This is a genomic window from Formivibrio sp. oc-25, assembly GCF_055810895.1.
The window spans coordinates 1-56,208 of record NZ_JBVVOL010000017.1 but is presented as its reverse complement, the minus strand read 5'-3'; the positions used below and the strand labels follow the sequence as shown (position 1 = coordinate 56,208).

The 56,208-nt window shown below is 58.4% G+C and carries 52 protein-coding genes; 29 read left to right on the top strand and 23 right to left on the bottom strand.

Annotation, left to right across the window (positions count from 1 at the left end):
* A partial coding sequence (locus AC0KVQ_RS11865) for an alcohol dehydrogenase catalytic domain-containing protein (protein WP_473421373.1) occupies nucleotides 1-356 on the bottom strand: 356 nt, incomplete at its 3' end.
* A gap of 10 nt (nucleotides 357-366) precedes the next feature.
* Entirely contained in the window at nucleotides 367-1,572 is a 1,206-nt protein-coding gene (gene manD / locus AC0KVQ_RS11860; protein WP_473421372.1) for a D-mannonate dehydratase ManD, read from the bottom strand.
* Nucleotides 1,573-1,780: 208 nt separating this feature from the next.
* Between manD and recG the strand changes: the two genes are divergently transcribed.
* Nucleotides 1,781-3,817, top strand: a complete 2,037-nt coding sequence (gene recG / locus AC0KVQ_RS11855) for an ATP-dependent DNA helicase RecG (protein ID WP_473421371.1) — start codon at nucleotides 1,781-1,783, stop codon at nucleotides 3,815-3,817.
* Nucleotides 3,818-4,020: 203 nt separating this feature from the next.
* On the opposite strand, the gene AC0KVQ_RS11850 is transcribed toward recG, so the two are convergent.
* From AC0KVQ_RS11850 to AC0KVQ_RS11840, 3 genes are all read right to left on the bottom strand, one after another.
* Nucleotides 4,021-5,244: a M20/M25/M40 family metallo-hydrolase gene (locus AC0KVQ_RS11850; RefSeq protein WP_473421370.1), complete on the bottom strand. Its 1,224-nt coding sequence runs from the start codon at nucleotides 5,242-5,244 to the stop codon at nucleotides 4,021-4,023.
* 38 nt (nucleotides 5,245-5,282) lie between these two features.
* Nucleotides 5,283-6,668, bottom strand: coding sequence for an amino acid permease (locus tag AC0KVQ_RS11845; RefSeq protein ID WP_473421369.1), 1,386 nt, complete (start codon nucleotides 6,666-6,668; stop codon nucleotides 5,283-5,285).
* A 181-nt stretch (nucleotides 6,669-6,849) separates the two neighbouring features.
* The gene (locus AC0KVQ_RS11840) at nucleotides 6,850-8,238 is read right to left on the bottom strand and encodes a tryptophanase (protein WP_473421368.1); all 1,389 of its coding nucleotides are present in this window, start codon (nucleotides 8,236-8,238) and stop codon (nucleotides 6,850-6,852) included.
* 332 nt (nucleotides 8,239-8,570) lie between these two features.
* Here AC0KVQ_RS11840 and AC0KVQ_RS11835 point away from each other — a divergent pair, with 332 nt between their 5' ends.
* Both AC0KVQ_RS11835 and AC0KVQ_RS11830 read left to right on the top strand, forming a co-directional pair.
* On the top strand, nucleotides 8,571-8,981 hold the full coding sequence (locus AC0KVQ_RS11835; RefSeq protein ID WP_473421367.1) for a RidA family protein: 411 nt from the start codon (nucleotides 8,571-8,573) through the stop codon (nucleotides 8,979-8,981).
* A 79-nt stretch (nucleotides 8,982-9,060) separates the two neighbouring features.
* The gene (locus AC0KVQ_RS11830; protein ID WP_473421366.1) at nucleotides 9,061-9,765 is read left to right on the top strand and encodes a helix-turn-helix transcriptional regulator; all 705 of its coding nucleotides are present in this window, start codon (nucleotides 9,061-9,063) and stop codon (nucleotides 9,763-9,765) included.
* Between the two features lie 117 nt (nucleotides 9,766-9,882).
* Here the strand turns inward: AC0KVQ_RS11830 and AC0KVQ_RS11825 are convergent, their stop codons facing one another.
* The 3 genes from AC0KVQ_RS11825 to AC0KVQ_RS11815 form a co-directional block, all read right to left on the bottom strand.
* A complete protein-coding gene (locus AC0KVQ_RS11825; protein ID WP_473421365.1) occupies nucleotides 9,883-12,108 on the bottom strand; it encodes an NADP-dependent isocitrate dehydrogenase in 2,226 nt (741 codons plus the stop codon).
* A gap of 302 nt (nucleotides 12,109-12,410) precedes the next feature.
* Nucleotides 12,411-12,791 (bottom strand): YbaN family protein, encoded by a 381-nt coding sequence (locus AC0KVQ_RS11820; RefSeq protein WP_473421364.1) that lies wholly within the window; start codon nucleotides 12,789-12,791, stop codon nucleotides 12,411-12,413.
* Nucleotides 12,792-12,798: 7 nt separating this feature from the next.
* A complete protein-coding gene (locus AC0KVQ_RS11815) occupies nucleotides 12,799-13,686 on the bottom strand; it encodes an NAD(+)--dinitrogen-reductase ADP-D-ribosyltransferase (protein ID WP_473421363.1) in 888 nt (295 codons plus the stop codon).
* Between the two features lie 141 nt (nucleotides 13,687-13,827).
* On the opposite strand from AC0KVQ_RS11815, the gene nifH reads away from it, so the two are divergent.
* From nifH to btsR, 10 genes are all read left to right on the top strand, one after another.
* On the top strand, nucleotides 13,828-14,706 hold the full coding sequence (nifH, locus tag AC0KVQ_RS11810; protein WP_473421362.1) for a nitrogenase iron protein: 879 nt from the start codon (nucleotides 13,828-13,830) through the stop codon (nucleotides 14,704-14,706).
* Nucleotides 14,707-14,848: 142 nt separating this feature from the next.
* Nucleotides 14,849-16,297, top strand: coding sequence for a nitrogenase molybdenum-iron protein alpha chain (nifD, locus tag AC0KVQ_RS11805; protein WP_473421361.1), 1,449 nt, complete (start codon nucleotides 14,849-14,851; stop codon nucleotides 16,295-16,297).
* A gap of 162 nt (nucleotides 16,298-16,459) precedes the next feature.
* Nucleotides 16,460-18,025 carry a nitrogenase molybdenum-iron protein subunit beta gene (gene nifK, locus AC0KVQ_RS11800; RefSeq protein WP_473421360.1) on the top strand — a complete coding sequence of 522 codons (1,566 nt, stop codon included), beginning with the start codon at nucleotides 16,460-16,462 and terminating at the stop codon, nucleotides 18,023-18,025.
* Nucleotides 18,026-18,106: 81 nt separating this feature from the next.
* Nucleotides 18,107-18,331, top strand: a complete 225-nt coding sequence (nifT, locus tag AC0KVQ_RS11795; protein WP_473421359.1) for a putative nitrogen fixation protein NifT — start codon at nucleotides 18,107-18,109, stop codon at nucleotides 18,329-18,331.
* A gap of 89 nt (nucleotides 18,332-18,420) precedes the next feature.
* Complete coding sequence (locus AC0KVQ_RS11790) at nucleotides 18,421-18,612, top strand: 4Fe-4S dicluster domain-containing protein (RefSeq protein ID WP_473421358.1); 192 nt, start codon at nucleotides 18,421-18,423, stop codon at nucleotides 18,610-18,612.
* A 168-nt stretch (nucleotides 18,613-18,780) separates the two neighbouring features.
* On the top strand, nucleotides 18,781-19,494 hold the full coding sequence (locus AC0KVQ_RS11785) for a dinitrogenase iron-molybdenum cofactor biosynthesis protein (protein WP_473421357.1): 714 nt from the start codon (nucleotides 18,781-18,783) through the stop codon (nucleotides 19,492-19,494).
* On the top strand, nucleotides 19,491-19,763 hold the full coding sequence (locus AC0KVQ_RS11780) for a hypothetical protein (RefSeq protein WP_473421356.1): 273 nt from the start codon (nucleotides 19,491-19,493) through the stop codon (nucleotides 19,761-19,763). Before AC0KVQ_RS11785 ends, AC0KVQ_RS11780 begins: the two co-directional genes overlap by 4 nt.
* A 355-nt stretch (nucleotides 19,764-20,118) precedes the next feature.
* Nucleotides 20,119-21,918, top strand: coding sequence for a carbon starvation CstA family protein (locus AC0KVQ_RS11775; RefSeq protein WP_473421355.1), 1,800 nt, complete (start codon nucleotides 20,119-20,121; stop codon nucleotides 21,916-21,918).
* A gap of 281 nt (nucleotides 21,919-22,199) precedes the next feature.
* Nucleotides 22,200-23,894, top strand: a complete 1,695-nt coding sequence (locus tag AC0KVQ_RS11770; RefSeq protein WP_473421354.1) for a LytS/YhcK type 5TM receptor domain-containing protein — start codon at nucleotides 22,200-22,202, stop codon at nucleotides 23,892-23,894.
* Nucleotides 23,888-24,607, top strand: coding sequence for a two-component system response regulator BtsR (gene btsR, locus AC0KVQ_RS11765; protein ID WP_473421353.1), 720 nt, complete (start codon nucleotides 23,888-23,890; stop codon nucleotides 24,605-24,607). The genes AC0KVQ_RS11770 and btsR overlap by 7 nt, the downstream gene beginning before the upstream one ends.
* Here btsR and AC0KVQ_RS11760 read toward each other — a convergent pair.
* From AC0KVQ_RS11760 to AC0KVQ_RS11745, 4 genes are all read right to left on the bottom strand, one after another.
* On the bottom strand, nucleotides 24,604-24,906 hold the full coding sequence (locus tag AC0KVQ_RS11760; protein ID WP_473421352.1) for a hypothetical protein: 303 nt from the start codon (nucleotides 24,904-24,906) through the stop codon (nucleotides 24,604-24,606). The two genes, btsR and AC0KVQ_RS11760, sit on opposite strands and share 4 nt — an antisense overlap.
* Nucleotides 24,860-25,201 (bottom strand): nucleotidyltransferase domain-containing protein, encoded by a 342-nt coding sequence (locus AC0KVQ_RS11755; RefSeq protein ID WP_473421351.1) that lies wholly within the window; start codon nucleotides 25,199-25,201, stop codon nucleotides 24,860-24,862. The genes AC0KVQ_RS11760 and AC0KVQ_RS11755 overlap by 47 nt, the downstream gene beginning before the upstream one ends.
* Nucleotides 25,182-25,457: a winged helix-turn-helix domain-containing protein gene (locus AC0KVQ_RS11750; protein ID WP_473421350.1), complete on the bottom strand. Its 276-nt coding sequence runs from the start codon at nucleotides 25,455-25,457 to the stop codon at nucleotides 25,182-25,184. The genes AC0KVQ_RS11755 and AC0KVQ_RS11750 overlap by 20 nt, the downstream gene beginning before the upstream one ends.
* A gap of 297 nt (nucleotides 25,458-25,754) precedes the next feature.
* Complete coding sequence (locus AC0KVQ_RS11745) at nucleotides 25,755-26,957, bottom strand: ammonium transporter (RefSeq protein WP_473421349.1); 1,203 nt, start codon at nucleotides 26,955-26,957, stop codon at nucleotides 25,755-25,757.
* 434 nt (nucleotides 26,958-27,391) lie between these two features.
* Between AC0KVQ_RS11745 and AC0KVQ_RS11740 the strand changes: the two genes are divergently transcribed.
* Nucleotides 27,392-28,081: a bifunctional 4-hydroxy-2-oxoglutarate aldolase/2-dehydro-3-deoxy-phosphogluconate aldolase gene (locus AC0KVQ_RS11740; RefSeq protein ID WP_473421348.1), complete on the top strand. Its 690-nt coding sequence runs from the start codon at nucleotides 27,392-27,394 to the stop codon at nucleotides 28,079-28,081.
* 88 nt (nucleotides 28,082-28,169) lie between these two features.
* Entirely contained in the window at nucleotides 28,170-29,270 is a 1,101-nt protein-coding gene (locus tag AC0KVQ_RS11735) for a sugar kinase (RefSeq protein ID WP_473421346.1), read from the top strand.
* A gap of 61 nt (nucleotides 29,271-29,331) precedes the next feature.
* Here AC0KVQ_RS11735 and AC0KVQ_RS11730 read toward each other — a convergent pair whose 3' ends face one another.
* The 6 genes from AC0KVQ_RS11730 to AC0KVQ_RS11705 all read right to left on the bottom strand — a co-directional run bounded on the left by AC0KVQ_RS11730 (nucleotide 29,332) and on the right by AC0KVQ_RS11705 (nucleotide 36,051).
* A complete protein-coding gene (locus AC0KVQ_RS11730; RefSeq protein ID WP_473421345.1) occupies nucleotides 29,332-30,195 on the bottom strand; it encodes an SDR family NAD(P)-dependent oxidoreductase in 864 nt (287 codons plus the stop codon).
* Nucleotides 30,196-30,197: 2 nt separating this feature from the next.
* Nucleotides 30,198-32,045: a peptidase U32 family protein gene (locus tag AC0KVQ_RS11725; RefSeq protein WP_473421344.1), complete on the bottom strand. Its 1,848-nt coding sequence runs from the start codon at nucleotides 32,043-32,045 to the stop codon at nucleotides 30,198-30,200.
* Nucleotides 32,046-32,273: 228 nt separating this feature from the next.
* The gene (locus AC0KVQ_RS11720) at nucleotides 32,274-33,377 is read right to left on the bottom strand and encodes a nucleotidyltransferase family protein (RefSeq protein ID WP_473421343.1); all 1,104 of its coding nucleotides are present in this window, start codon (nucleotides 33,375-33,377) and stop codon (nucleotides 32,274-32,276) included.
* Between the two features lie 81 nt (nucleotides 33,378-33,458).
* On the bottom strand, nucleotides 33,459-34,400 hold the full coding sequence (locus AC0KVQ_RS11715) for a helix-turn-helix transcriptional regulator (RefSeq protein ID WP_473421342.1): 942 nt from the start codon (nucleotides 34,398-34,400) through the stop codon (nucleotides 33,459-33,461).
* A 125-nt stretch (nucleotides 34,401-34,525) separates the two neighbouring features.
* Nucleotides 34,526-35,212 (bottom strand): phosphoadenylyl-sulfate reductase, encoded by a 687-nt coding sequence (locus AC0KVQ_RS11710; protein ID WP_473421341.1) that lies wholly within the window; start codon nucleotides 35,210-35,212, stop codon nucleotides 34,526-34,528.
* 59 nt (nucleotides 35,213-35,271) lie between these two features.
* Nucleotides 35,272-36,051, bottom strand: a complete 780-nt coding sequence (locus AC0KVQ_RS11705; RefSeq protein ID WP_473421340.1) for a sulfite exporter TauE/SafE family protein — start codon at nucleotides 36,049-36,051, stop codon at nucleotides 35,272-35,274.
* 106 nt (nucleotides 36,052-36,157) lie between these two features.
* Between AC0KVQ_RS11705 and cysB the strand changes: the two genes are divergently transcribed.
* The 7 genes from cysB (at nucleotide 36,158) to AC0KVQ_RS11670 (ending at nucleotide 44,838) form a co-directional block, all read left to right on the top strand.
* Entirely contained in the window at nucleotides 36,158-37,090 is a 933-nt protein-coding gene (cysB, locus tag AC0KVQ_RS11700) for an HTH-type transcriptional regulator CysB (protein WP_473421339.1), read from the top strand.
* Nucleotides 37,091-37,615: 525 nt separating this feature from the next.
* Nucleotides 37,616-38,050: a TadE family protein gene (locus tag AC0KVQ_RS11695; protein WP_473421338.1), complete on the top strand. Its 435-nt coding sequence runs from the start codon at nucleotides 37,616-37,618 to the stop codon at nucleotides 38,048-38,050.
* A 28-nt stretch (nucleotides 38,051-38,078) separates the two neighbouring features.
* Complete coding sequence (locus AC0KVQ_RS11690; RefSeq protein WP_473421337.1) at nucleotides 38,079-39,272, top strand: pilus assembly protein TadG-related protein; 1,194 nt, start codon at nucleotides 38,079-38,081, stop codon at nucleotides 39,270-39,272.
* Nucleotides 39,273-39,600: 328 nt separating this feature from the next.
* The gene (gene mutL / locus AC0KVQ_RS11685; protein ID WP_473421336.1) at nucleotides 39,601-41,493 is read left to right on the top strand and encodes a DNA mismatch repair endonuclease MutL; all 1,893 of its coding nucleotides are present in this window, start codon (nucleotides 39,601-39,603) and stop codon (nucleotides 41,491-41,493) included.
* Nucleotides 41,493-42,251 (top strand): hypothetical protein, encoded by a 759-nt coding sequence (locus AC0KVQ_RS11680; protein WP_473421335.1) that lies wholly within the window; start codon nucleotides 41,493-41,495, stop codon nucleotides 42,249-42,251. Before mutL ends, AC0KVQ_RS11680 begins: the two co-directional genes overlap by 1 nt.
* Nucleotides 42,248-43,183, top strand: a complete 936-nt coding sequence (miaA, locus tag AC0KVQ_RS11675) for a tRNA (adenosine(37)-N6)-dimethylallyltransferase MiaA (protein ID WP_473421334.1) — start codon at nucleotides 42,248-42,250, stop codon at nucleotides 43,181-43,183. The genes AC0KVQ_RS11680 and miaA overlap by 4 nt, the downstream gene beginning before the upstream one ends.
* A gap of 56 nt (nucleotides 43,184-43,239) precedes the next feature.
* Entirely contained in the window at nucleotides 43,240-44,838 is a 1,599-nt protein-coding gene (locus AC0KVQ_RS11670; RefSeq protein WP_473421333.1) for an NAD+ synthase, read from the top strand.
* Between the two features lie 48 nt (nucleotides 44,839-44,886).
* Here AC0KVQ_RS11670 and AC0KVQ_RS11665 read toward each other — a convergent pair whose 3' ends face one another.
* Complete coding sequence (locus AC0KVQ_RS11665; protein ID WP_473421332.1) at nucleotides 44,887-46,011, bottom strand: GGDEF domain-containing response regulator; 1,125 nt, start codon at nucleotides 46,009-46,011, stop codon at nucleotides 44,887-44,889.
* 176 nt (nucleotides 46,012-46,187) lie between these two features.
* Here AC0KVQ_RS11665 and draG point away from each other — a divergent pair, with 176 nt between their 5' ends.
* Nucleotides 46,188-47,177: an ADP-ribosyl-[dinitrogen reductase] hydrolase gene (draG, locus tag AC0KVQ_RS11660; RefSeq protein WP_473421331.1), complete on the top strand. Its 990-nt coding sequence runs from the start codon at nucleotides 46,188-46,190 to the stop codon at nucleotides 47,175-47,177.
* A 14-nt stretch (nucleotides 47,178-47,191) separates the two neighbouring features.
* Here the strand turns inward: draG and AC0KVQ_RS11655 are convergent, their stop codons facing one another.
* The 3 genes from AC0KVQ_RS11655 to AC0KVQ_RS11645 form a co-directional block, all read right to left on the bottom strand.
* Nucleotides 47,192-47,521: a cupin domain-containing protein gene (locus tag AC0KVQ_RS11655; RefSeq protein ID WP_473421330.1), complete on the bottom strand. Its 330-nt coding sequence runs from the start codon at nucleotides 47,519-47,521 to the stop codon at nucleotides 47,192-47,194.
* Between the two features lie 98 nt (nucleotides 47,522-47,619).
* The gene (locus AC0KVQ_RS11650; RefSeq protein WP_473421329.1) at nucleotides 47,620-48,252 is read right to left on the bottom strand and encodes an FMN-binding negative transcriptional regulator; all 633 of its coding nucleotides are present in this window, start codon (nucleotides 48,250-48,252) and stop codon (nucleotides 47,620-47,622) included.
* 14 nt (nucleotides 48,253-48,266) lie between these two features.
* Nucleotides 48,267-48,890 (bottom strand): LysE/ArgO family amino acid transporter, encoded by a 624-nt coding sequence (locus AC0KVQ_RS11645; protein WP_473421328.1) that lies wholly within the window; start codon nucleotides 48,888-48,890, stop codon nucleotides 48,267-48,269.
* A 105-nt stretch (nucleotides 48,891-48,995) separates the two neighbouring features.
* Between AC0KVQ_RS11645 and AC0KVQ_RS11640 the strand changes: the two genes are divergently transcribed.
* Entirely contained in the window at nucleotides 48,996-49,889 is an 894-nt protein-coding gene (locus AC0KVQ_RS11640) for a LysR family transcriptional regulator ArgP (RefSeq protein ID WP_473421327.1), read from the top strand.
* A 10-nt stretch (nucleotides 49,890-49,899) separates the two neighbouring features.
* Here AC0KVQ_RS11640 and gntR read toward each other — a convergent pair whose 3' ends face one another.
* Nucleotides 49,900-50,922 (bottom strand): HTH-type transcriptional regulator GntR, encoded by a 1,023-nt coding sequence (gntR, locus tag AC0KVQ_RS11635; RefSeq protein ID WP_473421326.1) that lies wholly within the window; start codon nucleotides 50,920-50,922, stop codon nucleotides 49,900-49,902.
* A gap of 192 nt (nucleotides 50,923-51,114) precedes the next feature.
* Between gntR and AC0KVQ_RS11630 the strand changes: the two genes are divergently transcribed.
* From AC0KVQ_RS11630 to AC0KVQ_RS11610, 5 genes are all read left to right on the top strand, one after another.
* Entirely contained in the window at nucleotides 51,115-52,248 is a 1,134-nt protein-coding gene (locus tag AC0KVQ_RS11630; RefSeq protein ID WP_473421325.1) for a hypothetical protein, read from the top strand.
* 34 nt (nucleotides 52,249-52,282) lie between these two features.
* A complete protein-coding gene (locus AC0KVQ_RS11625) occupies nucleotides 52,283-53,221 on the top strand; it encodes a 2-hydroxyacid dehydrogenase (RefSeq protein ID WP_473421324.1) in 939 nt (312 codons plus the stop codon).
* 114 nt (nucleotides 53,222-53,335) lie between these two features.
* Nucleotides 53,336-54,157: a shikimate dehydrogenase gene (aroE, locus tag AC0KVQ_RS11620; protein ID WP_473421323.1), complete on the top strand. Its 822-nt coding sequence runs from the start codon at nucleotides 53,336-53,338 to the stop codon at nucleotides 54,155-54,157.
* 111 nt (nucleotides 54,158-54,268) lie between these two features.
* The gene (locus AC0KVQ_RS11615) at nucleotides 54,269-55,477 is read left to right on the top strand and encodes a YncE family protein (RefSeq protein WP_473421322.1); all 1,209 of its coding nucleotides are present in this window, start codon (nucleotides 54,269-54,271) and stop codon (nucleotides 55,475-55,477) included.
* A gap of 93 nt (nucleotides 55,478-55,570) precedes the next feature.
* Nucleotides 55,571-56,208: DctP family TRAP transporter solute-binding subunit (locus tag AC0KVQ_RS11610; RefSeq protein ID WP_473421321.1), on the top strand; the 638-nt coding region annotated here is incomplete at its 3' end.

The following is a 56,208-nucleotide window of genomic DNA, read 5'->3' as shown; positions in this document are numbered from 1 at the left end:
CGCATGGCACTGCCGTAGAACCACATATCCAGACAATGCTGATGCTCACCGGCCTGGCAGAACTTGCACTTGCCGCACGGACGGCTAGGGCTCAGCGCGATGCGATCGCCAGCCTTGACCTTGGTCACTTTCGATCCGACCGCTTCGACCGTACCGGCCACTTCGTGACCCAGGACGATCGGCTGCTTGACGCGCACGACGCCAAATCCGCCATGCAGGTAGTAATGCAGGTCAGAGCCGCAGATGCCGCCGGCACCGATGCGCACCAGTACCTGGTCATCCTTCATTTCTGCGACCGGCACATTCTCGATGCGCAGGTCTTTTTCTTCATGCAATACGCATGCCTTGGCTTCCATCAAATTCTCCTTACCAGTTCCACAAGGTGCCGTCTTCGAGGCGTGCGACCGGCAGGTAAGCCGGTTCGTACGGGTATTTCTTCGCCAGCTCTTCGTCGAAATCGATACCCAGGCCCGGCAGCTCGCCCGGGTGCATCAGGCCGTCGTCGAAGGTGTAGTTGACCTTGAACACGTCCAGCGTTTCGGCGTGGTAACCCATGTATTCCTGCATACCGAAGTTCGGGATCGCCAGATCGAAGTGCAGCGCGGCAGCCATGCAGACTGGGGAAAGATCCGACGGGCCGTGGCTGCCGGTGCGTACCTGGTACAGCGCGGCCAGATCGGCGATGCGCTTCATGTGGGTGATACCACCTGAATGAGTAATCGTCATGCGGATGTAGTCGATCAGTTGTTCTTCGATCAGGTCCTTGCAGTCCCAGATCGAGTTGAACACTTCGCCCACGGCAACTGGTGTAACGGTGTGCTGGCGGATCAGACGGAACGCTTCCTGGTTCTCGGCCGGGGTCGGGTCTTCCATCCAGAACAGGCGGTAGTCTTCGATCGATTTGCCCAGACGCGCGGCTTCGATCGGGGTCAGGCGGTGGTGCACGTCGTGCAATAGGTGGGTGTCGAAGCCGAACTTCTCGCGGATCGCGGCAAACAGGTTCGGCACGAAGTCGAGGTATTTCTCGGTCGACCAGACTTGTTCTTCCGGCCAGCCCTTGGTGGCAGGTTCATACGCGCCGCCCTTGGATACGCCATACACCGACTTCATGCCCGGTACGCCGCACTGGGCGCGGATGGCCTTGAAGCCCTTTTCCTTGTACTTGGCGAAGGCATCGAGCGTTTCCGGAATATCGCGGCCGGTGGCATGGCTGTAGACGGTGACGCCTTCGCGCGAGGCGCCGCCGAGCAACTGGTACACCGGCATGTTGGCCAGTTTGCCCTTGATATCCCACAGCGCCATGTCGACGGCAGCAATGGCGGACATGGTCACCGGGCCACGACGCCAGTAAGCACCCTTGTACAGATACTGCCAGGTGTCTTCGATCTTCTGCGGATCACGGCCGATCAGCAGCGGGCAGACATGGTCCTGCAGGTAGCTGGCTACCGACAGTTCGCGGCCATTCAGCGTGCCATCCCCCCAGCCCACCACGCCTTCGTCGGTGGTGATCTTCAGGGTGACAAAATTACGGCCCGGACAACAGACAATCACTTTTGCGTCAACAATCTTCATTGGCTTCTCCTCAAGGGATTCGATCAAAAAATTCGTTGTGCATGCGCTTGTTCTAGTCGATCCGCTGCACGCATCGAATAATAACATACTAACATATTAGTATTTCAATGACTAAAAATAACATCGCATCCTGCTGTGGCCAACACGCTTTGCTGGCAATCTCGGGCCAAACCCGCTAAAGTGGCGCAACAAGAACGATCGTTCTAGGTTGTATCGACGCATGGACTTTGCCGCGCTCACGCCCAAACTCAAAACCCAGTTCGCCAAGATCGGCATCCATCGCCCGTTTGATCTGGTCTTGCATCTGCCATTGCGCTACGAGGATGAAACCCACCTCTACCCGATCGCGGATGCCCCTTCCGCGATACCGGTGCTGGTCGAAGGTGAAGTGGCCAGTTGTGAAATCCAATATAAGCCACGCAAACAACTGGTTGCCCGGATTGCCGACAAAAGTGGCACGCTGGTGGTTCGGCTGATCAACTTCTACCCGAGTGCGGCCAAGCAACTGGCAACCGGCAAACGCGTGCGCCTGTTTGGCGAAATTCGTCACGGTTTCTGGGGTGATGAAATGGTGCACCCGAAGATCCGCGTGGTCGGCGAACACAGCACGCTGAATGAATCGCTGACGCCGGTCTACCCGACTACCGCCGGCCTGCCGCAATTCCAGCTGATCAAATCCATCGCGCTGGCACTCAAGACCTGCAACCTGGCCGACACCCTGCCGGCCAGCATGATTGATCCACTCAACCTGCCCGACTTTGCCCAGAGCGTGCGTCTGTTGCATAACCCGCCTCCAGACGTACCGCAGGTGCTGCTGCGCGAACGCAGCCACCCGGCCTGGCGTCGGCTGAAATTCGATGAACTGCTGGCGCAGCAATTGAGCCTGCGCATGGCACGCGCGCTACGGCGCGAACAGAATGCCCCGGTTATCGCGCCGGCAGGTGTGCTGTCACAACAATTGCTGGCCACCCTTCCCTTCGGATTGACCCGCGCCCAGCAGAAAGTACTGGCCGAGATCAACATCGATCTGGCCCAGCCACACCCGATGCAGCGCCTGCTGCAGGGCGATGTGGGCGCGGGCAAGACCGTCGTCGCGGCATTGGCCGCCTGCGCGGCCATTGAAGCCGGCTGGCAGGTAGCCCTTATGGCACCGACAGAAATCCTGGCCGAGCAGCACTTCAAAAAACTGGCCGACTGGCTGCAACCGCTGGATATCCGGGTAGCGTGGCTGACCGGCAGCCTGAAATCGAAGGATAAAAAGGCTGCGCTTGCCGATGCAGTGGAAGGCCGTGCACAACTGATCGTCGGCACGCATGCGCTGTTTCAGCAGGATGTGGCATTCGAGCGACTGGGCCTGGTGATCGTCGACGAGCAGCACCGCTTCGGCGTGGCACAGCGACTGGCGCTGCGCAGCAAGGGCAACAGCCCGCACCAGCTGATGATGTCGGCCACGCCGATTCCGCGCACGCTGGCAATGAGCTTCTACGCCGACCTGGATGTGAGCGTGATCGACGAACTGCCACCGGGTCGCACACCGATAGTCACCAAGCTGGTATCCGATGCCCGGCGCGATGAAGTGATCAGCCGCATCGCCGCCAAGGTGCATGAGGGCCGGCAAGTCTACTGGGTCTGCCCGCTGATCGAGGAATCCGAAGCGCTGCAATTGCAGACTGCGGTGGATACCCATGCGCAACTTACCGAGGAACTTGAGGGGATTGCCGTCGGCCTGGTTCATGGCCGCCTGAAGCCAGCGGAGAAGGCCGCCGTAATGGCCGCATTCCAGAAGAATGAAATCCAGGTGCTGGTGGCCACCACGGTGATCGAGGTTGGGGTGGACGTGCCCAATGCCAGCCTGATGGTGATCGAACATGCGGAGCGCATGGGTTTATCGCAATTGCATCAGTTGCGCGGCCGGGTTGGACGTGGCCAGCATGAATCCGCCTGCGTGCTGCTGTATGCCGGCCCGCTCGGTGAAACCGCCAAGGAGCGCCTGAAGGTGATCCGAGAAACCACCGATGGTTTCGAGATCGCCCGCCAGGACTTGCGCATCCGCGGGCCCGGCGAGCTCGTCGGCATGCGTCAATCCGGTGCCGCGATGTTGCGCTTTGCCGATCTGGAAGCCGATGTCGATCTATTGGAAGCCGCGCGCGAAGTAGCGCAGGATCTACTGGCAAATGCGCCCCAGATCGCCGAAGCACATCTGGAACGCTGGCTACCGGGGCGTGAGGCGTTGTTGCGGGTGTAGGCCACGTCCCTTGGCTAGCACTGATGGATAGAAAAAGTGTAGGCTGGGCAGAATGAAGTCCAACATGTTTTGAAATCGTTGGGCTTCGCATCGCGCTGCCCAACCTGCATCGCAAAGATCGTGGAAAAGAAGCTCGGCAGCCGGGGCGAACGCCCGGCCAGCCCACGCTTCCTCCACCACCGAAACAACTTCCCTTCAGCAGCTTACTTCTTCAACTGCGCCGCTTCCTGAATCAGGGTCAGCACGAGATTGCCGGCCTTGTGCAACTCGGCTACCGAGATGTATTCCTCCGGCGTATGGTTGGCGCCGCCACCGACCGCCACCATCGCAGTCGGCACACCGTAGGCGTTGAAGAAGTTGGCGTCGGTTCCGCCGCCGGATTGCTTGTACTGCGGCGTACCGCCCATGCGGGCCACCGCCTTGCTCATGGCCACGACCGGCAGGGAATCCTTTTCCAGCAGGTAGGCGGACATGACCGGCGTCACCGTTACGTCGGCCTTGCCGCCATTGTCCGTTGCCGCCTTGATGAAGGCGTCCTTCATGTAGGCGGTCTGGCGTTCCAGCTTTTCCTTGCTGCGGCTGCGCGCCTCGGCCATCAATTCACACTTGGCTGGGACAACATTGGTGGCCACACCGCACTGGATGGTACCGACATTGGCCGTGGTTTCGTCATCCAGCCGGCCCTGTTTCAGATCGGCAATTGCCTTGCTGGCCAGCATGATGGCATTCAGCCCCTTTTCCGGTGCCTGCCCCGCGTGCGCGGCCCGGCCTTCCACCGTGATCTTCATGATGTTGGCACCGGGCGCATTGTAGAAAATGCCGCCGGTTTCGCTCGATCCATCCATCGAAATGCCAAAGTCGGCCTTCTTCAGCATGGCCTGGTTGATGTTCTTGGCACCCCACATGCCGCGCTCTTCCGCCACGGTCAGGATCACGAGGATATCGGCGTGCGGAATGTTCTTTTCCTTGAGAGTGGTCAGCGCTTCCAGAATGGCCATCACGCCGGATTTGTCATCCGCGCCCAGAATCGTCTTGCCGGATGCCCGGATCACGCCATCGACAATCTTCGGTTCCACGCCTTCGCTGGGCTCCACGGTATCGATATGCGCATTGAGCATCATCACCGGTGCACCCTGAATGCTGCCTTTGAAATAGGCAAAGATGTTGCCGGTATTGCCGTCGAAAGCCTTGTGCGCTTCGTCTTCGCTGACTTCTGCACCGAGTTTTGTCAGGCGCGCTTTCAAGACATCGGCAAATGCGCGTTCCTTGGTGCTTTGTGAACGGACCTTGGTGTATTCCAGGAAATCATTGAGCATGCGCTGCTCGTTGATCTCTAACTTGGCCTCTGCCGCAAACAGGGCGGGGGTGGCCATGCTGCCAGCCAGCAGCAGCGCGGCCACCTGTGTGCGGATCGTTACTTTTTTCATTGTTGTTTCTCCTTTGTTGGTCAGACGGGTATCAGGCATCAGGATTGGCGGGTCGCTATGGCAGGCGTCCCTGCCAGCGCGGCATCGTTGCGGCGTTTCAGGCGATAGCCCAGATACAGCAGGCCCAGCCACACTGGCAGTATGTAAACGGCTGTCACCATTTCCGGCATCTGCGTCATCAGCACCACGATCATCGCCAGGAAGGCGACGCACACATAATTGATATATGGAAACAGCGGTGCCTTGAACAACAGGGCTTCCTCGTGTTGCGCCTTGCGGAATTTCATGTGCACCAGCACGATCATGATCCAGGTAATGACTGCGGCAATGGTCGCCACCGCCATCACCTGCATGAATGCACCCTCGGGCACCAGGTAATTGATCACCACCACGATCAGGGTAATGGCCGACGAGAACAGGATCGCCACGAATGGCACCTTGTTGCCGCTGAGCTTCATGAAAATCTTCGGCGCATTGCCTTGTTCTGCCAGCCCCATCAGCATGCGGCTGTTGCTATAGATGCCGCTGTTGTAAACCGAGATTGCTGCACTGAGCACCACAAAATTGAGAATGTGGGCTGCGGAACTGATGCCAAGCTTGGAGAAGATCGTGACAAACGGGCTGCCCTCCATACCGACCTGATTCCACGGGAAGATGATCATCATGATCGCCAGCGAGCCGACATAGAACAGCAAAATCCGCCACATCACCTGTTTGATCGCGCGCGGAATGCTGGTTTTCGGATCATCGGCCTCACCGGCGGTAATGCCGATCAGCTCGGTGCCACCAAACGAGAACATCACCACCACCAGCGACAGCAGCAGCCCATGCATGCCGTTGGGGAAGAAGCCACCGTGTACCCACAAGTTGCTGATGCCGGTTGCCGGCCCGCCCAGATCGAAGAAAATCAGCCCCAGTCCCAGCAAAATCATGCCGATCAGCGCCACCACCTTGACGATGGCAAACCAGAATTCCAGCTCGCCATAGACCTTGACGTTGACCAGATTCAGCAGTGTGACGACCACCAGCACACTCAATGACGTGGCCCAGGCCGGGAAATCCGGAAACCAGTAGGCGACATAGATGCCGACCACCGTCAGCTCAGCCATGCTGACCAGAATGTAGAGGAACCAGTAGTTCCAGCCCGCCAGAAAACCGGGGAAACGGCCCCAGTACTTGTAGGCAAAGTGACTGAAGGCGCCGGCGACCGGCTCCTGCGTCGACATCTCACCCATCATGCGCATGATCATGTACATGATAAAGCCGCCGATCATGTAGGCCACGATGATGCCAGGGCCGACCAGCTTGATCGATGCGGCCGAACCGTAAAACAATCCGGTGCCGATGGCACCGCCCAGTGCAATCATCTGGATATGGCGGTTTTTCAGGCCGCGCGCCAGATGTTCCTTGTTGTCTTGTGACATGATGATTTCTCCTGTTGCGTGATTATTTCAAACTACCCGTTCGAAATGGCTGGTTGCACACGGGTAAAAAGCATGTTTTCAGGCGGAATTCTTGTTATTGGCGCAAAAAAATGCCCTGCTCAGGCAAGGAATCAACCAATCCGGGCAGGGCCAAACGCGCACTTGTTAGCTCCAGCTTGTTTTAAACAATGGGCTCCAGATGGGCCTGAAAGTGCCGCAAAATCGGCGGCTCCCAGGTAATGCGATAGCCGCGCTTGATCGAGGCGGCGCGCTGCTTGATCTCGATCAGCGCATCGGCCATCACATCAAAGTGCGCCTGGGTATAGACCCGACGTGGAACCGCCAACCGGGTAAATTCGAAATTGGCACACAACTGCTCGCCGGTATCAGGATGGTTGCCCAGCATGTAGGAACCGATATCGCAGGTGCGGATACCCGCTTCCTTGTACAGCTCGATCGCCAGCACCTGACCGGGGAACTCGTTATACGGAATTTGCGGGAACATGGCCTTGGCATCGATGAATACACCATGGCCACCCACCGGGGACTGGTAGGCAATGCCGGCGGCATCCAGCTTGGCCGACAGGTATTCGAGCTGGCCGATCCGGTAGCTCAGGTAGTCATCGTCGATGCCTTCATACAGGCCGATGGACAGCGCTTCCAGATCGCGGCCGGACAAGCCGCCATAGGTGTAGAAACCTTCATAGGAAATGCAGTTGGCCTTGAGCTTGAGGATGATCGGATCATCGGCATGCTTCACGCCCAGCAGGCCGCCCATGTTGACAATGGCATCCTTCTTGGCCGACATGGTGAACATGTCCGCATAGCTGAACATCTCGCGCACGATGTCCTTGATCGGTTTGTCCTGATAGCCGGGTTCGTCGCGCTTGATGAAGAAGGCATTTTCAGCATAGCGGGCGGCATCGATATTGAGCTTGATGCCGTATTTCTTGGCAACCAGCGACACTTCGCGGATATTCTGCATCGACACCGGCTGGCCGCCGGCCGAGTTGTTGGTAATGGTAAGCACGATCAGGCCGATGTTTTCCGGACCATGCTGCACAATCAACTGCTCCATGCGCTCGACATCCATATTGCCCTTGAACGGCACGCGGCGCGAAGGATCCTTGGCGGCTTCAACCACGCAATCGATACAACGGGCACCGGCCATTTCCACGTGGGCGCGCGTGGTATCGAAGAACATATTGGAAATGGCGTATTTGCCCTTGCCCAGCAACAAGGGGAACAGCACCTTTTCCCCGGCGCGGCCCTGGTGCACCGGCTGGATATACCCGTAATTGAAAATATCCTTGCCGGCTTCCAGCAGCTTGTAATAGCTCGATGCACCGGCATACGCTTCGTCACCGCGCATGATGCCGGCCCATTGATCCTGGCTCATCGCGCCGGTGCCGGAATCGGTCAACAGATCGATGTAGCAATCCTCGCCGCGCAGGTAAAACAGGTTGTAATTGGCTTCCTTGATTTTTTGCTCCCGCTCGGCTTGCGTCAGCATGCGCAGCGGTTCAACGGACTTGATACGGAAGGGTTCTGGAATATATTTGATTGCCATGGCAATGTTCCTTGCTGGGTTGACATGGCACCCCGGTCATCGGCAGCGGGCAGAGGCTTTGCCTGGCAAACAAGGCAGAAGCGAAAAACTGCCAGCATGCGCGACTGGCGGACAGCGCGCTAATTTTGATAAAATTTTTTCACTTGCAACGAATTTATCGTCAATCAAGTGCAGTATTTGTAGCACCACCCTAAAATACCGTCAATAATTTTTCATTTTTAAATTTAAAATGAAAATTAATCACCAATAATGTGCAAAACCGGCTGATTGCGCACCATTTTGCAGCGCAATCGGGATAGCAAGCGCAGCTTATGAAAAAAGGATTTCAGACCATGCAAAACTCTTTGCAATCGCACCAAAACGGGACGCTCGCCATCGTCAACACCAGTGATGCCCCTGCCGCCATCGGCCCCTACTCGCAAGCCATCGTGGTGGATGGCTGGCTTTACAGCTCCGGGCAGATTCCGCTGACGGCCGAGGGCAAGCTGGTCGAAGGCGATATCGAAGCGCAGACCCGCCAGGTATTTGCCAACCTGCGTGCCGTATTGGCCGAAGCTGGCACCGACTTGAGCCGCGTGGTCAAAACCACGGTATTCGTGAAGGATCTGAATGATTTTGCCCGGCTCAATGCGGTCTATGCCGAAGCATTCGGCGCGCACAAGCCGGCCCGCTCCACCGTGGAAGTGGCACGCCTGCCGCGCGATGTACAGGTGGAAATCGAGGTGATTGCCCGTTTGCCCTGATTGGCCTGGGCACCGCATAATCAAACGCCTGCAGGCCCGCTGGTCAGGCAGGCGCTTACTCTTTCTAAAGGTTACTCACATGCCTGCACCCTGGGTCAGGACGTATATCAAGCTCACCGAATTTCTGGGACAACTTCTCGGGCCGGATTACGAGGTCGTGCTGCACGATGTGCAAAGCAGTGAAAATTCCGTCATCGCGATTGCCAACGGCCACATCAGCGGCCGCACCATCGGCGCACCGCTGACTTCGGCCGCCTTGCAGGCGATTGCCAGCGGCGACCATGAAACGCAGGATTTCCGCAGCAACTACACCGGTATTGCCGCCAACGGCAAGCTGCTGCGCTCGTCCACCTTTTATATCAAGGATGGCGAAGGCAAACTGGTGGGGCTGCTGTGCATCAATTTCGACGACAGCCGCTATCGTGAACTCAGCAGCAACATTCTGCGGCTTTGTCATCCCGATGCCTTTGTCAGCAATAATTTCGTCTTCAGCCAGACCAAACTCGATGCTGCCACGCAGGCGGCCGGCAGCCACGAAAGCTTCCAGAGTTCACTCTCGGAACTCACCGATGACGTATTCAACCAGGCGCTGAAACAGCGGGGCAAGGAAGCGCATCAGTTGTCCAAGCGCGAGCGCGCCGACTTGATTGAAGAGCTGCATGCCAAGGGCTATTTCCTGCTCAAGGGTGCAATCAAACAGGTCGCCGATGCCATGGGCTGCTCGCAAACCACGATCTACCGCCACCTGAACCGTTTGGACCAGGCCGACAATCAAACAAACTGAATTTTTCACCCATCGCCCGACCGTATCAGTGCAGTAACAAAAATGCCGCTCCCCTCTATCAGGGAGCGGCATTCATATAAACAGCCGGAATATTTTTAAGCGAGCAATCTGGCCGGATTATCCCAGCAGTGCCAGCGCGGCATTGAAGGTCGGGCTCGGGCGCATTGCAGCAGCCACCTTGGCCGGATCGGCGTGGTAGTAACCACCCAGATCCACCGGCTTGCCACCGGCGGCGATGATTTCCGCCACGATTTGAGTTTCTTTCTCGGTCAGCGCCTTGGCGAGCGGGGCAAACTGCGCAGCCAGCTCTGCATCGTCGGTCTGCGCAGCCAGCATTTGCGCCCAGTACAGCGCCAGGTAGAAATGGCTGCCGCGGTTATCGAACTCACCCACTTTGCGACCCGGCGACTTGTTGTTGTCGAGGAACAGGCCGTTGGCTTGGTCGAGCGTCTTGGCGAACACTTTGGCGCGTGCGTTGCCGGTGACATTGCCGTAATGATCGAGCGATTCAGCCAGCGCCAGGAATTCGCCCAGTGAATCCCAGCGCAGGTGACCTTCTTCCACGAATTGCTGCACATGCTTCGGTGCCGAACCGCCGGCGCCAGTTTCAAACAGGCCACCACCCGCCATCAGCGGCACGATCGAGAGCATCTTGGCCGAGGTGCCGAGCTCCATGATCGGGAACAGGTCGGTCAGGTAATCGCGCAGCACATTGCCGGTCACCGAGATGGTATCCAGCCCCTGGCGGATGCGATCAAGCGAAAACTGGGTGGCGGCTTCAGGTGACATGATGCGGATATCCAGCCCGCTGGTGTCATGATCCTTGAGGTAGGTTTGCACCTTCGTGATCAGTTGCGCATCGTGGGCACGCTGCGGATCAAGCCAGAACACGGCCGGCGTGTTCGATGCACGCGCGCGGCTGACGGCGAGTTTCACCCAGTCGCGGATCGGCGCATCCTTGGCTTGGCACATGCGCCAGATATCGCCGGCTTCGACGGCCTGCTCCAGCAACACCTTGCCTGCGGCGTCGGTAACGCGCACGGTGCCGGCTGTGCCAATTTCAAAAGTCTTGTCGTGCGAGCCGTATTCCTCGGCGGCTTGTGCCATCAGACCAACGTTGGGAACACTGCCCATGGTCACCGGATTGAAAGCGCCATGCTTCTTGCAGTCGTCGATCACGACCTGGTAAACGCCGGCGTAGCAGCGATCCGGGATGCAGGCCTTGGTATCCTGCAGCTTGCCCTCGGCGTTCCACATCTTGCCGGAATCGCGGATCATCGCCGGCATCGAGGCATCGACAATCACGTCGCTCGGTACGTGCAGGTTGGTGATGCCCTTGTCGGAGTTCACCATGGCAAGCGCCGGGCGGCTGGCATACAGCGCCGCGATATCGGCCTGGATTTCCGCCTGTTTTTCGGCCGGCAAGCTGGCAATCTTGGCGTACAGATCGCCCACGCCATTGTTCGGATCAAAGCCGAGCTGTGTCAGCGTTTGGGCGTGCTTTTCCAGCACCGGAGCGTAGTAGACCGAAACGAAGTGACCGAACATGATCGGATCGGATACCTTCATCATGGTGGCCTTCAGGTGCACCGAGAACAGCACGCCAGACTGCTTGGCATCCTCGATCTGCGCGGCGATGAATTCGCGCAGTGCATTTTTGCGCATGACCGAGGCATCGATCAGTTCACCGGCGAGTACCTTGGTCGATTCCTTCAGCACCTTCACGCTGCCGTCGGCGGCCACGAGTTCGATCTTCACGCTGCCAGCCTCTGCGATCAGCGCGGATTTTTCGCTACCGTAGAAATCGCCACTGCTCATGTGGGCAACATGCGATTTCGAATCGGCGCTCCAGGCACCCATCTTGTGCGGATTCTTGCGCGCATAGTTCTTCACTGACAGCGGCGCACGGCGGTCGGAGTTGCCTTCGCGCAGGACCGGGTTCACGGCAGAACCCTTGACCTTGTCGTAACGAGCCTTGATAGATTTTTCTTCGTCATTGGCCGGGCTATCCGGGTAATCCGGCAGCTTGTAGCCCTGTGCTTGCAGTTCCTTGATCGCTGCCTTCAATTGCGGGATAGAGGCACTGATGTTCGGCAACTTGATGATGTTGGCTTCCGGCGTCTTGGCCAGCTCGCCCAGTTCGGCCAGATGATCGCCAATGCGCTGCGATTCACTCAGGTATTCGGGGAAAACGGCAATGATGCGTCCAGCCAGCGAAATGTCGCGCGTCTCGATCGCGATGCCGGACGACTGGGTAAATGCCTGCACGATCGGCAAGAGCGATGCGGTGGCCAGTGCGGGTGCTTCGTCGGTCTGGGTATAGATGATTTTTGCGATTGTCATTTTGATTTTTATCTCCGTGGGTTCGGAAAAGTACACAAATACATGCTTCGATACCTTGCATACGGCAGCGCGGATGATACCCCGCATTGACATCTAACGTCTTTTGAAATCCCGCGAACGGCTCAGATTTTCAGAACCTGCTCACGATCTGTGGCGAGAAGCTGTCAGCGGGGCGAAGCGCAGCGCAAAAACCGGAATGTACAGGGAGTACATGAGGACGCCCCGCAGGAAGCACCTTTTGGGTGTTTTGAGCAGCACATGAGCCCCGATCACGGCTTCGCAGTAAGATCGTGCACAGGTTCTCAAGCATCCGGGCGCCTCCACATCCAGATTGCCACGCCAAGCATCACGGCTGGCACGGCAAGCTTCAACCACCATGCCAGGCTGGAGAACAGCAGAATCACGGCACTGGCCAGCATCATCAGCGAGGACAACCACTTGGCCCGGCGCGGGATTGCGCCACGCTCGCGCCAGCGCGCAATTGGTGGACCGAAATGCGTGTGCGCCAACAGCCAGGCTTCCAGCTGCGGCCAGCCGTGTCCGGCAGCCCAGGCCGCCAGCAGCAGGAACGGTACGGTCGGCAGACCCGGGACGGCAATACCGACCAGCCCCAGCGCCACACTCGCCAGCGCCAGGCAACGCCAGAACAGCAAAACAAGCACCCGCCGCATCAGTTTATGCATCTGGCAATCACTTGGCCTTCACGCCATACACCCCACCGATCACCAGCCACTCGCCCTCTCCCTGCAACTTGCCCGGCAGCACGTCGGCGCAGCAGATCACTTTGGAAAACGGCACTTCGGTGGCAAAAACGGTATCGCCGAATTCGCCGGCCCGATCCGCATCGGCACTGAATGAATTCACGTTGTTGAGCAGTACCAGCGTCTGGCCATCCTTGTGCCCCAGCTTTTCATGTGCCTGCCAGCGATTCACGCCACGGTACAGGTGGAAATGTGTTTTGTCGGGAAAGCGACAAGCCAGTTCGAACTGGGTGAAGGTGTAGACCAGATCGAGCTGGGCTTCGAGTGCATTGGTGTTGTAGAGGCCAGCCACACGCTGCGCCAGGTAGTGCTGGTAGGCCTCGTCGGCAAGATCGCGAATGGGCGCGCCGTGATAGCGCGGCATCAGGCCAAAGCGCGATTCCACCCAGGCTTTCAGCACCGCTCCTTCCACCTGATCCGAATTGAAGTGCCAGCCACGGATCAGTTTCAGATAGTTGAGCTTGCCGCGGTTTTTCTTGATGGAGTCGGTCAAGCCGGCATCTTCCAGCGAATCCAGACGGAAGCTTTCCGTCATGTACTGATGAAACATGCGGCAGCGATCGGCCGGATCGTCCCAATGCGAAAGGATGGAAAAAAACTCGCGATGCAGCTCGGCCACGCCGTCGATTTCCAGGCGCGAGGGGTGCTGCTGAAAAGTAAAGCTGCCCAGGATCACCGCCGGCAGGTTGCAACGATTGATCGGCAGACGGGCGCTGGCAGGCAAGGTCGGGTTGTCGGGGTTGTGTGCTTTGTCGCTGACCCGACAGCGATCAGGGTCATTGTCGGATGCGACACTGCCACACTTTGCCTTCTCCATGAATATTCTCTTTTATTTTCAATATCTTATTTTCACACAACCAAACTGGCACGCCATTTGCGACTAAGGAGGCGTGGCGGGCCGGCAAGCAAATCAGCGCAGCGGCCGTCAACCCGAGTTCAACTGAAAGGAGTTTATATCATGGCCATTCGTCAATGCGCGATTTACGGCAAGGGTGGGATCGGCAAGTCCACCACCACGCAAAACCTGGTAGCTGCCCTGGCTGAGGCAGGCAAGAAAGTAATGATCATCGGCTGCGATCCGAAAGCCGATTCCACCCGCCTGATCCTGCACTCGAAGATGCAGAACACCGTGATGCAACTGGCCGCTGATGCCGGCTCGGTGGAAGACCTGGAGCTGGAAGACGTGCTGCAGGTGGGTTTCGGTGGCGTGAAGTGCGCTGAATCGGGTGGCCCGGAGCCGGGTGTTGGCTGTGCCGGCCGCGGCGTGATTACCGCCATCAACTTCCTTGAAGAAGAAGGCGCCTATGACGAAGACCTCGATTTCGTGTTTTACGACGTGCTGGGTGACGTGGTGTGCGGCGGTTTCGCCATGCCGATCCGCGAAAACAAGGCCCAGGAAATCTACATCGTGGTTTCCGGTGAAATGATGGCCATGTACGCCGCCAACAACATCGCCAAGGGCATCGTGAAATACGCCACGTCCGGTGGTGTGCGTCTGGCCGGCCTGATCTGTAACAGCCGCAAGACCGACCGCGAAGACGAACTGATCGAAGCGCTGGCCGCGCGTCTGGGCACCCAGATGATCCACTTCGTGCCGCGCGACAACGTGGTGCAGCACGCCGAAATCCGCCGCATGACCGTGATCGAATACGACAAGAATGCCAAGCAGGCCGATGAATACCGTGCGCTCGCCCAGAAGGTGATGGCGAACAAGAAGTTCGTGATCCCGACGCCGCTGGAAATGGAAGATCTGGAAGAGCTGCTGATGGAGTTCGGCATCATGGAAGTGGAAGACGAATCCATCGTGGGCAAGGCCAAGGAAGCTGCTACTGCTTGATCGTCATACCGGCGCAGGCCGGTATCCAGTCGACTCGCACCCAGTGCGTTGCTGGACCCCGGTCTTCGCCGGGGTGACGAAAACGACATCAACCCTCAACGCGCCCAGTTCGCAGATTGGCGGCGGCGCTCAGGAGAACACCATGTCCGCGATTTCGCGTGAAGAAACACAGAAACTGATCCAGGAAGTGCTGGAAGTCTACCCGGAGAAAGCCCGGAAAGACCGTGCCAAGCACATCATGGTCAACGACAAGACGCTTGAATCCTCCAAGAAGTGCATTACCTCGAACCGCAAGTCGGTACCGGGCGTGATGACCATGCGTGGCTGTGCCTACGCCGGTTCCAAGGGCGTGGTGTGGGGCCCGATCAAGGACATCATCGATATCTCGCACGGCCCGATTGGCTGCGGCCAGTATGCGCGTGGCGGTCGCCGTAACTATATGAGCGGCACCTCTGGCGTGGATTCGTTCTGCGACATCAACTTCAGCTCCGATTTCCAGGAAAAGGATATCGTTTTCGGCGGCGACAAGAAGCTCGCCAAGCTGGTCGATGAGCTGGAAATGCTGTTCCCGCTGTCCAAGGGCATCTCGGTGCAATCCGAATGCCCGGTAGGCCTGATCGGTGATGACATCGAAGCTGTTTCCAAGAAAAAAGCAGCTGAAATTGGCAAGACCATCGTTCCGGTTCGCTGCGAAGGTTTCCGTGGTGTTTCGCAATCGCTCGGCCACCACATCGCCTGTGATGCCGTACGTGACTGGGTACTGCCGACCCGTGACGGCAAGCGCGCCGAAGCTGGCCCGTACGATGTTGCCATCCTGGGCGACTACAACATCGGCGGTGATGCCTGGGCTTCGCGCATTCTGCTCGAAGAAATGGGTCTGAACGTGGTGGCGCAATGGTCCGGCGACGGCACCCTGGCGGAAATGGAAAACACGCCGGCAGTGAAGCTGAACCTGCTGCACTGCTACCGCTCGATGAACTACATCAGCCGCCACATGGAAGAGAAATACGGCATTCCATGGATGGAATACAACTTCTTCGGCCCGACCAAGATCAAGGAAAGCCTGCGCGAAATCGCCAGCCACTTCGACGACAAGATCAAGGAAGGCGCTGAGCGCGTCATCGCCAAGTACACCCCGGAAATGGAAGCGGTCATTGCCAAGTTCCGTCCGCGCCTGCAAGGCAAGAAAGTGCTGCTGTACGTGGGTGGCCTGCGTCCGCGTCACGTGGTCGGCGCCTATGAAGACCTCGGCATGGAAGTGGTCGGCACCGGTTACGAATTCGCCCACAACGATGACTACGACCGCACCATCAAGGAAATGGGTGATGCCACCCTGATCTACGACGATGCCACCGGCCATGAACTGGAAGATTTCGTCCACGCGCTCAAGCCCGATCTGATCGGTTCCGGCATCAAGGAAAAGTATGTCTTCCACAAGATGGGCTACCCGTTCCGCCAGTTGCACAGCTGGGATTATTCCGGCCCCTACCATGGCTACGACGGCTTCGCGGTCTTCGCCCGTGACATGGACCTGACATTGAATAATCCGATCTGGAGCAAGATGCAGGCCCCCTGGAAAAAGGCGGCCTGACATCCTCTCCCCGAACGGGAGATCGTAGGTTGGGCTGAGCGCGGCGAAGCCCAACTCGGGCACCGGATACGTTGGGCCTCACTGCGTTCCGCACCAACCTACAGAAATTCAAACACTTTGGCCTGAATCCACGGATTGGTGGTTCAGGCAAGGAGAAACAACATGCAAGCCGTCGACCAAATCAAGCCGTGCTTCCCGCTGTTCAATGATGAACAGTACCGCACCATGATCGAAAACAAGCGTGTTTTCGAAGAAGGGCACTCCAAGGACAAGATCAAGGAAACCTTCGAGTGGACCACCACCAAGGAATACCAGGATCTGAACTTCAAGCGCGAGGCGCTGACCATCAACCCGGCCAAGGCCTGCCAGCCGCTCGGCGCTTCGCTGTGCGCGCTCGGTTTCCACAAGACCATGGTCTACATCCACGGCTCGCAGGGTTGCGTGGCTTACTTCCGCACCTACTTCAACCGCCACTTCAAGGAACCGGTTGCTTTCATCGCCGATTCGATGACCGAAGATGCTGCCGTGTTCGGAGGCCAGAAGAACGTGCACGAAGGCCTGCAAAACGCAGCCGCCCTGTATGGCGCAGAAATGATCGCCGTGTGCACCACCTGTATCGCCGAAGTGATCGGTGATGACTTGGGCGCCTTTATCGGTAACGCCAAGAACGAAGGCTACATCGACAAGGATTTCCCGGTTCCGTATGCCAATACCCCGTCGTTCGTCGGTTCACATATCACCGGCTGGGACAACATGCTCGAAGGCATCCTGTCCTACTTCACCGAAAAGACCATGGAAGGCAAGGTCGTCGGCAGCAACGGCAAGATCAATATCGTGCCGGGCTTCGAGACCTACCTCGGCAACTTCCGCGTGATCAAGCGCTACCTGCAGGAAATGGGCGTGGATTACACCATGCTCTCCGATCCTTCCGAAGTGCTCGACACTCCGGCCGATGGCACCTTCAGCATGTACGCGGGCGGCACCACCATGGACGAAGTGAAGGATGCGCCAAACGCCAAGACCACGTTCCTGCTGCAGCCGACCACGCTGGAAAAGAGCAAGAAGTACATCACCACCACCTGGAATCACGAAGTTCCGGCGACCAACATCCCGATGGGCCTGGACTGGACCGATGAATTCCTGATGAAGGTGTCCGAAGTCACCGGCAAGCCGATTCCGGAAAGCATCACGCTGGAACGCGGCCGCGTGGTCGACATGATCACCGATTCGCACGCCTGGCTGCATGGCAAGAAGATGGCCATCTACGGCGATCCGGATTTCCTGCTTGGCCTGACCAAGGTGCTGCTGGAACTGGGCATCGAGCCGACCCACATCGTTTGCAACAACAGCAACAAGCGCTGGGAAAAGCAGATGACCAAGCTGCTCGAAGCCTCGCCCTACGGCACGCACGCCAAACTGTATCCGGGTTGCGACCTCTGGCACTTGCGTAGCCTGTGCTTCACCGACAAGCCTGATTTCATCATCGGCAGCAGCTACGGCAAGTACATCCAGCGCGATACGCTGGCCAAGGGTCCGGAATTCGAAGTGCCACTGATCCGTCTGGGCTTCCCGATCTTCGATCGCCACCACCTGCACCGCATGACCACGCTGGGCTACGAAGGGATGATGTACATCGTCACCACGCTGACCAACGCCGTGCTGGAAAAGCTGGATGCGGATACGAAGTATCTGGGTGTAACCGACTACGGCTACGACCTGGTACGTTAACTACGGAGAGTGGGGAGCAGGGAGTGGGGAGTGGTTGCCCTCTACTCCCTACTCCCAACTCACCACTCCCTGGAGTAAATCATGGCCAACATCATGATTCGCAAGGGCTCGGACGGTGGACTGGTGTTCTATCTGCCCAAACGCGATATCGAAGATTCGATCTCCTCGATCGAATTCGATACCCCGGACAAATGGGGGGGCGAGCTCAAGCTGGCCAACGGCGGCGCCTACTACATCGATCCCATCCCTGCACCGGAACGCCTGCCGATTTCGTTGCGGGCCAAGCGGCTGGATGGCGTGGAATAACCCGGGGAGTAGGGAGTGGGGAATGGTCAGCAGGAATCCCCCAACCACTCCCTACTCACCACTCCCTACTCGCTTTGAAAGGAACAATCATGGCAATGAAGATCAATGCGGATGAATGCACCGCCTGCGGCGATTGCGCAGCGGAATGCCCGACCAGCGCCATCATGAACAAGGGCGCTTATTTCAAGATCAACCCGGATACCTGCACCGAGTGCGATGGGGTTTCCGATTTTCCGAAGTGTGCCGACGTGTGTGCCGCCAACTGCATCGCCCCGGCTTGAATGAACTCGGTAATCGGCCATTAGCCCGTAGGTCGGAATTCATTCCGACATCCCTGCCTGCATGGGTGTCGGGTTAAAACCCGACCTACCGCCCGATGCATGTGGTTTGGCAAACCAGATTCTCGAATCTCGCCCCTGAACACGCTTTACCCCTTCTGGAGAACACCCATGAGCCAGCACGTCGCAGCAGGACAAGTCAAGGAAGTGGCCGCACGCATCGGTCTGGCCGCACGCAGCCTGGGAGGGTGTGACCTGGCCCGGCTGATCGAAGGTTTGCTGACCGAGATGGGCAGCCCGCTCACCACGGACAAGCTCAATCGCGTCACCGTTGCCACCCTGGTCAAGATTTTCGAGCACGACCGCGATGCCCCGAGCCGCGATGAAATGAAACAGGCCGTGCGCTATCTGGGCGGCGAAGGCGCTGAAGCAGCCGATCTGCCGGCAGTTGTGCCCTATGCCGAGGGCGACCTGCCCAATTCCGTGCGCCTGGCCGTTGCCTCCAATACTGCGGAAAATCTGGATGGCCACTTTGGTTCGTGCAAACGTTTCCTGGTTTACCAAGTTGGTCAGCAGGATGTGCGGCTGATCGATATCCGCGATCCGGCCGACTGCCAGGAGGCCGAAGACCCGAATGCGGCACGCGCCGGCATGCTTGATGATTGCCAGTTGCTGTATGTGCAATCAATCGGCGGTCCGGCGGCGGCCAAGGTGATTCGCGCCGGCATTCACCCGGTGAAGTTCCCCAATGGTGGCGCGGTGGCTGCGGCTATCGAACAGCTGCAGCAAACCCTCAAGGCACCGCCGCCCTGGCTGGCACGGGTCATGGGCATCCGCTCACAAGCGCTGGAACGCTTCATGCAGCATGAGGATGAAGCCGCATGATCACGCCCGAATTCCTGCAAACCGTATGCACCACGCTGGCAGGGGGCAATGTGCACCGCCCCGAAGTTGAACAAGCCTTGCGCGAGGCATTTCCCGGCATCCTGTTCCGCATCTGCGACGACAACGACATTCCCTCGCGCATCAAGCCTCTGGCCAGTGGCGATGGATTTCTGCTGTATGGCATCAATACGGAAAGCCACTGTGCCGCGTTGACCTCCAGCCCGGAAATGGCCTCCGGGCTGGCCATTGCCCTGACCGACGAAGCGTGAAGCGCATAAGCCAGACCGAGAATATGCCCTGCGACTGCCAGGAGAAAACCAGCGCCGAAACAGACACCATGTCAGTTTCAAGCGCATCGATTGTGACGGCGATGCCAGGCGTCTGATCGGCATCGATATCGAAACCGGCCAGCACCGTGTGCTGATCGATGGCAAATGCGCGATGGGCCATCCCCCCCATCGCCCGTGCGGCTTCAGATACGGTTATTCCTCCCTCGCAGCGACAACCACTCACACCCGGCATCGACCACTCATAACGCCGTGCGACCACTCGCCGAGAAAGGTGCAAATTGCCAGCCTGCCGTTTGATAGCGTGACGTCCGTTATCAATCAAAGGAGCGTTATCGTGCAGCATGCCATCACCTTCGTGATCGCCACGCTTTGCATCCTTGCCATCTGTTACCGCCTCTATGGCGTGTTCTTTGTGCGCAAGGTACTGCGGGCGGACGATACCCATGTCACCCCGTCCCACACCCTGCAGGACGGCAAGAACTATGTGCCGACCAAGAAATGGGTCAATTTCGGCCAGCATTTCGCGGCCATTGCCGCTGCCGGCCCACTGGTCGGCCCGGTACTCGCCGCGCAGTTCGGTTATCTGCCAGGGTTTCTCTGGTTGCTGATCGGTTGTGTGATCGGCGGTGCGGTGCATGATACCGTGGTGCTGTTTGCTTCGATGAAGCACAGCGGTAAATCGCTCTCCGAAGTCGCCAAGGCCGAGCTCGGCCCGGTGGCCGGCTGGTGCACCGGCCTGGCGATGCTGTTCATCATCACCATCACCATGGCCGGCCTGTCGATGGTGGTGGTGCATGCGCTGGAGCGCAATCCCTGGGGCGCGTTCGCCGTATTCATGACCATCCCGATCGCCATGGCGCTTGGCCTGTATGAGCGCCTGGGCGGCAACATGAAGTACGCCACGTATGTGGGCATCGCCGCGATCATGGCCTGCGTGATTGCCGGCCCGTACATCCAGCACACCATGCTGGGCGACTGGCTCACGTTGCATGCTGAAACCGTCAGCCTGATCCTGCCGGTCTATGCCTTCTTCGCTTCGGCGCTGCCGGTATGGATGCTGCTGACCCCGCGCGGTTATCTCTCCAGCTTCATGAAAATCGGCGTGTTCGGCGCGCTGGTCATTGGCGTGGTGTTCATCAACCCGGCGATCCAGTTCCCGGCCGTGACTCAGTTCATCCATGGCGGCGGCCCGGTACTGGGCGGCCCGGTCTGGCCATTCATCTCGATCACGATTGCCTGCGGTGCGATTTCCGGCTTCCACGCTTTCATCGGTTCCGGCACCACACCCAAGCTGGTCGACAAGTGGAGCGATATCCTGCCGGTGGCCTTCGGCGCGATGCTGGCCGAATGTCTGGTTGCCGTCATGGCACTGATCGCCGCGACCGCCCTGCATCCGGCAGATTATTTCGCCATCAATTCCTCGCAAGCTGCATTCCAGGCCCTGGGCATGACCGTGGTCGACCTGCCGCATCTGTCGCAGGAAATCGGCATCGACCTCTACGGCCGCACCGGCGGCGCCGTGACGCTGGCCGTGGGCATGTCCTACATCTTTACCAAGATCAGCTGGTTCAGCAGCCTGGCTTCCTACTTCTTCCAGTTCGTGGTGATGTTTGAAGCCGTGTTCATCCTGACCGCCATCGATTCCGGTACCCGCGTGTCGCGTTACCTGATCCAGGATTTCGCCGGTGATCTCTACCCGAAACTCAAGCAGTTGGACTGGGCCCCGGGCGCCATCGGTGCCAGCCTGGTAGCCTGCCTGCTGTGGGGTTACCTGCTCAATTCGGGTGACATCAACTCGGTATGGACGCTGTTCGGTGTATCCAATCAGCTGATGGCCTCGGTCGGCCTGATCATCGGCGCCACCATCATCCTGCGTGTGGGGCAGAAACGCCGCTACGTGTGGACCTGCCTGTTCCCGCTCGCCTACCTGTATGTGACAGTGAACTACGCCGGTTACTGGATGATCAGCCATGTGTATCTGAACCCGGCCGTCAAGGGCTACAGCGTGTTCAATGCCGCCCTGTCGATCATCATGCTGGTGCTGGGTTTTGCAATTCTGGTGTCGGCCCTGAAGAAATGGAAAGAGCTGCTGGGCTTGCGCACCACCACCCGTCTGGTGCCGGAAGCTGCCTGACCCTGCTCTCCCAACCTCCGTTGCCGCCAGGCTTTACCGCCTGGCGGTTTTTTTGCTGAACCGCTCACGCCGCACCGGCAACCATTCCCGAGCGCATACCGACCGCTGCCAACAAACATACTGCGACAAGGCATTGTTTTTGTTAGCTTTAGCCGGACCAAACCGTAAACGACCATCCGCCACCGACAGGCAGGGCCAATACCGCAGGTGGTGAAATATTTCCGGCAAGGCCGCTCGCTTATTTCTGATTTAATCGCCGCATCCATACATTGTCATTGCCCATGAGCGATCAACTCAATCTGATTTTCTTGCTGCTGCAACAGATGTGCTTCTATCTGGTCATCACCTACCTGTTGAGCAAGACCCCGCTGTTCATTCCACTGATGCAGGTCACCATCCGACTGCCGCACAAGCTGCTGTGCTACGGAATCTTCTCCGTGTTCTGCATCATGGGTACTTATTACAGCCTGCCGGTGGACGATTCCTACGCCAACACCCGTGCCATCGGCGCAGTGCTGGGGGGATTGCTGGGCGGGCCTTCGGTCGGGTTCGCCGTAGGGCTGACTGGCGGACTGCATCGTTACTCGATGGGTGGCATAACGGCTTTTGCCTGCATGGTCTCGACGATTGCCGAAGGGGTAATCGGCGGGCTGGCGCATCGGCATTTGCTCAAGCGCGGACGCATGACCGACATCTTTCATCCGGGCATTGCCGGGCTGGTGGCCTTGCTCGCCGAAATTGCCCAGATGAGCATCCTGCTGCTCATGGTGCGCCCCTTCCCTGCCGCCATGCGTCTGGTGACGGATATTGCCCTGCCCATGACCGTGACCAATATGCTCGGCGCGGCCATGTTCATGCGCCTGCTGCTGGATCGCCGCGCCACGCAGGAAAAATATTCGATTGCCTTCTCGGCCAAGGCATTTCGCATTGCGACACGGGCCGAAGGCGCATTGCGTGAAGGATTGAACCAGGAAAACAGCATGAAGGTGGCCCGTATCATCCACGAGGAAACCGGTGTCGGCGCCGTAGCCATTACCGACCTGGAAAAACTGCTGGCATTCACCGGTATCGGTGCCGACCATCACCTGCCGGGCACGCCCATCACCTCGCACCACACCTACCAGGCCATCAGCAACAACGAAGTGGTCTATGCCGATGGCAATGAAACGGCCTATCGCTGCTCGATCCAGCCCCATTGCCGGCTGGGCTCGTCTCTGGTGATTCCCCTGCGCGGGGAGAACGAGCAGGTGATCGGTACGATCAAGCTCTACGAGCCCAAGTCAAAGATTTTTTCATCCATCAACCGCACGCTGGGCGAAGGTATTGCCCGCCTGCTTTCCAACCAGATTCTGGCAGGCAAGTACGAACAGCAAAAACGCTTGCTGGCACAGTCCGAAATCAAGCTGCTGCATGCCCAGGTCAATCCCCACTTCCTGTTCAATGCGCTCAACACCCTGTCGGCCGTCATCCGCCACGATCCGGAGCGTGCGCGCGAACTGGTGCAGTACCTCTCGACCTTTTTCCGCAAGAATCTCAAGCGCCCCTGCGACGAAGTGTCGTTGCAGGATGAGCTTGAACATGTCCATGCCTATCTGCAGATCGAGCTGACCCGTTTTTCCGGTCGCCTGCAGGTGGATATTGATGTCCCCGAATCGCTGCAGGATATCCAGTTGCCGGCATTTTCCCTGCAGCCGATCGTGGAAAATGCGATCAAACACGGCACATCGCATCTGTTCGGCATTGGCAGTGTGCGCATCGGCGCGCGCGAACATGCTTCAGGCATCGATATATGGGTCGAAGACAATGCCGGACGTTATCAGCCTGGGAACGGTGGCGATGGCCTGGGTATGGGGCTCGTCGATCGTCGGCTCAAGGGGCGTTTTGGGGATGGGTACGGGGTGGCGGTGGAGCATGCAGCGCAGCAATTCACCCGAGTGATTCTGCGATTACCCAGAGAGAGGGTTGCCGTATGCTGAAAGCCATTCTGGTCGATGACGAACTGTTTGCCCGCATTGAATTGCGGTCACTGCTGGCGCAAGTCGAAGATATCGAGATTGTCGGCGAATGCGCCAATGCCATCGAAGCCCTAGCCGCCATTCAGCATCTGCGGCCCGACGTGGTGTTCCTCGACATCCAGATGCCCCAGATCAGCGGCCTGGAAATGCTCGCCATGCTGGATCGTGAACGCACGCCGCATATTGTTTTTCTGACCGCGTATGACGAATATGCGGTGCGTGCTTTCGAAGAAAATGCCTTCGACTACCTGCTCAAGCCACTTACCTTTTCGCGCCTGACCAAGACACTGGCACGCCTGCGCAAGGAACTCGGCACCCAGAATCTGCAAGCGCTGGAATACGTCGCCCCGCTGCGCCACGTTCCCTGCTCCAGCCTCAACCGCATTTTTCTGCTGCGCCCGGATGAAATTGAGTACGCCCTATCCCGGCTCAGCGGGGTGTATGTTGTCTCCAGTGATGGGGAAGACCGTTTTACCGAGCTGACGTTACGCACGATCGAAGACCGCACGCCACTGATTCGCTGCCACCGGCAGTATCTGGTCAATCTCGACCATATCAATGAAATCCGCCTGGTCGAAAATGGCCTGGCGGAAATTGTCACCCGCTGCGGACACAAAGTCCCGGTCAGTCGCCGCTATCTACGCGAACTCAAGGCACAATTTGGCCTGAATTAACCAGCCGGCCATGTCGCCACTGCAAGAAACCCAGCAAGGGCTTGAGCGAGATGGCCGCCTAGATTCTTATTGCACCAGAAATTCCGGGTGGCGGTGCGGTAACCATTAGCCCAGAGAGCGATCATCGCGCACTGCATGATGGCTTTGTAGGCCGCATCGAAACGGTTTTCGGAACTCAGCGCAGCGATCCCCGCATCGGCCAGATTACGTTCGGCTGCCGCCAATAGTTTCTGGATGCCTGCGGGGCCGGCCTCAAAGCGATGCAGCTTGTGAATCGCCAATAAGTTTTCCAAGGTCATCTTCTGCCCCTGTTATGAACAGCTTGGGTTTGGCCAGCATTTCTCGAATAAATGGATCACCTGCCCGGAAACGCTGGGCAAGTTCTGCTGGGGTATAAATGACCGGATTGATCTCGCGTTGCAAGGTTGTTTGTGCTGGGTAAAGCGCCTTCACAACCTCAGCAAAACCCAACTCGCCAATCAGCAACAAATCAACATCGCTGCCGGCCGATTCTTCGCCACGCGCTACGGATCCAAATATCAGGGCGAATTGCGGTTTGAGAGGTAGCAACGCATCAGCCAGCCCCCCCGACAATACCGGTAGTCTTGCGAAATAGTCCGGCCAGTTCAGTAAACACAGGGCAGTCTCGATTTGCCTGATAACGAACCTGATTGCCCTGCTCCTTGCGTAGCAGGAGCCCTATCCCCGCGAGCTTGGTGAGTTCCTTGTGCAGCGTCCCGGCAGTCGTGCCCGTAATCCTGGCCAATTCCCGGACATGGTAGTCATGTTCAGGATTGAGCAGCAACAAGCTCAGAACCCTCTGGCGATAAACACCAAATAGGATATCCATCAACACATGAAGCTCCTTTAGCTTCAATCGAAGCCTTTATTGCTACAACATAGCAAGACGTCTGTTGAGCCAAGCGCATCGCAATTATCTTCAAGTCGAACCAAGGCATGCATGAAGGCTTGCTGATATGTATTGCGGTACTTCCCACGTTATCGAAACCGTACGGTATCCGTGGCTGACGATAGAGAAAAGGCCCACAGGATTTCCCGTGGGCCTTTGTTATTCTGGTGCAGTTTCAAAAAAGCCCGACAGACTTTGATTCAGCCCGACAGACTTTATTTCTAGTTATCACACCGGTTACCAGTTGGTCTCACGCTCCGGCGTGGCGGTGATCTTGTGGATAGACAAGTCGGCACCGTTAAATTCCTCTTCGTCATCCAGGCGGATGCCGATGGTCTTCTTGAGCAGGCCGTACACGATCAGGCCACCCGAGAATGCAATGGCAATGCCCATCAAGGTGCCAACGAGCTGGGCTGAGAAGGTAACGCCTCCCAGCCCGCCGAGTGCTGGCAAGCCGAAGATGCCGGCGGCAATGCCGCCCCATGCGCCGCACAGGCCATGCAACGGCCAGACACCCAGCACATCGTCGATCTTCCACTTGTTTTGCGTGATGGTGAACAGCCACACAAACAGCGCGCCAGCCACACAGCCGACTACCAATGCGCCAATCGGGTGCATGATATCCGAGCCAGCACAGACCGCGACTAGACCAGCCAGCGGGCCATTGTGGATAAAGCCGGGGTCGTTCTTGCCCAGTTTCATCGCGACCAGCGTGCCGCCAGCCATGGCCATCAGCGAGTTCATGGCAACCAGACCCGAGATACCTTCCAGCTTTTGCGCACTCATCACGTTAAAGCCAAACCAGCCCACGATCAGAATCCAGGCACCCAGTGCGAGAAAAGGAATGGATGATGGCGGATGGGCGGATACCTGGCCCTGCTTGTTATAGCGACCACGTCGTGCACCCAGCAACAGTACGGCAGCCAGACCAATCCAGCCGCCCACAGCATGCACCACTACCGAACCGGCGAAATCGTGGAAGTTGGCGCCAAGTTCCGCTTTGAACCACTCTTGTACGCCGAAGTTGTTATTCCAGATCATGCCCTCGAAAAAGGGATAGACCAGACCGACCAGCAGGAAGGTCGCCGCAGATTGCGGATGAAATTTGGCACGTTCTGCAATACCGCCAGACACGATGGCCGGGATGGCCGCGGCAAAGGTCAGCAGGAAAAAGAACTTGACCAGATCGTAGCCACTTTTCTGGGCAAGCTCCGTGGCGGGTCCAAAAAAGTGCACACCGTAGGCGATGCCATAGCCGATGAAAAAGTAGGCAATGGCGGATACGGCAAAATCAGTCAGGATCTTGACCAGGGCATTGACCTGATTTTTCTTGCGCACGGTGCCCAGCTCAAGGAAGGCAAAGCCGGCGTGCATCGCCAGAATCATGATGGCGCCAAGCAATATGAAGAGCGTATCGTTGGCGAGTTTGAGTTGCTCCACAGGGGTCTCCGTTACTTTGAGGTATGTTGGTGCATGAAAACAGTGACGCACCGAAAGCAAGCGTCGTGCCCGATTTAAATAATCACATGATTACAAACATTTTTATTCAACAAGACTTGCCTGACCGATCCGATTTTGTGCTCTACCGCCTTGTTTTTGCCCCTGCACGTGATCCGTATCGGTGCGTACAATTCCACCATGAACCATTAAGGTGCCTTCCTCCCAAAATGTAGTCATGTAGTTTTTGTTGTTTTACTACATGCCTTGGCTTGATGCACATCAACAGCATGCGCAAACCTGCATGGTTCAATGCAGCCCGACTTACGGCTGTGCATATGCCTTGATTTGCACCAGCTTGTTGCGCGAAAATATGTAGTTGGAATTTCAATTTCGTACTCGTGCGTGTTGTTTTATTACTTTCAGGAGACTTTGCAATGGCAGCAAAAGACCGTATGGCCGTTCTGGCCGCGATGATGGAACAGTCGATCATTCCGGTGTTTTATGATCCGGATGTCGAAGTGTGCAAGAACGTGATCCAGGCCTGTGCCAACGGTGGCGCCAAGTGCATTGAATTCACCAACCGCGGCGATTACGCTGCCTACACCTTCCTCGAAGTGACCCGTTACTTCGACAAGGCTGATCCTTCCGTGATCATGGGTGTGGGTTCCATCGTTGATGCCCCGACTGCTGGCATCTATATCGCCAATGGCGCCAAGTTCATTGTTGGCCCGTTGCTGAATGCCGAAGTGGGCAAGGTTTGTAACCGTCGCGGTATTCCGTACAGCCCGGGCTGCGGTTCCGCCACCGAAATCGGTGATGCACAGGAACTCGGTTGCGAGATCGTCAAGGTATTCCCGGGTTCTTCCGTAGGCGGCCCGGACTTCGTCAAGGCTGTAATGGGCCCGATGCCGTGGACCCGCATTATGCCCACCGGCGGTGTTGAGCCGACCGAAGAATCCCTGCGCAAGTGGTTTGGCGCTGGCATCGTTGCTTGCGGTATCGGCTCCAACCTGATCACCAAGGAACTCCTGAAAGCCAAGGATTACGCCGGTATCGAGAAGAAGGTTCGCGAAACCATCGAACTGGTGAACAAGATCAAGGCTGAACTGGCCGCCAAGAAGTAATAGAATACACGTCGTACCGGGCCGTTCCGGCAGTTTTGCCGGTGCGGCCCTTCGTTCATTGTTTCCATCGATAAAGGGAAATCTGAAAATGGCTGAATTGAAGATCAAATCCGCTGCTGAAACCAAATGGGACTGCGTATCCTTCGGTGAAGTGATGTTGCGTTTCGACCCGGGCTTTGGCCGCGTGCGTAACTCCCGTCAATTCCAGGTTTGGGAAGGCGGCGGCGAGTACAACGTGGCTCGCGCCATGCGCAAGTGCTGGGGCAAGCGTGCTGCAGTGGTAACCGCCCTGCCGAAGAACGATCTGGGCTGGCTGGTTGAAGACTTCATCATGCAAGGCGGCGTGGACATGTCCCACGTGATCTGGCGCGATTTCGACGGCCTGGGCCGCAACACCCGCGTTGGTCTGAACTTCACCGAAAAGGGCTTTGGTCCGCGTCCGGCTCTGGGCTGCTCTGACCGTGGCCACTCCGCTGCTTCGCAAATCCGTCCGGGTGAAGTGAACTGGGAAAAGCTGTTCGGTGAAGAAGGCGTTCGCTGGTTCCAGACCGGCGGCATCTTTGCTGCCCTGGCATCCAACACCGCGGAAGCCGTTCTGGAAGCCGTTGAAGTGGCCCAGAAGTACGGCACTGTTGTTGCCTATGACCTGAACTACCGCGCATCGCTCTGGAAGAGCCAAGGTGGCAAGGAAGGCGCACAGAAGATCAACCGCGAAATCGCCAAGTACTGCGACGTGATGATCGGCAACGAAGAAGACTTCACCGCCTGCCTGGGCTTCGAAGTTGAAGGCGCCGACGAGCACCTGACCAACATCGAAACCGAAGGCTTCAAGAAGATGATCGAGACTGCTGTCAAGGCATTCCCGAACTTCAAGGTTGCTGCCACCACCCTGCGCAACGCCAAGACCGCTTCGGTCAACGACTGGTCCGCTCTGGTTTGGTACGACGGCCAGATCTATGAATCCATGAAGCGCGACAACCTGGAAATCTACGACCGCGTTGGCGGTGGTGACGGTTTCGCTTCCGGCCTGGCCTATGGCTTCCTGGAAGGCAAGGGTCCGCAACTGGCCGTTGAATACGGCGCAGCACACGGCGCACTGGCCATGTCCACCCCGGGCGACACCTCCATGGTGCGCGTGGAAGAAGTGGAAGCAGCCATGAAGGGCAAGGGCGCTCGCGTTATTCGCTAAGCGTTTCTGGCTTCAACAAAAAACCCGGCAATTGCCGGGTTTTTTGTTGCCTGAATCCTGATTATTGCTGTTTGCGTCCATAGGCATGGCCGGGCTCATCGCCCGAACCCTTCAGGCAGGCTTGATCGAACCAGCGGGTGGGCAGGAAACGGCGCAGGTACCAGAAAACTTTGGAGGGTTTGGTTTGCTGGTAGCGCGCGGCGGGTCGCCGCGCCTGCAGGATGCGCCAGACATCATCCAGCACCGCATCGGGTGGCAAGGTAAACGGATTAGCCACACCCGGCTTGGCCAGCCGCGTGGCCATGGCCACATACGCTGCCTGATGAAAGCTCGCTTCAGGTTTTACCCAGCGGACGAACTGCGCCTGCGCGGCGGCACGGAACCTGCTCTTGATCGGGCCGGGTTCCACCAGCGACACGAAGATATTCGATCCGTACAACTCCTGGCGCAAGGTGTCGGCAAAGCCCTCCAGCGCGTATTTGCTGGCATTGTAGGCACCGCGGTACGGCATGGCGGCAAAGCCGAGGATCGAGCTGTTGATGATGATCTTGCCATGCCCCTGCTTTCTCATGGCCGGCAGCAGGGCGTTGATCAATTCGATGGTGCCGAACACATTGGTTTCGAACTGAAAGCGCAAGGCATCGCGCGGCAGATCTTCGATGGCACCCGGCACACCCAACCCGGCATTGCAGAACACCGCGTCCAACTTCCCTCCGGTGCGACGCAGAACGTCTGCCGCACACGCCTGTACGCTGGCAGAGTCGGTCTGCTCCAGAAACAATACTTCCGCGCCGGCGAGGGCCGCTGCATCTTCTTCGCGCCGCACCGTGGCAAACACGCGCCAGCCGCGGGCAACGAGCCCTTGGGCGCAGCAAAGGCCGATGCCGCTGGAGCAGCCGGTGATCAGGATGGTGGGTTGGGTCATGCTTATCCTTTTTTATTGAGACGGCCGGTTACGTGCATCTCGCACCGCTTGCAATCAAATTTCAGCGTGTAACGATCCTGCCCGCGCGTGAGTTGCAGGGGGTCGGGCCGCGTTCCCTTCACCTGCTTGGGGCAAAGGTTGAAGCTGTAACGCAGGCAATGTTTGGTGATCATCAGCGAGACTTCGCCGGTTTCGCGGTTTTGCTCATATGCCGGGGCAATTTGTTTGACGCCGTGTGCGGTATAGAAATCGCGCGCGGCCTGGTTGCTGACATTGCCCAGATAGCTCAGTGTTTCAGCCGGATAGGCAGCGGGTGGCTGCACGGCGGCACAGCGCTGAGGCCGGACATAGGCCGCCGCACGCGCGGCTTCGAGTTTTTCCACCGCATCACGGCGCAAGGCATTGATGGCCGACGCGGGCACGAACCAGGCTTCTGCGAGATTCAGCGTGATATTGCCGGTTCGGTAGATGGTGTTGCCCAGCTTGGCCAGCGCATCACGCATGCCCTGCTGCGCCCGCTCGGCATCGCGCGCGGGTTCCTTGTTAAGACTCAAGGTGGCGGTAGCTGAAACAGCATCCTCATCGACCACGGTCAGCGCGAGGCCATCGGGCGTATCGGCCAGCTGCAGATCGATGCGGATACGGCGCTCGGCCGAATCCTTTTCCAGCTGTTTTTCGAATTCGTGGTCCAGATTGCGGTAGAGCGTCATGCCCACGGCGAGATCGGCTGGCATTTCGTTCGGAAACAGACGCAAGCCCTGCGCGCGGTTGATGCGCAAACCGACCAGCTCGCTCTTCGCGTTAAAGTAGCTGAAACCGTCACCATTGTGGATCTCCGCTTCACTGGCGATCTCGAACCACTGCGGGTTCAGGCGCGTGATCCGGCCGACAGGCTCGCCGGCAAACTTCGGCGTCAGGAACGAGCCGATATCGATCTTGCGCCCTTGCAGAAAGTAATCGGTAGCGCCGCGATTGAAGCTTTTCTCGGGCTGGGGCGTGAAGAAGAATTCGCAGGTTCCAGCCGAAGCGCGCCGGTAGCCGGGCAGATCGGTCAGGATTTCATCGAGCAGGCGCCGGTAATGGGCGGTGACGTTCTTCACGTAGCTCAGATCCTTCAGCCGCCCTTCAATCTTGAACGAACTGATACCGGCATCGATCAGCGCGCGCAGATTGTGGCTCTGGTTCATATCCTTGAGCGAGAGCAGATGCTGATCCTGCGCGATGATGTTACCGCTGGCATCGGCGAGCGCATAAGGCAGGCGGCAGAGCTGTGCGCATTCGCCGCGATTGGCACTGCGCCCGGTCTGGGCGTGGCTGATGTAGCACTGGCCGCTGTAACTCACGCACAGCGCACCGTGGATGAAAAACTCCAGCTTGGCCGTGGTCTCGGCGGCAATTTCGCGAATCTGCTCAAGCGACAATTCGCGTGCCAATACAATCTGCGAGAAACCAGCATCCTGCAGAAAGCGTACTTTCTGCACGGTACGGTTGTCGGTTTGCGTGCTGGCATGCAGCGCAATCGGCGGCAGATCGAGTTGTAGCAAGCCCATATCCTGCACGATCAGCGCATCCGCCCCGGCCTCGTACAGTTGCCAGACCAGCTTGCGCGCCTCTTCGAGCTCGTGGTCATGCAGGATGGTATTGAGCGCCACCAGCACGCGCGCTCGATAGCGATGGGCAAACTCCGCGAGTTCGCCGATATCGGCCACCGTATTGCCAGCCGCCGCGCGCGCACCGAACGCCGGCCCGCCGATATACACCGCATCGGCACCGTGCAAAATGGCCTGCCGGCCGGATTCCAGATTCTTGGCCGGCGCAAGCAGCTCCAGCAGATGGCGTTCAGATTGCATGTTGGTCAGTTCTTCAAAATGCAAAGTGCCGGCATTAGATCCGGCACGGATTTAAGGGTCTAGCTGCATCAGGCCAACTCAGGCAAGCCTTCAACAAGGAGCCCGGCGCGCAGAAACTGCAATGTATGTGCGAATACATGAGGACGACCCGAAGGTAGCCCCTTTTGCGGGTTTCGAGTATCACCCGACCGCAAGATGCGAAGGCGCAGCCACCTGATGAACAGGTTTTCAGCCGCGGGCATCGCCCCATCGCAACGTACTGCGATCATCCCCCACATAAATCGCATCACCCTTGCGATCCACACAGTAACGCGGCGAGACGATCATTTCGCTGAAGATCATACCCTCGCCGATGCGCGTGTATTCGAACAGCACCGAGCGCACCACTGTGCTGTTCGGGCGCAGGTGGCTGCCATGGCCGATCCAGGTCGGGCCGATGATCTTGGTGCCCGGTTCAATCTTGACGCTGGAGCCGATATACACCGGACCTTCGATTTCCACCTTGTCCCAGTCGATGCGGGTATTGATACCGACCCAGACACCCGGCTTGACCTGTTTGCCCGGCATATCCATCTGCGCAACTTCGCCGCGTAGCACGCGCTGCAACACGCTCCAGTAATCGGTGACGCGGCCGATATCGATCCAGTTGAAGAATCGATTCTGGGCATAGAACGGCAAGCCCTTGGCCACGAGCGACGGAAAGAGCTGGCTGCCGATGTCGAAAACCTCGTTCGAGGGCACGTGATCCAGCACGGCCGGCTCGAAAATATAGATGCCGGTCGAAGCGAGCGTGCTCTTGGCTTCTTCCGGGGAGGGTTTTTCCTGGAACGACAGGATCTTGCCCTGCTTGTCGGCCACGACAATGCCGTAGTTCTTCACCTCTTCGCGCGGCACATCGAGTGCAACCACACTGGCAATCGCGCCCTTGGCCTTGTGTTCGTGCAGCGCGGCACCGATATCCAGATCGATGATCGCATCGCCGCACAGCACCAGCGTGGTGTCATCGAAGAAGCCGCTGTTGTCCTGGATGTATTTCATGCCGCCGGCCGAGCCCTTGGGCTTGGGCAGGATATCGCCGTGGTCGTAGACACCTTCGTAGGAATAACCGATCTCCACGCCCCAGCGGTGACCATCGCCAAAGTATTCTTCGATCTTGCGATGCATGAAGGCGACATTGATCATGATCTCTTTCACGCCGTGGCGCGCCAGGTGCTCGATGATGTATTCCAGCACCGGCTTGCCCAGAATAGGGATCATCGGCTTTGGTACGTCGCGGGTCAGCGGTCGAACGCGGGTACCCTGGCCAGCGGCCAGGATCATTGCTTTTGCCATGGTTTCCTCCAATTGTCGTGATGACTGCGAACAGTCACTTTGGGTGGCGCGCTCGCACGGCGGACGAGGCGCACATCCAGCTTATTTCGGTGTTTTTATCTGCAAATGCAATGGAATATCGCCTGTACCCAGCTCGTTGGCCAGGGTATGGATATGGGAAAGATACCATTGCAGGGCTTTGGGATTATAAAAGTGCGGGCGCTCACGTACGCCACGCGCCAATTCGCCCGAAGACAGGCCAGCCAGCTTGTCCAGTTCGTGAATGAAGTGGGACTGGTCGAAAAAACCGGCATCGAGCGCGCTCTCCAGCGTATTGCTGGCGGGCTCCAGCGCCAGCTTGCGCGCGACCTGCTGCAAGCGCGCCACACGTGCGAAGTATTTCGGGGTTACGCCATAGGTGGCCGCGAACTGGCGCTCGAAATGGCGCAGGCTCCAGCCTCCCTGCTCGGCCAGATCGGCAATGCGGGTGGTGGGCGACAGGTAGAGCATGTCCAGCAGCAGATCCAGCCGGGATGTCTTGCGCTGGCGCAGCACACGCAAGAAAAAATATGACAGGAGTGCGGCACGTTCATGCACGTTGCTGGCAGTGGCCAGCTGCTCGATGATTTCCTGCGCACCACTGCCCCACAGATCGGCCAGCGGGGTGATTTTGTCCTGCAGTTCGGCAAACGAGGCATCGGTAAAATGCCACAGACGGCCAGGCCGGAAATTCACCACCATCAATCCGCTGGCAGCGCTGGCGGAAAGATCCAGCACATGATGTCGATTGCAGATCAGGAAGGCATTCTGGTTGCTCTGCTGAACCCCTGCGTGGTGATCACGCACATTGAGCGAAGTACCGTAAAAAAAGAAGCACGCCGCACCCGTTCCCGGCAGCAGACGAGGCAGATCAGTGTTGTCGGCCGAGATATCGAGATACAGGTAGTTATCGATATAGGCAGCCAGTTCCGGCGGCGGCCTGAAACGCTGGCGCTGGGGCGATTCAAGCAGATAACCGGAATGAGGAACGGGGTCTTGGCGCATGCGCGCTATTTTAAACCCGCCCCGGCTTTTTTGCCCGGCTTGCAATCGATCATGATTGCGCAAGTCCTGCATGCAAAACGGCCCGTGCATATTGCCGGGCCGCTCTTTTCATCAGAAAGGAAGCATCAAATCTTCTTGATGTGCAAGCCGCATTCCTTGAATTCCGGATTTTCCCACCACCAGCGCCCGGCGCGGATATCCTCGCCCATCGCGATCGAGCGGGTACAAGGCGCGCAGCCGATCGAAGGGTAATGCTTGTCGTGCAGTTCGTTGTACGGCACATCGTTGGCGCGGATGTAGGCCCAGACTTCCTTCTCAGACCATTCCAGCAGCGGGTTGAATTTTTCCAGCCCGTTGCCGGCATCGTACTCCTGCGCCGCCATGTCGGTGCGGGTGGGCGATTGCTCGCGGCGCAGGCCGGTGATCCAGGCTTTCTTGTTTGCCAGTGCGCGCTTGAGCGGTTCGAGCTTGCGGATGCGGCAGCATTCCTTGCGCATTTCTACCGAATGGTAAAACGCGTTGATGCCGTTGCTGTTCACGTAGGCTTCAACTTGCGCCGCATCCGGAAAAAACACCTGCACCTTGAGTTGCGGGTATTTTTCTGCGGTTTTCTCCATCAGCGTGTAGGTCTCGGCCGGCAGGCGGCCGGTATCGAGGCTGAATACGCCGATATTGAGCTGGTGACGCGCGATCAGATCGACCAGCACCATATCCTCGGCGCCAAACGAATTGGCAAAGACCGCCGGGCTATAGTCGGCTTCAATCTTTTTCAGCAGTGCCACGGTAGCGGCAAGTTTCTGTTCAAAATCCATGATTCACATTCCAGTCGAAGTCGGGCGAACATTTTTGTCCGGCAAAACCGCTTTTTACTTCAAATCAGTACCAGCTTACCACCCACCAGCGCCAGCATCACCGCCAGGCACGGGCGCAGAATCTTGTCCGGGGCACGGCCAGTCAGCCGGCTGCCCATCCAGATGCCGGGCAGCGAACCCGCCAAGAGGCTGCTCAGCACGAACCAGTCGATATTACCCAGACCGGCATGGCCCAGGCCGGCGATCGCGGTCAGCGGTACGGCATGCGCGATTTCGGTGCCGACCAGGCGCGAGGTCGGGATCAGCGGATAGAGCAGGAACAACGCCACGGTACCGAGCGCACCGGCGCCGATCGAAGTCAGCGTAACAATCACACCAAGCAGCAGCCCGATGGCCAGGGTCAGGTAATCGAGCTTGTGTTGCGGCATGTTCAGCCAGTCGCCGGCATGGCGCTGGGCAAAAGACAGCAGGTTTTTCTTGAAGATGATGGCCAGCGCGGTCAGGATCAGCGCAAAGCCCAGGCCATGCTTGATCACGGCGTTGAGTGTGCCGATATCAGGTTGTGCGATATGCAGCGCGAGCACGGTAAGCAGTGCGGCAGGCACGCTGCCGGCCGCCAGCCAGCCGGTAATGCGCCAGTCGATATTGCGCTGCTTGTGATGCACTACCACGCCACCCGCCTTGGTGATCGCCGCATACAGCAGATCGGTTCCCACTGCGGTAGCAGGGTTGATGCCGAACCAGAGCAGGATCGGAGTCATCAGCGAACCGCCGCCCACGCCAGTCAACCCGACGATAAAGCCGACAGCCAGTCCTGCAATGATGTAACCCGCTTCCATTCCTGTTCCCCTCGCTATTTACGAGGAAAATGATAACCACGTTGCTTATATACACATAAGACTGATATCTTTATATGAAATAATTCATGGTTATTAAGAGGCCATCATGAAACTGCAGCAACTGCGCTATCTGGTCGAAGTCTACAAGCAGGGGTTGAACGTGACGGAAGCCGCTGAAAAGCTGCATACCTCGCAACCCGGCATTTCCAAGCAGATCCGCATGCTTGAAGATGAACTCGGCGTGCAGATCTTCATCCGCAACGGCAAACGCGTGGTCGATGTTACCGGCCCCGGCAAGGAAGTGCTGCGCATTGCCGAGCGCATGCTGCTGCAGGCACAAAACCTCAAGCGCATCGGCGAAGAATTCGTGAAGGTGGAAAACGGCAGCCTGACGATTGCCACCACGCATACGCAAGCCCGCTATGCGCTGCCCAAGGCAATCAAGGCCTTTATCGAGCGCTACCCGCAGGTGCGCCTCTCCCTCAAGCAAGGCAGCCCGACCCAGATCAGCGAAATGGTGATCGAGGGCGAGGCCGATATTGCAGTCGCCACCGAGGGCATCGCGCTTTATCCGGAACTGGCCATGCTGCCCTGCTTTGAATGGAACCGCAGCGTGGTCGTCCCCAACGGCCATCCGCTTACCCAGCTGGATCACAAGATCACGCTGGAAGATATCGCCGCCTGGCCAATCGTCACCTACGATTTCGCCTTTGCCGGCCGCTCGCAGATCAACCAGGCTTTCACTTCACGCGGGCTGGTGCCGCAGGTTGCGCTCTCCGCGATCGACACTGACGTGATCAAGACCTATGTCGGCCTGGGACTGGGGGTCGGCCTGATCGCCAGCATGGCCTACGAGGCAGACAAGGATGTCAACCTCACCGCCATCGATGCCTCGCACCTGTTCGAGCCCTCGCTCACCCGCATCGGCATCCGCAAGGATGCCTATCTGCGCGGCTATGTGTATGAATTCATCGAGCTGTTCGCCCCCCACCTCACCCGCCATGTGGTGCAAAGCGCGCTGATGTGCGAGGAGGAATAAGCAAGGTCATCCCGGCAAAAGCAATGTCTGCCGGACTTTCAGTAGGAATTGGCCGGCCACAAAAGCCCACGGTATGCACCCTGGGCTTTTTGTCATTCTGACTCCGTAACAATCGACCACAATCAACTGGTTCAGTTTCGGGATCTGCAATGCAACTGATATCTGCAGCTTGACCAGGAACAGTCGCTACCTATCATCAGATAAACATACTTTTTGAAGCATCAAGAAAATAATAGGCTATAGGTGAATAAATCCCATGCTTGAGATATGGGAATATGTCCTATGGATGACAAATCTTACAAAAAAATGCGCAAAAACTGACCCGGCAATGAAGCATTCAGGCTTTACTCCAATCAATTTTCTGGCTGAAATTTTGTGCTTGGTTTTTCACAAGACTGTTAAAAATAGATAGTTGGTGTGTTTGGATTATCTCAGCTTACACCATGCCATATTTGACTGAGGCCGGGCATTTTTTTCACCACCCCGACAAATACTGGCCTGATTTATTTTCTACTGGAGAGAAAAATGCAATTACGATACTCAAATGGCGTTGCTGCTGTAGAGTTTGCAATAGTGCTTCCCTTATTTCTCCTGCTGGTTTTTGGAATTGTTGAGTTTAGCTTTATGCTATTTGATAAAGCGGTTATTACCAATGCAAGCAGAGAGGCGGCAAGAGCAGGTATTGTTGTTCGGCTTGACAACACGACAACGCCACCTGCAAATACAAAGATGAGTATTAGTGAAATTCAAAATATAGCCGCCAACTACTGCGAAAACCATTTAATTTCTTTCTCTCCTGCAACGCCGGTGGTACAGGCTGTCAGGAGTGGCATTAACTTTGACGATCAACTCAGCGTGCAAGTAAATTATACCTATACTGGACTGGTAATCGGAAAACTTTTAATTGCGCTCGACAAGCCATTCGTAATTTCCGCAACAACTGTTATGCGTAATGAATAGGCATGGATATAGGGCACAGGAGATGAACATGCTTAATGAAAACAGAGTACAGCCATTCAAATTCTGCGCATGTCACGGAAGACCAAATAGCAAGCAAAAAGGCGCCATAATCATATTGACAGCCATATTGCTTTTGACCTTAATTGGGATTGGTGCCTTAGCTATTGACATAGGCAATCTATTTGTTGTGCGCAATCAACTACAGAATGCAGCAGATGCAGCTGCATTAGCTGGGGCCAACTGCTTGCATCGAGATGCTAATTGCGTGACGATAACGAACCCTGCAACGCCCAATTGGTCCAGTGCAGAAGCGAAGGCTGGAGCTGCAATCACGCTGAACAAAGCCGATAACCAGACGTTGGAGATAGCCTCCGTAACTTCAGGTTGGTGGGACTTAACTCATACAATTACTACTTTGCACTCAACGAAGGGGATTTATGATGCTCCCGCAGTTCAAGTGACCGTCACAAAACAAGGAAGTGATAATGGAGGTCCTGTTTTAACTTTCTTGGCGAAGGTATTTGGTGAGAGTTCTGTGCCAGTTTCCGCAACTGCAGTTGCTGGGATAAATCCGCCTGGATCTGTATCAGATCATAGTCTTTTCCCAGTCGCAGTGCCGCAATGTTTATTTCAAGATACTGGCCTCTGGAATAACACCACGAACAGCCCAACTCTTTACGACCCTATCAATCCGCTGACAGATGTGATTAATGGCTTACCTGCTGGATTTCAACCATCCAGCCAGACTGAAGGGCAAGCATATTATTTTGCTATTGGTTCATCATATCACTATGCAGGTTGCCAAATTGGGCAATGGACATCCTTCAATCTAGGAAACAATGATACGACAACAATTCGCGACCTAATCGACCGCCTTGACACAAGCAAGACAGAAGGACTTACGCAGCCTTCTATTGGGGAGTCAACCTGGCTGGAACCAGGAACAAAGAATTCTCTTTACAAAGATGTAGACGATTGCAGCGCAGCCGGCACTGGGTCATGCGAATGGGTATATATGCCCGTAACAAACTCAGTTTCTGAAGCTCATATAGAGGAAACGGTAGTAGCTTATGCTTGCGTCCATATTCTATCGGCTATAGGTGGGGACGATAAATACATCGTCGCGCAATTGAGTAACGATGTTACCCACTGCCAGATGGCAAGTTCGGGAGGGGCTGGCCCAGCTTATGGTGTTTCGACGAATCCTAGATTATTTAAGTAGAAATTTCCCAACAAAGCTAAAGTCTTCATATAAATTTGGCGATGTAATATATCATATCCGCCATATGAGCAGTTTTTTTTGGGGGGGGTAATCGCGTACTGCGCAATCCGTAGGGCGCCAATGAGCGACGCGAATTGCGCCAGATGGTTTACTGCAAACATCCGGCGCAATGCACTTCGTTTATTGCGCCCTACATCGAATATCCGCTCCCAGCCGATACCTGCCCATCAAGTGGTGTAGCCCGAACGGCAGCACCCAAACGCGAATCCGTGCATCCGGCTGTTATACTTGGCAGCCATTTCCGCTTCATCCAGGCTGCCACACCGCCATGCCCCGCATTCATCTTCTCCCGGATCATCTCGTCAACCAGATCGCTGCAGGCGAGGTGGTCGAGCGCCCTGCTTCCGCGCTGAAGGAGCTGCTGGAAAACAGCGTGGATGCCGGCAGCCAGAGCATTCAGGTCGAACTGCAGGCGGGCGGCACCAAGCTGATCAAGGTGATCGACGATGGCTGCGGCATCGAGCACGAGGATCTGCATCTGGCGCTGCATCGGCATGCCACCAGCAAGATCCGCGATTTCGACGATCTGGGCCGCGTGGCTACGCTCGGGTTTCGGGGCGAAGGATTGGCCAGCATTGCCTCGGTATCACGCCTGGCGCTGACCAGCCGCCATGAATCCGGCAACCATGCCTGGCGCATCGAGGTTGACCACGGCAAGCTGCACGAACCGCAACCCGCCGCACTGGCCGCAGGCACCACGGTTGAAGTGCATGATCTGTATTACCAGACGCCGGCCCGGCGCAAGTTCCTGAAATCCGAATCGACCGAATTCGCGCATTGCGATGACATGGTCAAGCGCATTGCGCTGGCTCACCCGCACATCCATTTTGCCCTCACCCACAACAGCCGTGCCCAGGCACGCCTGCTGCGCGGTGATCTGGCGCGCCGTGCCGCCGCCATTCTGGGCGAGGAATTCGTGAAAAGCGCCATTGCGCTGGATGAAGGCGTCGGCAGCCTGCGTCTTCATGGCCTGGCCGGTTCGCCCACCTTGGGCAAATCCAGCCGCGATGGCCAGTATTTCTTTGTGAATGGCCGCTTCGTGCGCGACAAGGTGGTGCAGCATGCGCTGCGCGAAGCCTACCGCGATGTGCTGCACCATGAGCGCCATCCGGCCTACTGCCTGTTTCTGGAGCTTGATCCCGAAGGGGTCGATGTCAACGTCCACCCGACCAAGATCGAAGTGCGCTTTCGCGAATCGCAGGCGCTGTATCGCTTCCTGCTTACCGCGTTAACCAAGGCACTCTCGGGGGCGAAGGCCGGCCTGCAACCGGCGGCCGAGGTGGATATGGAAACCGGCGAAATCCAGCGCCCGGCCACACAGGCCACACCGATCATTCTGCCACCGCCGCAAGCCTCCTCGCCGCGCAGCTATGCCGAAATGGCCTACCGCCAGCAGCCGATGCCGCTGCCTGCCGCGCAGGAATCGATGGCCTATTACGAGCGCATGTTCGGTGACCTGCGCCAGCCCGCTCCGCCAGCCGTTGCCGATTCCCGGCCAAGCATGGCACCGCAAGCCAGACCAGACTTCGCGCCATCGGCTACCGAGAGCTGTCTGCCGCAAGCTGCCACGGAAGGCCTGCCGCCCCTGGGTTTTGCACTGGCGCAACTGCATGGCATCTATATCCTGGCGCAGAATGCCGACGGGCTGATTGTGGTCGACATGCACGCCGCGCACGAACGCGTGGTGTACGAAAAGCTAAAAACGCAGATCGACGCACAGGAATTGCCGCGCCAGGCGCTGCTGATTCCGCATGTATTCGCGGCGGACAGGCACGATGTCGCCACGGTGGAAGACCACGGCGAGGCGCTGTTGCAACTCGGCTTTGAAATCAGCGTGCAATCGCCCACGCAGCTTGCCATCCGCGCCCTGCCGCAGATGCTGCGCGATGCCGATCCGGTGGAACTGGTGCAAGCCGTGCTGGCCGATCTGCGCGGCGTGGGCAGCAGCCAGACGCTCGACAGCCGCCGTAATGAAGTGCTGGCCAGCATGGCCTGTCATGGCTCGGTGCGCGCCAACCGCATCCTCAGCATCCCGGAAATGAATGCGCTGCTGCGCGAGATGGAAGCCACCGAGCGTTCCGGCCAATGCAACCACGGTCGCCCGACCTGGTTCCGGCTTTCGCTCACAGATATCGACAAACTCTTCATGCGGGGCAAGTGATGCTGGCGCTTGCGGTGAAATTGATCGGTGCGCCACTGCTGGTCGGCGGTGCGAGTCTCGCTGGCAAGCGCTGGGGCCCGGCACTGGCCGGCTTGCTCTCGGGTCTGCCGGTGATTGCCGGCCCGATCGTGGCTGTGCTGTGGCTGGAGCACGGTGCAGCCTACGCCAGCGAAGTGGCCTGGATGCTGCCGATCGGGCTCGCGCCGCTGGCTGCCTACCTGTGGGTGTTCGCCCGGCTGGCGCGGCGTTGCCACTGGCTGACTTGCCTGTTGGCAGGCTGGATCACCTTCATGCTCGCCGCGTGGCTGTGCCGCGAGATCAGCCTGCCCTACTGGCTGCTGGCGGGCGGTGCCACGTTTTGCCTGCTGGCCGTCGGTTTTCTGCTGCCCCGCCCGGTCGGCACCATCGCCGCCGCGCCCATGCCGCGCATCGAACTGCTGGCCCGCATCGCTGCCGCGTTCGCGCTGGTATTCGGGCTGACCAGCGTATCGGCACAACTCGGCACGCAATGGACCGGGCTGCTTGCCGCCTTCCCCGTTGCCGGTTCCGTGATGCCGGCCTTTACGCTCGCCCGCAGCGGCCCGGCCGCCACCTTGCGCCTGCTGCGCGGCTTCGTGAGCGGATTGCTGGGTCTGGTCGGCTTCGCGCTTTGCCTGGCCAGCCTGTTGCCGATCATCGGCGGGATGGCTTTCGTGCCGGCAATCCTGGCATCGCTGGCCATTGCCTGGTTCAACGCCACCCTGGTATTTCGCCCATGACCGCCCTGCCCCCCGCCATATTCCTGATGGGCCCGACCGCAAGCGGCAAGACCGCCAGCGCCATCGCATTGATCGAGGCCGGCTTGCCGGTCGAGCTGATCTCGGTCGATTCCGCGCTGGTATTCCGCGACATGGATATCGGTACCGCCAAGCCCGATGCCGAAACGCTGGCGCGCGCGCCGCACCACCTGATCGACATCATCAGTCCGATCGAGGCTTATTCCGCCGCGCAGTTCCGCACCGATGCCCTGCGCCTGATGGCCGACATCACCGCGCGCGGCAGGCTGCCGGTGCTGGTGGGCGGCACCATGCTCTATTTCAACACACTGCAGCACGGCATCCACGACCTGCCTCAGGCCGACCCGGCACTGCGACTGCAATTGGAAGCCGAAGCAGCCTCTATGGGCTGGCCAGCCATGCACGCCAGGCTGGCCGTGCTTGATCCGGTGACCGCAGCCAGACTGAAGCCGAACGATTCGCAGCGCATCGGCCGCGCACTGGAAGTCTGCCTGCTGGCCGGCAAGCCGATGAGCGCCCTGCTGGCGGAATCGACCCTCGAACCGCTGCCCTATGCCATCACCAAGCTCGCACTGGTGCCATCTGATCGCGCCGTACTGCATGATCGGATTGCACAGCGCTTTGACCAGATGCTGCAGCAGGGCCTGATCGACGAAGTACGCAGGCTGCGCGAACGTTACGTGCTGCATCCGGAATTGCCTTCGATGCGCTGTGTGGGCTACCGCCAGACCTGGGAATACCTCGACGGACTGATCAGCCAAGCCGAACTACGCGAGAAAGGCATCGCCGCCACGCGCCAGCTTGCCAAGCGCCAGTTGACCTGGCTGCGCGGCATGGAAGATTGCGACGAGATCGATTGCCTGGGCGCGGACCTGATCGCAACTGTCGTGAAAAAGGTGCGGGCACGCTGCTGACCCGACCTGCGGCATCCGGGTTAGAATTGGCTTTTCGCCACTTTCTGGCCCGAACCATGAAAATCGCACTTGCCCAGATCAATCCCACCGTCGGCGATTTGGCCGGCAATACCGAACTGATCCTGGCTGCCGCGCGCGAAGCGCGTGAAGCCGGCGCCAATATCCTGCTCACCCCCGAACTCGCGCTGACCGGTTACCCGCCGGAAGACCTGCTGCTGCGTCCAGCCTTCCTGGCCGAATGCCGCAAGATGATCGGCCGGCTGATCGACGAAGTCGACGGCATCACGCTGGTGGTCGGCTATCCGTTCGGCGATGCGCGGGAATGCTTCAACTCGGCCGTGGTAATCCGCGATGGCCACATCCTCGGCCGCTATGAAAAGATGCTGCTGCCCAACGATACCGTGTTCGACGAAGTGCGCTATTTCCAGCCCGGCATCTCGCCGCTGGTGTTCGAACAGGATGGCGTGAAGATCGGCGTGGCCATCTGCGAAGATATCTGGGATGTCGATCCGGCGTCTGCCGCCGTCGATGAAGGTGCGCGCTTGCTGCTGGTGCTCAATGCCTCGCCCTACCACAAGGCCAAGCAGAGCACGCGTCATCAGGTTGCCGCCGACCGCGTGGAGGAAAACGGCATTCCGCTGGTCTACTGCAACCTGGTCGGCGGACAGGACGAACTGGTGTTCGATGGCAACTCGTTCGCGCTCAACCAGCACGGCGAGCTGGTATTCCAGCTCCCGGCTTTCGAAACCACGATCGGCTATGTCGATTATGCCGATGGCGACCTGCAACCCGGTCCCATCGCCTCAGATCTGGATGAAGAAGCCAGCGTGTATCAGGCGCTGGTAACCGGCGTGCGCGATTACATCGGCAAGAACCGTTTCCCCGGCGTGTTGCTCGGCCTCTCGGGTGGCATCGATTCCGCACTGACGCTGGCGATTGCCTGCGATGCACTCGGCGCCGACAAGGTGCATGCCGTGATGATGCCTTCGCGCTATACCGCCGATATTTCCGTGACCGATTCGCGCGACATGATCGCCCGTCTCGGCTGCCGCTATTCCGAAATTGAAATCTGGCCGATGTACGAAGCCTTCATGGGCGGGCTGGCACCGCAATTCGAAGGGTTGGCCATGGATACCACGGAAGAAAACCTGCAAAGCCGCATCCGTGGCACCTTGCTGATGGCGATGTCGAACAAGAGCGGCAGCCTGGTGCTGACCACCGGCAACAAGTCGGAAATGACCACCGGCTACGCCACGCTCTACGGCGACATGGCCGGCGGTTTTGCCGTACTCAAGGATGTGGCCAAGACACTGGTCTACCGCCTGTGCACCTGGCGCAACACCGTGAGCGACATCATTCCCGAGCGCATCATCACCCGCCCGCCTTCGGCTGAATTGCGCCCGGACCAGAAAGACCAGGATTCGCTGCCGCCCTACGATGTGCTCGATGCCATCCTGCAGGCCTATGTCGAGGAGAACCACAGCCGCGCCGAAATCGTGGCCATGGGCTACATGCAGGCGGACGTGGATCGCGTGGTTCGCCTCTTGCGCATCAACGAATACAAGCGCCGCCAGGCTCCGGTCGGCCCGCGTGTTACGCATCGCGCCTTCGGCAAGGATTGGCGCATGCCGATCACCAACCGGTTCGGGCTGTAAAAAAGCGGGTGGCAAATGCCACCCGCTTTTTATTCGACTGTTTGTACATCAACGTTCTTCAGCGCTGCGCAGATTTTCCAGCGCCCACCCCAGCTTCATCTCGTCATTGGCAAGCTCCAGCAGTGGCAGCAAACCTGCCAGCAAGGCCGGCAAATGCGGCCGCAATGCATCCTGCCGGCCTTGCTGCAGCAGCGCCATGGCTTCGGTCAGCGAGAGTGGTCTTGCCCTGTCGCCTTGGTGATCCGGCATCAGCAGGCGATTCTCGCCAGGCATCACGCGCAGGCGTGACACGGCTGCCGCGATCAAACTCTCTGCCGTATCGGTCTGATCGCAGAACGAATTCGCCAGGGCAAAACTGGCCGTGACATGCAACTGCTCATCGCGGAAATTGACCCGGGCATGATCCACTGCCTGGCGCAAGCGCTCGGCCATGATGCGCACGCCCCCCAGCGAAGACGCGGGCGAGATCACGGCGAACAAAGCACCGTCCAGCCGGGCAAAGGTATCTTCGCGCCGCAATTTGCCGGCAATCAGCTTGGCCAGGAGGTTGAGCAATTGCGTCGATAGCCGCTCGCCCAACCGTTGCGCCAGTGGCTGGAAATGATCGATTTCGATCAGGACCAGCGTTACCTCGCCGCCGTGGCGCTGTGCCAAAGCCAGTGCCTGCTCGAGTTGCAAATTCAGTAGATGCGAAGTCGCGGCGCCAGTCGCGGCATCCGTCGTAGCAGTCTGTGCCTGCAAGGCTTTTGCCTGTTCCAGCTCGCGCCGGGTCGCGGCCAGCTCAAGATTGGCCTTGACCCGCGCCTGCATCTCGGTCTGATCCGTGGATTTGGTGATGAAATCGTTGGCGCCGGCCGCCACGCATTGTTGCCGGGTGGCCTCGTCTTCCTCCCCGGATATCACGATCACGGGCAAGGCTCGCAACTGCGCGGTAGTGCATTCGCGCAAACGGCGAATCAGGCCCATGCCATCAAGCTGCGGCATCGACAGATCGGAAACCAGCAACTGGATCGAGGGATCAGACTGCAATCTGCGCCAGGCTGCCTCGCCGTCGGCCTCTTCCACGATGTCGTAATCATTGGCCAGATGCTTGCGCACCAAGGCACGCACGATGCGGGAATCGTCGACCACCAGCACGCGCGGCTTGGCAGCCAAGGTATCTTGTTCAGTCATGATCAGCTTCAGCAGCGTTTTGGCAGAGGGTAAGTCTATGACGTGCAGCTGACGGAAACAAACACTGTCTTCATTTCAGAATGATCAAGGGCTGCTTTGGCCTGGCTGTGTTGCGCATTGATAACAAGGCATGATTTTTGCTGCACTGCAAACACCCTGGCCCAGGAGCGCCTATCGTGCTGAAATTCCATTCTGCCATTCCGCTTACCGTTGCCACCCGCGCCAATGCCGCCATGCTGGGTGTGGCACTGGGCGATGCCCTGGGTGCCACGGTGGAATTCATGACCCCCAAGGAAATCCGTAGCCAGCATGGTTTTCATCATGAGATCTGCGGTGGCGGCTGGCTCAACCTGAAGCCGGGCCAGATCACGGACGACACCGGCATGATGCTGGCACTCTCGGATGCCATTCTGCAAAACCATGGCGAGATCAGCGCGCTGGCGTGTGCGAAAGCCTTCGATGGCTGGATGCGCAACCGTCCGGTGGATATCGGCAACACGGTGCGCCGCGGCATTGTCCACTTCCGGCTAAAAGGCGAACCGGTTGTCGCACCTTCGACAGAAGCCGCTGGCAATGGCGCGCTGATGCGCTGCCTGCCGGTTGCCCTGGCCACCTACGGGGCCGAGGCGGCATGCATTGAGGCCGGCTGGCGCGCGCAGGCGCATGTCACCCATAACAATGCGCTCTCGGATGCCGCCGGAATATTGTTCATGCATCTGATCCATGCTGCACTCGCCGGTGCGGACAAGCGCCATCTGCTCAACCGGATCGCGCATCCGTTTGCCCGATCGCACCCCGAATTCACCTTCCGCCCCAAGCGTTGCGAATACCCGTCGGGATATGTCGTGCACACGGTGATCGCGGTACTGCAATCATTCTTTGATACGGATACGTTCGAGGATTGCCTGGTGGAAGTGGTAAACCGTGGCGGCGATGCCGACACCACCGGCGCGATTGCCGGCATGCTTGCAGGCGCGCATTACGGCATGAACGCGCTGCCGGCTCGCTGGCTCAGGCAGCTTGATCCGGCCATTCGCCAGCGCTGCAGTGGCGAAGGCGAAAAATTGCTGCCGGAATCCGTGCGCCAGGCTGCAGCCAGTGTGGTCATGCTCCCGCAATTCAATCAGGCGGCACCTGCAAGACCGATGCAGCTCGGTATCGCGTGAAAGCAGCCTGAAGATCAATCGGCAGGATAATGCACCGCCAGCCATACGGTCGGCTGATCGGGATCGGTCCATTCGACCCGATGCCGCACATGCGGCGGGATATTCAGGTAATCGCCCGCGCTCATTTCGACTTCATGCGCCGGCTCGGCAAAACCCAGTCGGGCCTGCCCTGCCAGCACGATCACCCACTCTCCCTGCGGCTGGTCGTACCAGAAACCGGGCGGGCTGGATTGGCCGGTGGAAACAATGCGCTCGATGCGTACGCCATCACGCGACAAAAGTTCATCGAAGACCTCAGCATTGCTACCCGGCAGGGGCAAGGCATCGAACAGGTTGCTTTTCAATTTTCAGGCTCCATCGACAGATCGCAGAAAAAGCGTGCTTGCCCGCATCGTTCTCCATCTTGCAGCGCATGCGCCTCGATCACGGCTTCACAGCAAGATCATAAACAGGCTCTGACAAGATCGGCCATCTGGCGGGCTTGCTCCCCCGGCATCTGCTGCAGGCCATTCACGGTGCCGAGTCTATCCTGCCAATCCTCATCCTGACTGGCCTTGAGCTTGCCTTCCAGTCGGTCGATGGGTATCTCGATTCCCACAATCGCTGCCAGCAGCTTGTCGAGATAATCGACCGGAGCATCGCTCACCTGCCACGGCATGGGCTGGCTGGATTCATGCACGCTTACCAGCCGGTTCAGCATGTCCAGCAGCCAGTCCCGGTCATCCCGGACGCGCGCCACGCCATGGACATGCGCCACCGCATAGTTCCAGGTCGGTACAACCTTGCCATGCTCGGCCTTGCCCGGATACCAGCCCGGCGTGATGTATGCCTGCGGCCCCTGAAACATCACCACCGAGGCGCTATCGCCCTGCAGTTGGCGCCAGACAGGATTGGCACGTGAAACATGGCCGATCAGGGCACCCAGCGGACCACGGGTACGATCCAGAAAGAATGGCACATGGTTGGCGACAAGCCCCTCCTGCCCCGCACAAACCCAGGCACCGAGCGGATAGGCATCCATCAGGGAAAAGATGGCCGCCTGGTCATTCCATTGGTGGTATTTCGACACGTACATGATCTATTCCTGCTTCAAAAATTGCGGACAACATGCTGCACCAGCATGGCCGCCAGGCCCCACATGGTCAGCCCGATCAGCATATCCAGAACCTGCCAGGCGCGGGGGCGGGCAAACCAGGGGGCCAGCCAGCGCGCGCCATACCCCAGCAGACTGAACCAGCACAGGCTGGCGGTGCTGGCACCCAAGACAAACGAAGTGCGCAGGGATACGGGTTGCTGTGCCCCGATGCTGCCCATCAGCAGCACGGTATCCAGATAAACGTGGGGATTCAGCAGCGTAAAAGCAGCCGCTTGCAATAGCGCAGCCTGGCGCCCGAGACCGCCTCCACCCTGCGCAGCCTGCAGCGCCTGCGGCCGGCACGCACGGCGCAAGGCTTGCCAGCCATAGCAGGCCAGAAATGCGGCACCGGCCAATGCCAGCGCACGCGCCAGACCCGGGCTTTCGCCCAATGCCTGTGCCATGCCGGTAACGCCAGCCATGATCAGCAGCGCATCGGCCATGGCACAAAACGCGACAATGCTGCCCACATGTTCGCGCCGCAGCCCCTGTCGCAGCACAAACGCATTTTGCGCACCGATTGCCACGATCAAGCCAAAACTCAACAACAGGCCTTGCATAAATACCGGGAAATACATGCATTCACTTCCAGAAGAAAAAGGCACGAATAGCGCCCATCTTGCTTGCGATGCACAGTGAAGACAAACTACGATTACTGAATCAGATTAAGAAAAACTAATTCAATGCTCGACTACGCATCGCTTTTTGCCCTGTCCGCCGTTATCCGCGAAGGCAGTTTCGAGCGCGCGGCCCGGACACTGAATGTCACGCCCTCGGCCATTTCACAACGGATTCGCTTGCTGGAAGAACGCATGGGATGTGCGCTGGTGGTACGCGGCCAGCCCTGCCAGGCGACGGAAACCGGCCGACTTCTGTGCCAGCATGTCGACAGGGTGCGTTTGCTCGAACAGGAACTGCATGAGGCCATGCCCGCACTTTCTGCAGATGGCCCCCTTCGGGTCACGCTGCCGATTGCCGTGAATGCAGACAGTCTTGCCACCTGGTTTGCCCCGGCGCTGGCGAGCTTCGCCGCCCATGCACCGGTACTGATGGATGTCACGATCGACGATCAGGACCATACCTCGGAATGGTTGCGCAGCGGCAAGGTGCTGGCTGCCATTACCGCTGCCGATCGGCCTACCAGCGGTTGCAACAGCCTGCCACTGGGCGCCATGCGCTATCTGGCGGTAGCCAGCCCGGCCTTCATGGCGAAGCATTTCCCCATCAGTATCGATCCGGACAGCCTGGCACGCGCGCCCAGTCTGGTCTTCAATGCCAAGGATGCCCTGCAGGCACGCTGGACACAGCACCTGTGCCAGCGCGAGGTGGAACTGCCGCGCCACACCCTGCCCTCGCCGCAGGCTTTCGTTACGGCCACATTGGCCGGCATGGGCTGGGGCATGCATCCGGAGGCACTGGTTGCCCCGCATCTGGCGGATGGCTCGCTGGTGGAACTGGTTCCCGGTACACCGCTGGATATCCCGTTGCACTGGCAGTACGCGCGCACGGCCTCGTCACTGCTCGAAGGCATGACCCGCCAGATCCTGGCTGCCGCACGCGCTGCGCTGCGGACCTGATCGCACCGTTCTAGGCGCTCTCGCGCACAACCAGCTCATACCCCACATCCACCACCGGCTGCTCCACCTTCTGTCCGCGCATCAGCGCCAGCAGCATCCGGGCGGCGCGACGGCCGATTTCCGAGCGCGAGGTATGGATCGTGGTAAGCGGCGGAATGGTGAACGCTGCTTCTTCCAGGTTGTTGTAGCCGGCGATCGCGATCTGTTCCGGTACCTTGATGCCGCTGCGGAATGCCGTGAACAACGCACCGTGCGCGAGGTCATCGTTGGAGAAGAAGAAGGCATCGATATCGGGGTGGCGCGCCAGCAGCTCGCGGAACAGTTCCGAACCGAGCTTGATCGAGGCTGGAGCAGCGCTCAGCAACTCCAGCGAAGGATCATACAAGCCGGCCTCTTTCATGGCGCGGCGGTAGCCTTCGGCACGCAGCAGTGCGCGCGGGTCGATCACCGCACCGAAACCGATGCGCCGCCGTCCCTGCCCCAGCAGGTAATTCACCATGGTCCGGCCGGCTTCGATCTGGTTGGTACCCACGCAGTACACGCCGGGGCTGTTGGCCAGCTCCAGCACATGCACGCAGGGGATACCACTGCCAGCAATCAATTGCCGTGCCTCTTCGTTGCGATCGAAACCGGTCACGATCAGACCGCTGGGCCGGTAAGTGAGATAACTGCGCAGCAGGTGTTCCTCCTGCTCGCGCGAATAATGGGTATCACCGACCATGATCTGGAATCCGGCCGGCAACAGTTCGGCATGAATCGCTTCGAGCAGATCGCCAAAGGCCGGATTGGTCAGTGTCGGCACCAGCACGGCCACCGAGGCGCTGCGCGCAGAAGCCAGCGCGCGTGCGGCTGGATCAGGCACATAGTTGAGCTCTGCCGCGGCGGCTTGCACGCGGGCCACCAGCTCCGGATCGACCCGGCCCACGCCGCGCAGCGCGCGCGAGGCAGTGATCGGACTCACGCCGGCTTTGTTCGCCACATCCTTGAGTGTCAGCCGACCGGTGGCACGTCCTGTTTTCCTGTTTTCTTGCATAAGGGCTTGCACTTTTTATTTCGGGATGCAAAGATAGCGCTATCTCAATGAATGACCGCGCAATATGTCGCAAGCATAGCATCAGATGCTGAACGTATGTCGCGGTCTTCAATTTGCCCAACAAAGATAGCGCTATCTCGCAGTGCAGATAGCTTAACTGGCAGCTTGCACAATCCAGATACGGAGAAGACATTGGCAGCAACACTTCAAACCAAACGTGATCTGATCGCCTCGACCAACGATGCCAAATATGTGCGCGTCGCCGGTTACGACACCTATCCGGAGGGCGTCTCCCCGGATTCGGTCGATATCATCGATGCCACCGATTTCCCGCCACGTATCGTGGCTTCGGTGGCAGTCGACACCTCGATCGTCGGCCCGCCGCAAGCCGTGATGATCACGCCGGACCAGAAATTGGCCATCGTCGGCGCCACCAACCGCTACAACTACGCAGCCAAATGCATAATTCTCGACAATGCGATTCAAGTCGTTGATCTGGAAGCGCAACCTCCCAGCCTGGCCGGCAGAGTGGATATCGGCCATCACCCGCACGGCCTGGCGATCAATCATGCCGGCGACCTGCTGCTGGTGGCATGCACCGATGGCACGCTGGTCGTTCTGGCCATCGAAGGCAAGACGCTCACCGTGCGCCAGCAGATCAAATTGTCGGAACGCCGGCTGGCCAGCGTGGCGATCACACCGGATGATTCCGCTGCACTGGTCACCCTGCGCGACGATCAGGGCGTGGCGGTATTGGCAATTGAAAACGGCAAGGTCGCCGAGACTCCGTGCCAGCGCATCAGCACCGGCGTGGCCCCGTATGCGATCGATATTTCCGCCAATGGCTTGTGGGCCATCGTCGGCAATGTCGGTCTCGGCGGCCTGCCACCCGCCCCGGGCATCAGCGTGGGCGATCAAGATAGCGCTACCTTAATAAGCCTGGCGCAACGTCCGTTCCGTGCCGTGCAGCATCTGACCGTGCCATCCATCCCGGAAGGCGTAGCCATTTCGCCCGACAACCGCTGGATTGCCGTGCTGGCCATGGATGGTTCCAACCTGCCACCAAGCAATCCCGGTAGCCAGCCGCACGGGCAGTTGCTGCTGCTTGCACTGGATGACAAGGGCGCGACCGAAGTGGCCCGCCTGCCGGCCGGCGTTGCAGCACAAGGCGTGATCTTTACTGCGGATAGCCGCTACATCCTGGCCCAGTTCAATGTGGAACAACAGATTGCCGTGTATGCCGTGAACAACGGCAGCTTGCAGGACACCGGCACCCGCCTGCCTGTACGTGGCGGCCCCTCCTCGCTGCGAGCCTCTCCCCGCTGACCCCTGAACAACATTTACCCGGAGCCTGAACCTCATGAAACCACTTGTTTTGTCCGTTGATTACCTGCCGAACTTCCTCACCGAACAACTGTATGCCAGCTTCGATTTCCATCACGAGCTGCACAAGAACGATCCGGCACAACTGGAAAAGTTGGCCCCGCAAGCGCGCGCGCTCGTAGCCAATGGTGAAACCGTCCTCACCCGCGACATGCTGGCCAGATTCCCCAAGGCCGAGATCATTTCGGTATTCGGCGTCGGCTATGACGGTATCGATGTCACCGCGGCACGCGAGCGCGGCATCGCCGTCACCCACACCCCGAACGTGCTGACCGACGATGTGGCCGACTTGGCCATGGCGCTGATCCTGACGGTATCGCGCCGCATCATCCCGGCCGACCAGCATGTGCGCACCCGCGCCTGGTCCAATGGTGCCTTTCCGTTCAGCCGCAAAGTGAGCGGCAGCAAGATCGGCATCATCGGCCTGGGCCGTATCGGCCGCACCATTGCCAAGCGCGCCGAAGCCTTTGACATGCAGATTGCCTATACCGATCGCAGCGTGATTCCGGGCGTGCCCTACGATTTCTTCCCCTCTGCCGCCACGCTGGCCAGGGAAGTCGATTACCTGGTGGTCGCAGCCTATGGCGGCCCGTCCACGCTCGGGCTGGTCAATGCCGAAGTGCTCAACGCACTGGGCCCGGATGGCTACCTGATCAATATCGCGCGCGGCTCGGTGGTGAATGAAACCGATCTGGTCGCGGCACTGCAGGACAAGCGCATCGCCGGCGCCGGACTGGATGTGTTCGCGAACGAACCGAATGTGCCAGCCGAACTGCTGACCATGGACAACGTGGTGCTGACCCCGCACATGGCCAGCGGCACCCATCAGACCCGCAAGGCCATGGCCGATCTGACGCATGCCAACCTGGCGGCGCATTTCGCCGGCCAGGCGCTGCCAACGCCAATTCCGGGTTAAGCATCAGAGCAATGCCGTAGGGCGGACTTCAATCCGTCATCTCCGAACTCAGACGATGACGGGTTAAAACCCGTCCTACAGCCAACCAAACCGTTTCAAATCACAGGAGCATTCATGCCCAAGTCAATTCCCGCTCTCTGTGGCTCCATCATGGGCGAGCCGTTTTCGCTCGGCGTAAAGATCCACAACGCGGCCTACCAGGCACTTGGGCTGGATTACACCTTTGTCTGCTTTGGTGTGGAAAACCCGGAACTGGCCGTGCAGGCCATCCGCACGCTGGGCATCCGGGGCATGAATGTCTCGATGCCGTACAAGCAGGCGGTGATCCCGTTTCTGGACGAAGTGGATGAAACCGCACGCCGGATCGGGGCAGTCAACACCATCAACAATGTCGATGGCCGGCTGACGGGTTACAACACCGATTGCATCGGCGCCATTCGTGCGCTGCAAGAAAAAACCTGTCTCGGCGGCAAAAAACTGGCGTTGCTGGGTGCCGGTGGTGCCGCGCGCGCCATTGCCCTGGGTGCCAGGCAGGCTGGCGCACAAGTCACGATTTTCAATCGCTCAGCCGACAAGGGACAGGCGCTGGCGGCTGAATTCGATCTGGCATTCGGCGGCAGTCTCGATGATTTTCACGCTGAAGATTTCGAAATTCTGCTCAATTCCACGTCCGCAGGTTTCCGCGCGCCGGATATCAATCCGGCGGAAGGGAAACTGGCCGCGCACCTGCTGGTGATGGACGTGGCATTCATTCCGGTGGAAACCAAGCTGATCCGTGATGCCCTGGCGCTCGGCTGCCAGACCATCAATGGCACGCGCATGCTGGTGCATCAGGCCTGCGGCCAGATCGAACTGTATACCGGTTGCGAGCAGGCTCCGTACGCCGTGATGGAAGCCGCGCTGCTGGCAGAAATTCAAAGAATGAGTGGTCAATAATCAGGCGGTTATACCTATTGACCACAGGGGAAAGCCGGCAAAATTGGTCTGGTCAGTTGGCCAATTTATGACTGGCTATGTATAGTGGCAACCATATAAAGGGAAGAGAAGATGCAATACCAAGCAATCAAAACACGCTTCAAGCCATGTCTCATTGCCTCTGCCTTGCTGGCGATCGCATTGCCCGCCACAGCGGCCGATAGCGGAAAACCAGCCGATCTGATCGTTTCCACCAACGACGCCAAATACCAGCGCGTTGTCGGTAAAGATACCTTTCTGGAAAACCCGGCGTCCGACACGCTGGATATCATTGATGCCAGCCACTTTCCTCCTCAAGTGGTGGCCAGCGTGAATGTGGCGGCCGCCATTCAGGGGCCGCCACAAGCCGCTGCCATTACGCCGAACGGGAAACTGGCAATTGTCTCGGCCCCCAGCCGCTACGACGCTGCCGAGAAAAAACTGCTGCTGGAAAACCACCTGCAGATCATTGACCTGGAAACCAGGCCGGCCCAGGTCATCGCCAAGGTCGAGCTGGGCCAGCATCCGCAAGGGCTGGCGATCAATCGTGCCGGGAATCTGCTGCTGGCCGCCACCACAACCGGCAGCGTGATCGTGCTCGGCATTGACGGCAAGACAGTCACGGTCAAGGACACGCTGAAGATCGCCGAAAAACGTCTGGCCGGCATTACCATTACCCCCGATGGGAAATCCGCATTGGTCGCCCTGCGCGACGAGCAGGGTGTGATGGTGCTTGATATCGAAGGCGACAAGGTCGTCACGCAACGCGAACGCATCAGTACCGGCATTGCACCGTATGCCATCGATGTGGCCAGCACTGGCAAATGGGCCATTGTCGGCAACGTAGGGCTCGCCGGATTGCCGGGCAACCAGGGCAGGCTGGCAGCCGATACCGACACGATCACGCTGGTGGATCTCTCCAGGCGCCCCTATCGCGCCGTGCATCATGTCAGCGTGCCATCGCTGCCTGAAGGCGTTGCCATCTCGCCCAATGGACGCTGGGTCGCAGCACAGAGCATGGATGGCTCGAACCTGACCGCAGACAATCCGGGTCGCCACACCAAGGGAAAGCTGGTGCTGTTTGAAAACAGGAACGGCAAACTGGTTGAGAAAGCCAGCCTGCCTGCCGGTGAAGCCGGCCAGGGAGTTGTGTTCACGGCAGATAACCAGTACATCCTGGCGCAGTTCAATGTCGAGAAACAGCTGGCTGTCTATGCCGTGAACAACGGCAAGCTGAAGGATACGGGCAAACGCCTGCCGGCTACGGGCGGACCATCGTCGATTCGTTCGATGCCACGTTAACGAGACGCTGCAGACGTTCGCAAACGTCTGCAGAACCCATGGCCCACCTGCTGCGGGTGGGCTCTTTTCATATCAGCAATACCGAGAGAGAAAATGAAAAAAGTTCTGACCCCGATCGCACTGGCCACCGCCATGATCTTTGCCGCCGGCACCAGCCTGGCCGCCGATATCAAGGAACGCAGCGCCAAGTTCCCGATCGTGAACGCCATCGATCACCCGCAAGGCCTGGGCGCGCAGAAATTCGTTGAAGTCGTCGAGAAGAAGAGCGGCGGCAAGATCAAGATCAAGATTTTCCCGAACGGCACCCTCGGGGGTGAACAACAGGTTGCTTCCGCCATGCAGGGCGGTACCATCGAAATCTCGATGATGTCCCCGGCCCAGCTCGTGGGCACGGTTCCTGAATTCGTCGTACTCGATTTCCCGTTCGCCTTTGCCAACGTCAAGCAGGCCGATGCCGTGCTGGATGGCCCGTTCGGTCAGAAGCTGATGGACTACATGCCTGCCAAGGGCTGGGTCGGTCTGGGTTTCATGGAACAGGGTTATCGTTCGATCAGCAACAGCAAGCGTGCGATCACCAAGCTGGAAGACATCAAGGGCCTGAAGCTGCGCACCATCCTGAACCCGCTGTATGTCGACATGCTCAATACGCTGGGTGCCAATGCCGTGCCGATGCCGTTCACCGAACTCTATACCGCGATGGAAATGAAGACCGTCGATGGTCAGGAAAACCC

What these genes read in the sequence shown, in the direction of transcription:
- AC0KVQ_RS11835 (WP_473421367.1), top strand. Translation starts at nt 8,571, where the DNA reads ATGCAAAACTCTTTGCAATCGCACCAAAACGGGACGCTCGCCATCGTC.
- AC0KVQ_RS11845 (WP_473421369.1), bottom strand. Translation starts at nt 6,668, where the DNA reads ATGTCACAAGACAACAAGGAACATCTGGCGCGCGGCCTGAAAAACCGC.
- AC0KVQ_RS11840 (WP_473421368.1), bottom strand. Translation starts at nt 8,238, where the DNA reads ATGGCAATCAAATATATTCCAGAACCCTTCCGTATCAAGTCCGTTGAA.
- nifD (WP_473421361.1), top strand. Translation starts at nt 14,849, where the DNA reads ATGTCCGCGATTTCGCGTGAAGAAACACAGAAACTGATCCAGGAAGTG.
- AC0KVQ_RS11690 (WP_473421337.1), top strand. Translation starts at nt 38,079, where the DNA reads ATGCTTAATGAAAACAGAGTACAGCCATTCAAATTCTGCGCATGTCAC.
- AC0KVQ_RS11640 (WP_473421327.1), top strand. Translation starts at nt 48,996, where the DNA reads ATGCTCGACTACGCATCGCTTTTTGCCCTGTCCGCCGTTATCCGCGAA.
- btsR (WP_473421353.1), top strand. Translation starts at nt 23,888, where the DNA reads ATGCTGAAAGCCATTCTGGTCGATGACGAACTGTTTGCCCGCATTGAA.
- AC0KVQ_RS11750 (WP_473421350.1), bottom strand. Translation starts at nt 25,457, where the DNA reads ATGGATATCCTATTTGGTGTTTATCGCCAGAGGGTTCTGAGCTTGTTG.
- nifH (WP_473421362.1), top strand. Translation starts at nt 13,828, where the DNA reads ATGGCCATTCGTCAATGCGCGATTTACGGCAAGGGTGGGATCGGCAAG.
- AC0KVQ_RS11830 (WP_473421366.1), top strand. Translation starts at nt 9,061, where the DNA reads ATGCCTGCACCCTGGGTCAGGACGTATATCAAGCTCACCGAATTTCTG.
- mutL (WP_473421336.1), top strand. Translation starts at nt 39,601, where the DNA reads ATGCCCCGCATTCATCTTCTCCCGGATCATCTCGTCAACCAGATCGCT.
- nifT (WP_473421359.1), top strand. Translation starts at nt 18,107, where the DNA reads ATGGCCAACATCATGATTCGCAAGGGCTCGGACGGTGGACTGGTGTTC.
- AC0KVQ_RS11715 (WP_473421342.1), bottom strand. Translation starts at nt 34,400, where the DNA reads ATGCGCCAAGACCCCGTTCCTCATTCCGGTTATCTGCTTGAATCGCCC.
- AC0KVQ_RS11730 (WP_473421345.1), bottom strand. Translation starts at nt 30,195, where the DNA reads ATGACCCAACCCACCATCCTGATCACCGGCTGCTCCAGCGGCATCGGC.
- AC0KVQ_RS11740 (WP_473421348.1), top strand. Translation starts at nt 27,392, where the DNA reads ATGGCAGCAAAAGACCGTATGGCCGTTCTGGCCGCGATGATGGAACAG.
- AC0KVQ_RS11615 (WP_473421322.1), top strand. Translation starts at nt 54,269, where the DNA reads ATGCAATACCAAGCAATCAAAACACGCTTCAAGCCATGTCTCATTGCC.
- manD (WP_473421372.1), bottom strand. Translation starts at nt 1,572, where the DNA reads ATGAAGATTGTTGACGCAAAAGTGATTGTCTGTTGTCCGGGCCGTAAT.
- cysB (WP_473421339.1), top strand. Translation starts at nt 36,158, where the DNA reads ATGAAACTGCAGCAACTGCGCTATCTGGTCGAAGTCTACAAGCAGGGG.
- AC0KVQ_RS11720 (WP_473421343.1), bottom strand. Translation starts at nt 33,377, where the DNA reads ATGGCAAAAGCAATGATCCTGGCCGCTGGCCAGGGTACCCGCGTTCGA.
- AC0KVQ_RS11680 (WP_473421335.1), top strand. Translation starts at nt 41,493, where the DNA reads ATGCTGGCGCTTGCGGTGAAATTGATCGGTGCGCCACTGCTGGTCGGC.
- AC0KVQ_RS11785 (WP_473421357.1), top strand. Translation starts at nt 18,781, where the DNA reads ATGAGCCAGCACGTCGCAGCAGGACAAGTCAAGGAAGTGGCCGCACGC.
- miaA (WP_473421334.1), top strand. Translation starts at nt 42,248, where the DNA reads ATGACCGCCCTGCCCCCCGCCATATTCCTGATGGGCCCGACCGCAAGC.
- AC0KVQ_RS11790 (WP_473421358.1), top strand. Translation starts at nt 18,421, where the DNA reads ATGGCAATGAAGATCAATGCGGATGAATGCACCGCCTGCGGCGATTGC.
- gntR (WP_473421326.1), bottom strand. Translation starts at nt 50,922, where the DNA reads ATGCAAGAAAACAGGAAAACAGGACGTGCCACCGGTCGGCTGACACTC.
- AC0KVQ_RS11725 (WP_473421344.1), bottom strand. Translation starts at nt 32,045, where the DNA reads ATGCAATCTGAACGCCATCTGCTGGAGCTGCTTGCGCCGGCCAAGAAT.
- AC0KVQ_RS11710 (WP_473421341.1), bottom strand. Translation starts at nt 35,212, where the DNA reads ATGGATTTTGAACAGAAACTTGCCGCTACCGTGGCACTGCTGAAAAAG.
- AC0KVQ_RS11705 (WP_473421340.1), bottom strand. Translation starts at nt 36,051, where the DNA reads ATGGAAGCGGGTTACATCATTGCAGGACTGGCTGTCGGCTTTATCGTC.
- AC0KVQ_RS11825 (WP_473421365.1), bottom strand. Translation starts at nt 12,108, where the DNA reads ATGACAATCGCAAAAATCATCTATACCCAGACCGACGAAGCACCCGCA.
- AC0KVQ_RS11665 (WP_473421332.1), bottom strand. Translation starts at nt 46,011, where the DNA reads ATGACTGAACAAGATACCTTGGCTGCCAAGCCGCGCGTGCTGGTGGTC.
- AC0KVQ_RS11645 (WP_473421328.1), bottom strand. Translation starts at nt 48,890, where the DNA reads ATGTATTTCCCGGTATTTATGCAAGGCCTGTTGTTGAGTTTTGGCTTG.
- aroE (WP_473421323.1), top strand. Translation starts at nt 53,336, where the DNA reads ATGCCCAAGTCAATTCCCGCTCTCTGTGGCTCCATCATGGGCGAGCCG.
- nifK (WP_473421360.1), top strand. Translation starts at nt 16,460, where the DNA reads ATGCAAGCCGTCGACCAAATCAAGCCGTGCTTCCCGCTGTTCAATGAT.
- AC0KVQ_RS11760 (WP_473421352.1), bottom strand. Translation starts at nt 24,906, where the DNA reads ATGACCTTGGAAAACTTATTGGCGATTCACAAGCTGCATCGCTTTGAG.
- AC0KVQ_RS11780 (WP_473421356.1), top strand. Translation starts at nt 19,491, where the DNA reads ATGATCACGCCCGAATTCCTGCAAACCGTATGCACCACGCTGGCAGGG.
- AC0KVQ_RS11695 (WP_473421338.1), top strand. Translation starts at nt 37,616, where the DNA reads ATGCAATTACGATACTCAAATGGCGTTGCTGCTGTAGAGTTTGCAATA.
- AC0KVQ_RS11820 (WP_473421364.1), bottom strand. Translation starts at nt 12,791, where the DNA reads ATGCATAAACTGATGCGGCGGGTGCTTGTTTTGCTGTTCTGGCGTTGC.
- AC0KVQ_RS11815 (WP_473421363.1), bottom strand. Translation starts at nt 13,686, where the DNA reads ATGGAGAAGGCAAAGTGTGGCAGTGTCGCATCCGACAATGACCCTGAT.
- AC0KVQ_RS11670 (WP_473421333.1), top strand. Translation starts at nt 43,240, where the DNA reads ATGAAAATCGCACTTGCCCAGATCAATCCCACCGTCGGCGATTTGGCC.
- AC0KVQ_RS11770 (WP_473421354.1), top strand. Translation starts at nt 22,200, where the DNA reads ATGAGCGATCAACTCAATCTGATTTTCTTGCTGCTGCAACAGATGTGC.
- AC0KVQ_RS11735 (WP_473421346.1), top strand. Translation starts at nt 28,170, where the DNA reads ATGGCTGAATTGAAGATCAAATCCGCTGCTGAAACCAAATGGGACTGC.
- AC0KVQ_RS11650 (WP_473421329.1), bottom strand. Translation starts at nt 48,252, where the DNA reads ATGTACGTGTCGAAATACCACCAATGGAATGACCAGGCGGCCATCTTT.
- AC0KVQ_RS11850 (WP_473421370.1), bottom strand. Translation starts at nt 5,244, where the DNA reads ATGAAAAAAGTAACGATCCGCACACAGGTGGCCGCGCTGCTGCTGGCT.
- AC0KVQ_RS11625 (WP_473421324.1), top strand. Translation starts at nt 52,283, where the DNA reads ATGAAACCACTTGTTTTGTCCGTTGATTACCTGCCGAACTTCCTCACC.